We start from the raw sequence: 57044 nt of genomic DNA on the forward strand, positions 1-57044 counted from the left end.
GGTGGGCGGCGGGGTGATGACGGCGCCCTCGGCGGCGATGCGCTGGCGGTGGCTCACGCCCACCGTGGCGCCGAGCACCGCGGAGATGAGGCCCAGCAGCAGCGACGCGAAGATGCCCCAGAAGACGCGGCTGGTGGGCTCCGCCGCCTGCAGCGCGCCCTGCTGCACCTGCTCGCCCACCTGGCCGACCTGGCCCCGGAACGCGGTGAACTGGTCGCCCACCCGGCCCGCGATTTCCTGCGCGTCCTGGCGCGACAGGCGCGTGTTCTCCGCGATGGAGGTGACGAGCACCTCCTGGTCGAGGTTGCCCGTGCGCAGGGCGGTGCTCAGGACATCGGACGTAGCGGCCTGGAGCTGGTTGGCGGTGATGGCCGGCTTGCCCTCCGCCTGGAGGCGCCGGTTGATGGGCGCCAGCGCGTCATTGGCGTCCAGCCCGAAGGTCTGCGCCGCCTGTCCGCCTCCCGAGGCCGCGCCCGCCACCGCCGAGCCGGTGGCCCCCACCACCGCGCCACCCGCGCGCAGCGCGGTGCCGATGATGGACGACAGCAGCATGCCCAGCAAGGCGGTGCCCACCAGCGTCGTCAGGCCCCACATCACCGCGCCGTGCAGCGCGCCGCCGCCCTTGTCCAGCCGGCCCGCCGAGCGCGCGGCGACGAAGCCGCCGCAGAAGAGGGCGATGAGCGGCGCGATGGCGCTCCAGATGCCGGTGCCAATGCCCGCCGCCCGGGCGCTGCTCGGGTCATTGGGGTCCACCGACGACAGCCCGAGCGCCAGGCCGAGCGAGTTCAGCAGAAGCCACAGGGCCAGGGCGACGAAGGCGCCGCCGAAGATGGCGCCCCAGCTCAACTTGTAGGGGTTGCCCGCGACGGCGGAGATGTCGCCGGGCGCTTGGTTCTCGACGATGGCTGCCATGGTGCTGCCCCTCCTGATGCTTGAGAGCGCCCCGAGCAAAGAAGGCGCTCATGTCCGCGGCAAACATGGGCATGGGGCAGCGGACGCACGATTCCGCCATCTTCGGATGACACCTCGTGGAGGAGGGCGGGGCCCGGGCTCACCCCAGGCCGAGTGCTTCCCGGAGCGCGGCTTCGCCCGCGATGACGGGGGCGCGCGGCAGCCTGTCGGGACGGAAGCTGTGCACCAGCTCGGCGAGCGTCATGGGGCCACCCGCTCCCCATCCGCTCCAAGCGGCGAGCAGGCCCAGCACCCGCTCGGGCGCCACGCCACGCTCACGCAGCTCCGCGAGCGCGAAGGCCCCCTCGCGCTTGGCGAGCCGCTTGCCGTCTTCGCCCAGCACCAGCGGGACGTGGAGGAAGTCGGGCGCGCGCAGGCCCAGCGCCGCGTAGAGCTGGAGCTGACGAGGCGTGGAGGAGAGCAGGTCGTCCCCGCGCAGCACGTGGGTGATGTCCGTGGCCGCGTCGTCCACCACCACCGCGAGCTGGTAGCTGGCCACGCCGTCGTTGCGCCGCACGACGAAGTCGCCCACCACCGCGTCCACGTCTTGCGAGTACGGGCCCTGCAACCCGTCCACGAAGCGGACCTCGCCGGGGCTCGCGCGGAAGCGGTACGCGGGCGCGCGGGTGCGGGCGCGCGCGGAAAGCTGTTCGCGGGTGAGGTGCGCGCAGGTGCCCGGATAGCGGGGGCCTTCGTCGGAGAGCCCGTGAGGCGCGCTGGCGGCCCGCGCGATCTCCGCGCGGGTGCAGAAGCAGGGATACACGCGCCCTTCACGCTCCAGCCTGGCTTGCGCGTCGCGGTAGAGGCCGTCCCGCTGGCTCTGGAAGAGGGGTTGCTCGTCCCAGTCCAGCCCCAGCCATTCCATGTCTCGCAGCAAATCATCGACGTACCGCGGCTTGCAGCGCGCGCGGTCCAGGTCCTCGATGCGCAGCAGGAAGCGGCCGTGGGCCGCCCTTGCCTGGAGCCAGCCGAGCAGCGCGCTGCGGATGTTTCCCAGGTGCATGCGCCCGGTGGGGCTGGGCGCGAAGCGGCCTCGGACCTGGCTCATGGGCGCCCCCGAAGGCCATGGGAAAAGAGGGCGTGCGGGCACGCGGAGCGAATCATCGTCGCGGGGGACCATAACCGACGCGGGGGGCCGCCGCAGTGCCCGCGGCCTGCTTCGTCGACGCCTCCGGGGGCGGGTGCTACGTTCGTCGTGATTGGCGGAAAACCCCTCGATGCGCATCGCCCACTGCTCCGACGTCCACATCACCGAGGACTACTTCGCGCTGCCGCTGCACCGGCTGGGCTGGCGACGCTGGGTGGCCCTGGCGGAGCTCACCGTGGGAGGCCGCGCCCGGCGGTACGCGCGCGCGCCACAGGCGCTGGCCGCCATTGCCCGGGACGCGCAGACCTTCCAGGTGGACCACTTCATCCTCTCCGGCGACCTGACGGCGTATGCGCTGGAGGGTGAGTTCAGCGGCGCCCGCCAGTCCCTGGGCGCGCTGGCGGAGGACCCCCGCCGCTGCACCGTCATCCCCGGCAACCACGACGTCTTCACGCCCGGGAGCCACCGCACCGGGCGCTTCGCGAAGTACTTCGGCCACCTGCTGGAGAGCGACCTGCCGGAGTACCGCCGCGAGGGCGCCTTTCCCTTCGTCCGACTGCTGGGCGCCGAGGCCGCGGTGGTGGGCCTGCTGTCCGCCCGAGTGCCGCGCACGCCGGGCCTGTCCTACGGCGTCATCGGCAAGGCCCAGCTCGAAGGGCTGTCCGCGCTGCTGAAGGACGCCCGGCTGGAGGGCCGCGCCATCCTGGTGGTGGTGCACCACGCGCCGCTCAATCCCCATGGGCGACCAGACCGCTGGCACCATGGCCTCCGGGACGCGGACGCCTTGCTGAAGCTGCTGCCGGGCCCGCGCTACGCGGTGTTGCACGGCCACATCCACCGGCGCTACCACCATCCCGCCACCGCCGACCGGCCCCATGTCTTTGGCGCGGGCTCCTCCACCGAATCCGGTCACGAGGGGTACTGGCTCATCGACGTGGCGGACGGGAAGGTGGCCGGCGGCCAGCAACAAACCCCCGCCCTGTGACAGCACCGCCCGGGCGGCGATAGAAGGGCAGCCCATGACCGACATCACCCTGGGGGAGTACAAGGCGCTGCGCACCCTCCAGCGCGCGGTGGATGACGCCTTGGAGGAGAGCCTGCGCGAGCGCGAGACGCTGACGCAGACCTTCAAGCGCTGCTTTCCGTTGGTGCGCTCGCTCACCGGCGCCAAGGCCGTGGCCATCACCACGCGCGACGAAGAGCTGGTGGAGCAGACGTGGGAGGATGGGGACTGGAGTGCCCGTCACCCCGGCGCGCTGCTGGAAGGCGCCGTGGGCGTGCGCCGGTTGGGCGAGGACACCCTGGTCAGCCAGCCCCTGGACGTGGCGGGAACGCGCGTGGGCGTGTTCGGGCTGCTCTTCGCGAACGACGTCACCGCGCCGGAGGACTCCGCGCGACTGCAGCGCGCGCTGGACATCGTGGCGGAGCAGCTCGACACGGTGTTGTGCCTGGTGCACACCGCATCGGAGAAGCACCAGCTCATCCTCCAGTGCAACAGCCATCTGGCCAACCCCGTCTTCGAGGCGGGCATGGACCTGGCCGTGCTGACGCTGGCGCAGCGCGTGCGCCTGCCGGGCTTCCTGCTGCTGTTCCGAGACGCGGTGCAGCCGCACGTGCTGCACTACCGCACCTACCGCAACGGGCACCTGGAGTTCGAAAGCGGCGAGCAGCCCCACGCGGGGTTGGAGGCGGCCATCCGTCAACATGGCCCCCGGCTGCTCCTGAGCGAGGAGTCCACGCTGCGGCGGCTCTTCTCCGGCCGAACCACGGAGGCCGTGCTCATCTCCGGCGCCGCCACGTCTGGGCCGCTGGGGAAGATTGTCGTGTGGAACGACAACGGCTTCTCCTCCTACGCCATGGACCTCATCCGGGTGCTGGCGTCCACGCTGAGTCAGCGGCTCCAGGACTACAACCGCGAGCGCATCCACCTGTCGCAGTTCTTCCCCAACGCCATCATCGACGCGTTGTTGCAGGAGCCCGCCTATGCCCAGCACCTGCGGGCGCAGGACCAGGAGGTGGGCATCCTCTTCGCGGACATCAACGGCTTCACCCGCATCTGCGAGCGGGGCTTCGACAGCCCGCGCGACATCGGCCGCTTCGTGGACGAGTGGAGCGAGCGCGCCGTGGGCTGCATCTGGGAGCACGGCGGCGTGTTCGACAAGATGGTCGGTGACTGCGTCATCGGCCTCTTCGGGCCGCCCTTCTTCAAGGGGACGCCGCGCGAGCGCGCGCAGTCGGCGGTGCGGGCCGCGTGTGACATCCAGGCCTTCACCGCGTCACTGGGCGCGCGCGAGGAGGTCGCGGCGCTGTGTGAGCGCGTGAAGCTGCCCGGTCTGGGGGTGGCGGTGGGCGTCAACCTGGCGCACGCCAACTGCGGCCTCTTCGGGCCCAACCGCCAGTACACGGCGTTCTCCAGCGGCATGAACCAAGCGGCCCGCCTCCAGTCACTGGCGGGCTTCCGGGAGACGCTGGTGATGGACAGCGTGCATGCCGCGCTGGTGGGCTCCGAGGAGCCCTTCTTCCAGGGCCTGCGCTTCGGGCCCCTGACGGAGACGCCCGTGAAGAACGTGGCGCAGCCGCTGCGCCACTACCGGCTGGAGCCGCTCACGCCTTGAGGTGAGGGCCCGCGTAGCGCCGCGAGAAGTGAATCCACCGGCGCTCGTCCACCTCCACCTGCCATTCGGAGTTGGGCGTCAGTGGCAGCCGCTGCTTGAGGAAGTTTTCCAGGTAGTCCGCCGCCTTCACCGGCGTGAGGCCCGGTGCACGGAAGGCGATGTGCAGGAAAACGTCCAGCGTGGCCGCCACGTCCACGGACGCGCAGATACGCAGCGGCCCCACGCGGCGCTGATAGAGCGTGTTCTGCCCGGGCCATGCCGCCGGGTCCGTGCCTGTTCTTGGCAGTGACAGCCAGTTGTACGGCTTGAGAACGAAGTCGAGCAGCTCGCTGCTCGCCTCATCCACCGTTGCGTGCTCCTGGATGGAAAGCATCGCCCACCTCCCCGGGGAAGCCGATGGAAAGAATGTGCCCATGGCCGTGTCGCGTGCAAGGGGCACCGCCCGTAATCGACATGGGCGTCCGCCACCGACACGGCGAACCCCTCGGGGTGTAACTCAGGACCCTGACGAATGGGCCTTCGCGTCACCAGCGCGCTCGTACCCGGGGCCTGGGCGGACAGCAGGCTTGGGGCCTTCAGGAATGCGTCAGGCGCTGGTGGGAAGTGAACGGCGTGAGCGGCGCTCCACGGTGGCCTTGAGCTGGCCACAGCCCGCGTCGATGTCGATGCCCCGGCGCTGACGCACCGTGCTGGGCACGCCATGGGAGGCGAGCACGTCCTGGAAGGCGCGCACGGACTCAGGCCTGCTGGGGCCGCCGTCGTAACCCACCGTGGGGTTGAGGGGGATGACGTTGACGTGCGCGTCCATGCCGCGCAGCAGCTGGCCCAGCGTGTGCGCGTGCTCGGCGGTGTCGTTGCGGCCGGAGATGAGCGTCCACTCGAAGAAGATGCGGCGCTTGCGCTTCTCGCTGTAGTAGCGGCACGCGTCCATCAGCTCGTCCAGGGGCCAGCGGCGCCCCGCGGGGACCAGCGCCGCGCGTTCGGCGTCGGTGGCGCCATGGAGGCTGACGGCCAGGTGGATGGGGCGCGCTTCGTCCGCGAGCCGCCGGATGCCAGGCACCACGCCCACCGTGCTGAGCGTGATGAAGCGTGGGCCCATGGCGAGCCCCAGCGCATCCACCAGCACGTCCACCGCGGACATGGTGTGCTCGTAGTTGTGCAGCGGCTCGCCCATGCCCATGAGGACGACGTTGCGCAGCGTCTCGCCGGAGGCGCGCAGGATGCGGTTGACGTGGAGTATCTGCCCCACGATTTCGCCGGGCGTCAGGTGACGTGACAGCCCCATCTGCCCGGTGGCGCAGAAGACGCAGCCCATGGCGCAGCCGGCCTGCGTGCTGATGCACACCGTGGCGCGCCCCTTGAACCGCATCAGCACGGTTTCAATGGTCTGCCCGTCGTCCAGGCGCAGCAGCAGCTTGTGCGTGAAGCCGTCGCTGCTGAAGGACTCGTGGTGGGTGGCCAGCTGGCCCAGGCGCGTGTGCTCGCGCAGCGCGCGCAGCAGCTCCGGCTTGAGTCCGTCCAACTCGTCGAAGGTGGTCGCGTGCCGGCGGTACAGCGCGGTCCAGAGCTGGTCGCGGTGGTAGGGGCCGAAGCCCCAGCCGGAGAGCAGCGCTCCCAGCGCGGGCCGCGTCAAATCGTACAGGTTGGCGGACGTGTCGGACGGCATGGCCAGGCCCGGAGATAACACACCGGGCGCGGGCGTACCTACCCGTGCCCGGTGCCGTTCGTGGACATTGACCCTGCCCCGCGGGGCGGTCCGGCAGGTGCCTGGTGGCCGTGCAGGCGGGCTCCCGGGCGGGAGCAGGCGGCCGTGCCTACCTTGAGGCGTCATGGGGATGGCCATCCAGCAGGAGGAGTTCCGTCCGGAGGACCACGCGCGTTTCTCCCGGCGGCTGGTGGAGTGCCTGGAGGCGCTGCGGGCGCTCCTGGCGCGTCCGGGGTTCGGCGCGGGCGCGCCGACGGTGGGCGCGGAGCTGGAGCTGTACCTCGTGGACCGCCTGGGCTTCCCGCTGCCCGTGAACCGGGAGGTGCTGGCGCGCGCGGAGGACCCCCGCGTGACGCTGGAGCTGGATGCCTTCAACCTGGAGGTGAACCTGCGTCCGGGCCCGCTGGCCGGCAGGTCCTTCAGTGCGCTGCGCCAGGAGGTGGAGGGCGCGGTGGGCGCGGTGCGCCGGGCCGCGTCCACGCAGGGCGCGCGCGTGGCCGTCATCGGCATCCTCCCCACCTTGCGCGAGGCGGACCTGGGCAGTGGCGCGCTCACGAACGAGCCGCGCTATCGCGCCATGTCCACCGCCATCCGCCAGCGCCGGTCCGCGCCGTTCCAGGTGTCGATTCGGGGCGAGGAGGAGGCGCTGTCGCTCACCTGGAAGGACGTGACGCTGGAGGGCGCGAACACGTCGCTCCAGTACCACCTGCGCGTGGCGCCGGGTGACTTCGCGCGCATGTACAACGCGGCGCAGCTCGCCACCGCGCCGGTGCTGGCGGCGGCGGGCAACTCGCCGCTCTTCCTGGGACGGAAGCTGTGGGACGAGACGCGCGTGGCCCTGTTCCGGCAAGCGGTGGACGACCGGGGCGAGCCCGGAGAAGGCGGCTTCCAGCCCCACGCGCGCGTGTCGTTCGGCCATGGCTGGGTGCGTGAGGGCGCCCACGAGCTGTTCGCCGAAGCGGTGGCGCTGCATCCGCCGCTGTTGCCGGTGTCGGGCAGCGAGCCCCCGCGCGAGCGCGTGGCGGCGGGCGAGGTGCCAAGCCTGGAGGAGCTGCGCCTGCACCAGAGCACGGTGTGGAGCTGGAACCGCGCCATCTACGACCCGAAGGACGGAGGCCACCTGCGCATCGAGTTCCGCGCGCTGCCCGCCGGGCCCACGCCGGTGGACATGGTGGCCAACGGCGCCTTCCTGCTGGGCCTCACGTTGGCGCTGGCCGAGCGCGTGGACGCGCTGCTGCCCGCGCTGCCGTTCGTCCACGCGTACGGCAACTTCATCCGCGCCGCGCGGCAGGGCCTGGACGCGGAGCTGCTGTGGCCCTCGGCCACGGCGCCCAGCCCCCAGCCCGTGGCGGCGACGGAGTTGGTGAAGCGGCTGCTCCCCGAAGCCCGCGAGGGCCTGGTGCGCGCGGGCGTGGACGCGGCGGAGGCGGACAGCTTGCTGGGCATCATCGAACAGCGCGTCCTGCTGCGACGGACGGGCGCGACCTGGCAGCGGCAGGTGCTGGCGCGGCTGGAGTCACAGATGCCCCGGCAGGACGCCCTGGCGGCGATGCTGGAGCGCTACCTCCAGCACTCCGAATCCGGAGCGCCTGTCCATTCATGGCCGGTCGAGTAGCCTGTCTCCGGCGGCGTGCGGCGAAGGGTCGCGCCCCGTGAATATCCCGCCGCCACGTCCGTCACCGGACGCACTCGACCTGCTCTTTCGTGACCATGGCCCGGCTCCTCCTCGTCGTCTCCGTCCTGGCGCTGTGCGCCTGCACCACCTTGCGCGGCCGCGCGGACTCCCTGGCGCGCAAGGGCATGTTCGTGGAGGCCGCCGCCATCTACGACGACCTCATCCAGAAGCGCCCTTATGACCAGGAGCTCCTCCTGGCCCGCGAGCACCTGCGCGCGCGCGCGCTGGCACAGTTGCTGAGCAACGCGCGGGAGACGCGCCTGGAAGGGGATGACGAAGAAGCGGAGGCGTGGCTCCTGCGCTTCCTGGACCACCGGACGGCATGGAACTCGAAGCTGAATGGGGGCTTGGAGAGCTCCCTGCGCGAGGAGGTGGACGGCACCCGCCGTCATCTCCAGCGGCTCGTCGGAAATCCCGCGCGCCAGGGACACGCGCTCACGGCGGAGCAGGCATTGCAACGCAAGCAGCCGCTGCTGGCGCACCGCGAGCTGGCCCTCATCTCCCGCGACATGGAGTGGCTGGTGCTCCAGAGCGGCAAGACGTCGTGCCAGCGGCTGCGCGACCTCAGCACGGAGGACAGCCCGCACTGGCGCGAGCTGGTGTTCCGCTACTGCGGCCACTGGCGGGAGTACGCGCCGCGCCCCGCGACGGCGCCCGAGCTGTTCGGCTCGCCGTCGTGGGCGGGCATCGTGGAGGGCCTGAACGAGGCCCAGCAGGCGCAGTTGGAGGCCCGGCTCACCCAGGCCTTCGAGTCCTCGCCGTGGTTCGCGCCGGGAGGCTCGGCGCGGCCGGAGTTCAGCCTGGAGGGACGCTTCGTCACCGAGCGCGACAGCCAGCCGGTGTCGCTGAGCGCGTCATGGACGGACCGCGTGCCCTACACGGACCACGAGGACCGCACGGAGGTCATCGAGGAGCCCTACGAGGCGGAGGAGGAGTACACCGACGAGGACGGCAAGACGAAGACGCGCACGGTGACGAAGTACACCCAGCACACGCACACCTACTCCGTGCCCGTCACGCGCTACCGCGACGTCCCGAAGTCCTTTGAATACCACGCGCTGCGGCTGTCGCAGGCGCACCACGTCGCGGTGGCCTCCTCCGCGGTGCTGGACGCCCGGCGCGGCCCCCTCACCGTGATGTTGCAGGACCAGCTCTCCGAGTCCGGACACGAGCACGACGTCACCTTCACGGAAGGCAACGTGCGGCCCCAGAGCCCGAGCTTCACCCACGCGGAGGTCTGGTTGGAGGCGAAGGTGGAGGCCCTGCGCGTGACTTTCGCCCGGCAGCTCGCCGAGCACTGGCGGGAGTCCTACTGCTCCACGCCTGCGCTCACGTTGGACGAGGCCGCGCGGTGCGCGCGCGCTGGCATCGCCGTCCCCATCCAACCATCCCGGGTCCTCTCAGACTTCCTTGGCGCGGACGCGACCCAGGTTCACTCACTTTTCGCGTCACCCTGACGCGGTGTGTGGCGGTGTCGCGTCCAGTCGGCGGGTAGCATTTATGACGGTCCAGGTTGTTATGGTGTTCTGACCTGGAATACCGGTGAGCGCGGACTGTAAAACCTGTCAACCCCGCGCTGGTAGGTGGATTCCACCCAGAGGACCGTATGCATCCGACCGACGTCCGCTGCCGTAGTCCCCGTAGGAACCTTGCGATGTGGATGGCTTCTTCGCTGCTGCTCGCCGCGTGCGGTGGAGCGGAGGCGTACGCGGACGCTGAGTCCGCTGGCGTGGCGGCCCAGTCGTTGGTGGAGCCGTCGTCCGAGTCCGCCGACCGGCGCATCATCGTGTACCAGACGACCTCGCTTCAGCTCATGCGCATGGACAACCAGGGCACCTCGCACCTGGTGGCGCAGCGCACCGGCGCGCCCGAGGTGTCCCCGGATGGCGACCGCGTGGTGTACGCGAAGCTGCCGGATGGCTACCGCGAGGGTGACGTGGTGCAGCGCTCGGAGCTGTACGTGCTCAACGCGAACTCGGGCAAGTCGGACCGGGTGACGGAGGGCTTCGATGACAGCGCGCCGGTGTGGACACCGGATGGGCGCACCGTGCTGTTTCAGTCCACGCAGCGCTCGGGCGTGCCCTCGCTGTGGCGCGTGAAGGCGAACGGCAAGGACCTGAAGCAGGTGACGAACGTGGGCACCACGCAGTTCAGCTCGGCCTACATCCCCACCCCCGCGCTGGGTGGCACGCTGGAGTGGGACGCGGACCGGCGCATCATCGTCTACACCACGACGAGCCTGCGGCAGGGCGAGGACGGCGAGGTGCGCGTCATCAGCTTCGACAAGGACTATGACGTCGCTTCGGCCTACAGCCTGGGCACGGGCTTCGGGCCGGTGTGGACGGAGCGCGGCACCGTCGTCTATTCGCGCAACGAGGGTGGCCGGGTCGTCAGCGTCGAAGTGCGCGTGAAGTAGGTCGTCACTCGCAGCCGGGCCCGCGCGGATGCACCGGAGCGCGGGCCTTTGTCTTTGTTCAGCCCTCTTCCTCGACGCCGCGACGCAGGCCCAGCATGCGCCGCAGCTCGCGCGCGGACTGACGGCTCACCTCCACCGCGTGGCCTCGCAGCGTGCGCGCCAGGTAGCCGCCCGTGTCCAGCGGCTCCAGGCGCGCCACGTGCGTGAGGTTGAGCAGCGCGCGGCGGTGCACGCGGTGGAAGTGCTCGGACGGCAGCTTCTCCACCAGCTCGTTGAGGGTGAAGTCGGTGAGGAAGTCTCCCTGCGTGGTGAACACCGTCACCAGTTCGTCCTCCAGTGACGCGTGGGAGATGGCCTCGGTATCCACCAGGACGATGCCCTGCCGCGTGGGAATGGGCAGCCGCCCCAGGCCGCGGACGGGCGGGCCAGGTGGCTTCGGTGGGGGGCTGACCGCGGCAGGGCCGCGTGCGCGTGCCCGCTCCAGGGCCTTCTGCAGGCGCGCGGGCTCCACGGGCTTGAGCACGTAGTCCACCGCGCCATGTTCGAAGGCCTGCACGGCGTGCTCGGCGTGGGCGGTGCAGAGGATGACGCGCGGGCCGCCCTCCGGCAGCAGGGCCAGGGCATCCAGGCCGCTGAGGCCGGGCATGTGGATGTCCAGCAGCACCACGTCCACGCCGCCCGCGCGCACGGCGGACAGGACGCCCTCCGCGTCCGAGGCCTCGCCGCAGACCTCCGTGTCCGGGAGCGCCGCGAGCAGCCGCGTCAGGCGCTTTCGGGCGAGCAGTTCGTCATCGGCGATGAGGACGCGAAGCGGGGCGCTCAGGTGAGGACTCCAGGTTGGGGGCCCGCGCGGGGCAGGGTGACGGTGACACGGGTGCGCGCCTCGCCGCTGTCGAGCACGAGCCGGGCGGCGCCTCCGTAGGCCAGGGCGAGGCGGCGCTCCACGGTGGGCAGACCGGCGCTGCCCTCACGGGGGCCACGCGAAGGGCCCGGGTTCTCGATGGCGACCTCCACCTCGTGTCCCCGCGCGGTGACCTCCAGGGACAAGGGGCCGCGGTGGCCGGCGGCGGGGCCATGCTTCACCGCGTTCTCCGCCAGGGGCAGCAGCACGAGCGGCGGGACGGGCACTTCCTCCATGCCGGCGGGGACGTTCAGCGTGAGCTGGAAGAGGTGCGGGTCGCGGAGCAGGTGCAGGTCAAAGAGCGTGCGGATGAGCTCCAGCTCCCGGGCCAGGGGCCAGGTGGCGCTGCGCACGCCCGCGAGCACGGAGCGGAGCATGGTGGACAGCCGCAGCACGGCGGCCTCCGCGACGACGCCGTCCTCGCGGCACCACTCCGCGATGGCGTTGAGCGTGTTGAAGAGGAAGTGCGGGTCCAGGTGGCTGCGCAGCGCGAGGAGCTGGGCCTGCTCGGCCTCCAGCGCGAAGCGGGCGGCGCGGGCGCGCTCGCGGGTGAGGCTCTCCTCGAAGCCGATGTCGCGGCCCAGGCCCCAGCCCCCCACGAGGAAGAGCGCGCCGCACACCGCGAGGTTGGTGGGCTGCGTGAGGAAGGTGGGGCCCATGCCCAGGAGCTTCGGCAGCACGAAGCCGGAGGTGAGCACCACGCCGCTGCCCACGGTGCCGTAGAGCAGGAGCCGGATGCCGCCGTGGCTGAGGTCCAGGCCCTCCGGGAAGAGGACGCGATAGGAGACGGGCGCTACCGCGATGAAGAGCAGGCACATCAGGAGGCCCAGCCCGAACGCGGCCCAGAGGGGGGCGTGGCTGAAGCGCACCTGCGCCGTCACCAGCGCGCCGGAGACGACGAGGATGGGCAGCAGCCGTCGGGGCTCCACGAGGGCCCGCAGGGTGGCGCGGACGATGGAGCCTTCCGACGTTTCCGGCATGCGCCAGCGGGAGCCTACACCGCCGGCCGCGTCACCGCGCCGGGCGCTCCTCCAGCTCCGTCTCGAAGGCGTCCAGCAGCATGCTGCCGGCGAGCACGACGGGGAAGAACAGGATGGCGGCGACGACGAGGACGGGGGAGGGGAGGGCGAACATGGCGGGGGGCTCCTGACTCCGGGAAGCATGCACTGCCAGTCTGACGCGACTTCCTGGTCTACGCTGACGCCTCCGGCCCGAGCGGTCGCTCCCTGACAACGAGCGGTCGCAGTCCCTATTTCCGAACGGTGCCCTCGTCCGCCAGGGCATCCGCGAGCCGCGCCGCGTTGCGGATGCAGTCGTTGAGGCCAATGCCCTTGTAGGCGTTGCCCGCCAGGTGCAGCCCCGGCCAGCGCTGGAGCGCCGCGTCGATGCCCGCCATCCGCGCCAGGTGCCCCACGTTGTACTGGGGGATGCCCTGCCGCCAGCGGAAGACCTCCGTGAAGGTGGGCCGGGCCGTCACGCCCGTCAGGGCCCGCAGCTCCTCGAGCGCCAGCGCCGCGAGCGCCGCTTCATCCCGCTGCACCAGGTCCGGCTGCCGCGCGCCGCCCACCATGCAGGTGTAGAGCACGCGGCCGCCCTCGACGCGGAAGGGGAAGGTGGTGGACGCGTGGATGGCGCCCAGCAGCCGCCGCTGCTCCTCGAAGGGGACGAGGAAGCCGAAGCCATCCGGCGCGGGGAGCGCGCCCGCGTCGAAGCCCAGGTGCACCACCGCGATGGGCGCGTACTCGATTCGGGACACCTGCTCCGCCAGCGCGTCATCCAGGGGGCGCAGCAGCCGCGCGGCGACGAACGCGGGAACCGCCAGCACCACGTGGGACGCGGTCAGCTCCGCGCGGCGTCCGTGCTCCTCGACGGCGAGCTTCCATCCGCCGTCCACGCGCGTCAGGCCCTCCACCCGCGCGCCCACGTGCGCCGCGCCGCCCAGCGAGGCGGCCAGCGCGTCGATGAGCACCTGGAGGCCCCCGTCGAACGTGCTCAGCGCGCCCGTCAGCTTCGGCGCGTCACCCGTGGGCAGGGCCTTGCGCTGGGCCTTCTGTGCGCGGAGGGCGCCCAGGATGAGGCTGCGGTGCTCGCGCTCCAGCTTCACCAGCAGGGGAAACGTCGCCTCGACGCTGAGCTGCTCCACGTCACCGGCGTAGATGCCCGTCTGCACCGCGTCCAGCAGCACCCGCGTCGCCGCGCGTCCCAGGTGGCGGCGGCCGAACGCGGCCAGTGATTCGTCCGTGCCCTCTGGCGCGCGGCTGGAGAACAGCTCGCCGGCGACCCGCAGCCGCGCGCCCAGCGGAAGAATGTCCGAAGCCAGGAACGCCGGCGGCGAAGCCGGCACCGACCGGAGTCTGCCCCGCGTGTAGACATAGCGCCGCTTCGCCGAAGGGTCGGCGGCCCGGATTCGACCTTCCAGGTTCAGCGCCGCCGCGAGTGCTCGCGTCGCGGGCTCGCGGTCCAGGAAGCTGTTGGGGCCTTGCTCCACCAGGTAGCCAGCGCGCGCATGCGTGCCTACCGCGCCTCCAAGGCGTGCGGATGTCTCCAGGAGCACGGCAGCCGTACCGCGCGAACGCAAGCCGTGCGCGATGGCCAACCCGGAAATCCCACCTCCCACGACGGCGACATTCATCAAATGTGTTCTCTGCATGTGGTTCATGCGGTTACCAGCGTGCACTCCCCGATTGTCAGCGCGCGGGTTTTGCCAGCGGGAGGCATTCAGCGCGTTAATGCCATGCATGCGCTACGTCATCACCGGAGCGAGCAGGGGGATTGGTTTCGAATTCGTCCAGCAGCTCCTGCTGCGGGGCGACACCGTCGAAGCCGGGGTCCGGTCGCCAGAGGGAGCACGGCGGCTGGAGCCCTTGAAGCACAAGGCAGGCAACCGCCTGCGCATCCATGCGCTGGACGTGGGAGACGACGCCAGCGTGCGCGCGTTCGCCACGAACGTGTGCACCAGCCCCGTGGACGTGCTCATCAACAACGCTGGTGTCTCCGGCTTGTGGTGCGCGTTGGGTGACGTGGACTACGCGGACCTGGCGCGCACGTTCACCGTCAACGCCCTGGGCCCGCTGCGTGTCACCAACGCGATGCTGCCCGGCTTGCGGCAAGGCGCCTTGCGGCGGGTGGCGCACGTCACCTCGCGGATGGGCTCGCTGGCGGCGAACACCGACGGCGGCGCCTATGCGTACCGCATGTCGAAGGCCGCGCTGAACATGGCCGTGCGCTCCATGTCCACGGACCTGCGCCCGGAGGGCTTCGTCACCGTGCTGCTCCACCCCGGTTGGGTGCAGACGGACATGGGCGGCCCGGACGCCACGCTGCCGACGCCGGATTCGGTGCGCGGCATGCTGCGGGTCATCGACGGGCTGAGTCCGGAGCACAGCGGCCGGTTCTTCGACTACCAGGGGACCGAAGTGCCCTGGTAGCCGTGCCCTCAGGGGTAGAGCAGCTGCGTGCGCCAGCCGCCGTCCTCGCGCAGGTAGACGTGCCTGTCATGGAGGCGGCTCTCCTGGGCGTGCCAGAACTCGATGCGGTCCGGCACCACGCGGAAGCCGGACCAGTGCGACGGGCGCGGCACGGGCTGGCCGGCGTACTTCCGCTCCACCTCCGCCACGCGGGCCTCCAACTGCTCGCGCGTCGCCAGCGGCTGGCTCTGCAGGCTGGCCCAGGCGCCCACCTGACTGCCGCGGGCGCGGCTCTGGAAGTAGGCGTCCGCTTCCGCGTCCGTGACGCGCTCCACGCGGCCCTCCACGCGCACCTGTTCATTCAAGGGCTGCCAGTAGAAGCAGAGCGCGGCATGGGGATGCGCGCGGGCCTCGCGGCCCTTGCGGCTCTCGTGGTTCGTGTAGAACACGAAGCCGCGCGCATCGAAGTCCTTGAGCAGGACGACGCGCGCGCTGGGGCGCCCGTCAGCGCCCACGGTGGCGACCACCATGGCGTTGGGGTCCACCGCGATGGCCTGCTTCGCCCGCTCGAAGAGCTCCGCGAAGCGCTGGATGGGGTCTGGAGGAATCATCACGCGTCGCAACATATGGGGGGCGGGGCAGGTGTGCACCTTCGCGGTTGACTCATCCGGCACACACGTCAATGTGCGCACATGAATGTCCTCTTCATCTCCTCGGAGGTGGCCCCGTTCTCCAAGACGGGGGGCCTGGGGGACGTGGCCGGGGCCCTCCCCGCCGCGCTTGCCTCGCTGGGCCACGACGTCAAGGTCATCACCCCGCGCTACCGCGACCTGCGAGGCGCGGGGCGGCTGGAGCCCACGGGCCAGTCCCTGCTGCTGCGCTTCCCCTTCGGCGAGCTGTCGGGCCCCATCCTCTCCGCACGCGTGTCGGAGCGGCTGGAGGTGCTCTTCCTGGAGAACGAGTTCCTCTTCGGCAACCGCCACGGCCTCTACGGGGACGCGGGGGGCGCCTTCGCCGACAACCACCGGCGCTTCGCCTATCTCAGCGTGGGCGCGCTCCAGGCGGCGCAGCGGCTGCGCTTCATCCCGGACATCATCCACGCCAACGACTGGCAGACGGGGCTGGTGCCGGTGGCGCTGCGGCGCGGCTTCCAGACGGGGCCGCTGGCGCACGCGAAGAGCGTCTTCACCATCCACAACCTGGCCTACCAGGGGCAGTTCCCCAAGGACGTGATGGGGGAGCTGGCGCTGCCCTGGGACTTGTTCACCGCCCATGACGGGCTGGAGTTCCACGACGCGGTGAACTTCCTGAAGGCGGGGCTCGTCTTCTCCGACGCGCTCACCACCGTGTCCCCCACCTACGCGCGGGAAATCCAGACGCCGGAGCAGGGCTACGGGCTGGACGGCCTGCTGCGGCACCGCGCGCACCGGCTCCACGGCATCCTCAACGGCGTGGACACGCACGAGTGGAACCCGGAGGACGACGCCTTCATCCCGGCCCGCTACGGCCTGAAGGACCTGGCCGGCAAGGCCGTGTGCAAGCGCGAGCTGCTGGCCCGCTTCGGGCTGGAGGACAGCCCCGCGCCGGTGTTCGGCTTCGTCAGCCGGCTGGCGTGGCAGAAGGGCATGGACCTGCTGCTGGAGGCCCTTCCAGCCGCGCTCCACGCGGACCTTCGCGTCGTCGGCGTGGGCAGCGGCGAAGGCCCCCTGGAGGAGGGGCTGCTCGCGTTGCAGGCCCGTTACCCGAAGCAGGTGGGCGTGCACCTCGGCTTCGACCCGGCGCTCTCCCACCTGGTGGAGGCGGGGGCGGACTTCTTCCTCATGCCCAGCCGCTATGAGCCGTGCGGCCTGAACCAGATGTATTCGCTGCGCTACGGCACGGTGCCCATCGTCCGGGCCACCGGCGGGCTGGTGGACACGGTGGAGGGGGGCCTGGACGGAAATGGCATCCTCTTCGAGGCCTTCCACAAGTCCGCCCTGCTGGCGGCCATCCGCCGCGCCCTGGCCCTCTACGCGGACCCGTCGCGCCTGGGCGAGTTCCGGCGCCGGGGCATGGAGAAGGACTTCTCCTGGGGGGCGTCCGGCCGCCGCTATGAGGCGCTCTTCCACGACCTGGTGGCGGAATAGTGGGTGCGGACGGAAATTCGCAGTAGTGTTGTGCCGTGGCGGATGCTCCGGACCTGGGTGGTTACGAGGTAGTCGGCCGGTTGGCGGTGGGCGGCATGGCGGAGGTGTACCAGGCGCGAGCCCGGGTCACCACGCAGCGCTCACCGGGTGAACCGGACGAGATTGTCATCAAGCGGCTGCATCCGTCGTTTCGCAGCGACACCGCTTACGTCAAGGCCTTCGTCGACGAGGCGAAGCTGACGGTGCGCCTGCGCCATCCGAACATCGTCCGCACCTACCGCCTGTTCAAGGCGGGGCCGGACTACCTGATGGTGCAGGAGCTCGTGAGTGGCCGGACGCTGGGCTACATGCAGGAGCTGCTGGTGAAGGCCGGCGCGGCCATGCCGCCCGAGTCCGCCTGCTACATCGCCTGGTCCCTGCTCAAGGCGCTGGACTACATCCACCGGGCGAAGGTGGGGGAGAACGGCGCCACCATCGTCCACCGCGACGTGAATCCGGCCAACCTGCTGCTGGGCATCAACGGCGACGTGAAGCTCACCGACTTCGGCGTGGCGGAGGTGGAGGGGATGATGCGCGGCGACTCCGGCGCGCTGCGCGGCACGCTGCCTTATATGAGTCCGGAGCAGGTGCTGGGGCTGCCGGTGGACGCGCGCACGGACCTGTATGCGGTGGGCATCCTCCTCTGGGAGCTGTGGTCCGGCCGCCGCCTCTTCGCCGGGGAGCACGAGGCGGAGCTGATGCACAAGGTGCGCGACGCCCGCGTGCCGCTCTTGACGTCCTCCCCGGAGCTGCCGGACTACGCGGTGCAGGTGGCGCGCAAGGCGCTGTTCGCGGACCGGGCGCGGCGCTTCCAGACGGCGGCGGAGTTCATCAAGGCGCTGGAGTCCCTGTCCCGGCGCGCGGGCTGGCCGCTGACGGTGGAGGCGCTCCAGCCGCTGCTGGGTGGCTGAGATGCGCTCGCGCCGGGCCGTCATCCTGGGGCTGCTGGGAGGCGGGCTCGCCGTGTCCGGGTGCCTGGGCTCGGTGCCCTTCCGGCCGCGGGCCTATGAAGACGCGGTGCGCGTGGTGGGCTTCCAGGTGGACTTCCGGCAGGACGGCACTGGCGTTCTGGATTTGGACCTGGCGGTGACGAACCCCGCTTCGGACGCGGCCACGCTGGCCGCGGTGGACTTCACGTTGCGGGTGGACGGCCGCCGCGTGGCGGTGGGCACGCAGCAGGTGGCGGCCCCCCTGGCCGCGGACGGGAGCGCCCCCTTGCGCGTGCTCTTCCCGCTGGCCAGCGCGCGCCCCACGGGCGGGCCGGCGCCGGTGCCCCGGCGGGTGCGGGTGGAGGGCGGGGTGGTGCTGCGCTTCGGCGGCACCGAGCGGCGCGCGCCCTTCACGTCCGAGCGCGTGCTGCCGCTGGCCTGGGTGCCGCCGCTGGACGGGGGCTGAGGCCGCTGGCGCACATGTCCGTGGGGCAGGCTTTACCCATGCGGTGACATGGGACTTGTCCGTTGCTGACGGAGTGCAGGACATGGCACCGTGTGGTGCATGTCGCTTTTACGACGATACATGCTTCCGATTTCCCTGGGGCTGTTGAGCTCCGCCGGTGCCCTGGCCGCGGAGAAGGCACCTCCAGAGCCCCCGGCTCTCGCGCGCAAGGTGGACCCGACGAAGGCGCAGACGGAGGCGTGGCTGCGCGAGCACATCGAGGCGTGGAACGACACGGAGGTGCACGTCACGGTGAAGGACTGCCGCATCATGGTGCTGGACAAGCCCCGTGAGCGGACCGAAATCGTGGACCTGCGAGGGTTGTTGCTGCCCATTGAGGTCATCCGGCTCAATGGGGGGAACGATGCGACGCTCCGGCTTCGCGTGAAGGAGAAGCACACCGGGACGTACTCCATGTTCCGCAAGTGCAGCGCGGAGAACCGCTACTGCGCGGAGCCCACCGGCAAGTTCCAGAGCCTGCCCTATGTGGACCTCTCCGTGACGTCGGTGCGGGACTTCGTCCCCGGGCGGCAGACGGACGTCGACAAGAGCCTGCGGCTGGAGCGGGCGCTGGAACACTACTCGCGGCTTTGTGGGGCGATGGAAGATGCGCGCAACCGGCTCTTCTAGGTTCGGGGCAGCGGGGCTGGCGGCGTTGCTCTTCTCCCAGGCGGGCTGCGGCACGACGTCCGAGTACGTGCGTGGCGAGCGGCTGCGCGAGGCGTCCCTGGGGGAGACCCACCGCGACACGCTGGAGAGCGTCGTGGATGCGTCCTACGTGGGCCGCGTCGCGGTGAAGCGCAACACCTGCACCGAGATTTCCACCGAGTTCAGCAAGAAGCGCGTCGACACCACGACGAGTCCGCCCATGGGCTCGTTGCTCGGCGGGCTCGCGATGCTCGGGGGTGGCGGCGTCCTGATGTCGATGTCCGACGGCGAGTCCGAGGACGAGGACATCGACCTCCCGATGACGCTCGGCGTGGTGCTGGCGCTGGCCTCCATCTATCCGCTGGTGACGGCCCTCACCGACGAGGAGGTCACCCGCGAGGTGGTCAACACCGGCGAGGTGGAGGAGGAGCGCTCCCAGCGCTGTGACGAGCGGACCTTCGCGCTCAAGGGCCCGCTGCACTGGAGCGTCTCCCTGGGCGCCGCGCGGCGCACCGGGCGCACTGGCGAGGACGGCGCCGTGTCGCTGAGGCAGCCGCTCAACGAGCTGGTGGAGCAGGCCATCACCGACGAGGCCAGCATCCGCAGGCTCGTCGCCGGGCGGGGCATCGCCTTCCGGCTGGAGCTCGAGCGCGCCCCGGCGGCGGACTTCCGGCTCGACTCCCGGGCGCTTCCGGATGCCTATTTCCGGCGCTTCGCGGACCGCTACGGCCAGCAGCTCGGCGGCAGCGATCGCGCCCGCTTCGAGAACTGCGAGCTCATTGGCAAGTCCGCGCGAGAGACGCTGGAGTGCTACTGGTCCCAGTAGCGCGCGGACACCGGCCCCGGAGCGGGGCCGGTGTCGCTTGGGGTCTCAGCTCTTCGCGGAGGCCTGCTCCTCGCGGCCGGGCTCGCGCGGCAGGCCGTCGCGGGGCTCCGTGGCCTTGCCGTCCTTGGTGAGGCCGGACTTCCCGCGCGACATCCGCACGCGGTCGATGCGGGGGCCTTCCTTGGACGCCACGACGAACTGCCAGCCGCTGTAGGCGAAGCGCTCGCCCACGTCGGGCAGGTGGCCCGCCATGGAGGAGAGGAAGCCGCCCAGCGTGTCGAAGTCGCCCTCGGGCAGGGGGAAGCCGAACGTCTGCGTGAAGGCGTCCACCTCCAGCGCGGCGTCCACCAGGAAGCTGCCGTCGGCCAGCTTCTCCACGTGCTTCTCCTCCACCTCGAACTCGTCGCCGATGTCGCCGACGATTTCGCGGAGGATGTCCTCCAGCGTCACCACGCCCATGAAGCCGCCGTACTCGTCGACGACGATGGCCATGTGAATCTTCTGCTTCTGCATGTCCCGGAGCAGGTCGCCAATGGGCTTCATCCACGGCACGAAGTGCGCCGGGCGGATGATGTCCTGCAGGACGATGAGCTCGGGGTGCTGGAGCAGCGGGATGATGTCGCGCGCGTGCAGCACGCCGATGACGTGGTCCACGTCGTCCCGGTACACGGGGATGCGGGAGTGGTTCTCCTCCGCCAGCAGGCGCAGCAGCTCGTCCGGGGGGATGGTGATGTCCACCGTCACCACCTCCGTGCGCGGCACCATGACGTCGCGGCAGCGCTTGTCGGACAGCTCGAAGATGGAGCGGATGAGCTGCGGGGCGCTCTTGTCGACCTCGTTCTTCGCGGCCTGGGCGGCCAGCAGCTTCTCCAGCTCCTCCAGCGGCGGCGGCGGCGGCTCGAAGCGCAGCGTGCGGCCGAAGGTGCGCGCCATCAGGTTGAGCACCACCATGGCCACGCGCATGGGCGGGTAGAGCACCGTCACCAGCAGCGCGGTGAAGCCCGACAGCCGCAGGGCCCAGCGCTCCGGGCTGCCGTTGGCCAGCCCGCGCATGGTGACTTCCATGAGCGTGGCCAGCACGCCCACCAGCAGCGCGCCCGCGGCGACGGTGGCCACCGGCAGCCATTCGGCTTCGCCGTAGCGGCTGAAGTCCAGCATGCGCGGCGGGACGAAGGCCCCAATGGCCGCGGCCTGGAAGCCGCTGAGCACCATGCCCAGGCGCAGCGCCGTGGCCACGGGCTCGCGGTCCGTCTTGTGGCGGAGGACCCGGCGCGTCGCGCGGCCCGGCTGCGTGTCCACCAGCTCCTGTGCTCGCAGGTCGGACACGCCGTAGAGCGCGGACTCCGAAGCGGCGACAAGGGCCCTGATGAAGCTCAGCGCCAGGCAGGCGACCCAGAGGGTCCAGGTAGGCATAGAGCCCTGTTCTTATCCCGTGCTAAGGGTCCACACCACTGCGCTGGAGCCCTGATGTCCGCTCGCATGTACGTTGTTGGAGCACTCCTGGCCCTTCTCGTCCCGGCGCGCGCGCGCGCGTGGCCGGTGGACCTGGTCGTCCCCCTGGAGCCCGGGAAGGAGCGCTTCCACAAGCTCGACACCGTGGACTGGGTCCAGGTGGCGGACGCCTCCGTGGCGGACGCGGAGCTGCTGCCTGGGAGCAATGAGCTGTTGCTCACCGGCCAGAAGGCGGGGCGGACGCTGCTCCTGCTGTACTCGGGGGGCCGCTTCGCCGTGTGGCGCCTCACGGTGGGCTCGCCGCCGCCGGAGGACCCCGCGCCCCGGCTGGCCGCGGCCCGCGAGGCCTGTCCGGACCTGAACGCGACGACCGGCACGGAGCGCTCCTTGAGTGCTTCGGTGAAGGACTCCGCGTGCAGGTTGGCGCTGCTGGAGCTGTTGAAGACGGACGCCTTCGTGGCCCGGGAGCTGGAGCTGACGTTCGACTTGCCCATCCTCCAGGAGCAGCTCGCTTCACTGGGAGAGGGGCTCGAGCCGCTGGGGCTGGAGGCCCGCTACAGCGGCGCGGGCGTGGTGGTGTCGGGCGCGGGCTCGCCGGAGGTGCACCGCAAGGCGCTGTGGGAGTTGTTCCACCGCTCCGTGGGCCGGGTGCCGCTGGATGACCAGATTCAGGAGGTGAAGCCGCCCGAGCCCGCTGACGCCGGTGCGCCGGCCGTGGTGGAGGCGGAGCGGGAGATTCCGGTGGAGGTGCTGCCGCCGCCGAAGAAGAAGTCACGCAAGCGCTGAGGCCTTGGGCTTGGCGTGTCGCGGGCTTGCGGTATGACGGGAGGCTCCCTCTTTCGCCCGCGCGCCCCCACCGGCCGCGGACGCTTCTTCGTGGAGGAGCCCGATGCGTTTGGCAGTCCGGTTGACCGCGCAGGCGTGGGTGTCGAGCCTGGCGCTGCTGATGCCCCTGGTGGCGTCCGCGCAGTTCGATGACGTGGACACCTTTGCGGCCGCCGAGCCCGAGCGCGGCTGTCCGAAGCGCCCGGCCGTGGTGCCCTTCACGGCGCGCAACCTGGTGGGGCTCAAGGGCTCGGGCTGGCTGGCGCATCAGGCCATCATCCCGGAGTCGAAGGACCGCTTCTTCGCGGAGGGCGAGCGTGACCGCTCCGGCGTGAAGCTGGTGCCGGAGGATGTGGACGTCCGGAAGCTGGGCGCGCCCGACCCGTCCGTGCCCTTGTGGGTGTTCGGCAAGGCGGACTCGGCGGCCTGCCGCGCGGTGCCCGTGGTGTGGTGGGCGGTGCGGATGGGGACGGACGCGGACCGCAAGACGTACCTCATGTCCGAGCTGCAGGTGGACTGCGACGTGCTGCCCCCGGGCCGGCTGTCGGGCACGCCGGTGGCGCTGCGCCAGAAGGACGCGCCCACGGGCTGCAAGCTGCGCCGCGCCGATGACAACTCCACGAGCAAGGAGGGCCGGGGACTGCCCCTGGAGTTGTCGGACGTGATTCCCGAGCGCGCGTCGTGCGAGGCCCCGGAGTGCCAGCGCGAGTGGGAGATTTTCAGCAGCCGGTGGGATGACGGCAGCGCCGTGTTCGACATCCTGGTGTCGTGGATGAAGCGCGACGGGAAGAAGGACCCCTGCGAGTGGGCCACGGAGGACCACACCGCGCTGCTGCTCCGGCCGGCGGGTGCGCTGGCGCCGCTACCGCTGCGCGGCGGTGGTGCCTTCTTTGGCGCGCTCTATGACGGCACCGGGCTGCGCACCGTGCTCAGCCGCGACCTGGGCGTGCTCCACGTCCACGACGCTGGCAGGCCCAAGGCGGCGCCGAAGACGGTGCGCTACGGCAGCCCCACGGAGGAGGAGCTGGCGTTCGGGAAGCGCACACTGTCGTCGTGCAAGCAGTAGGGGCGTCGGGGGATTGAGTCCTTGGATTGGGCTGGGAGAGGGGGCCGCTGGGGCTCCAGCAGCGTGCCTGTTCCATGCGCACTTTCTCTCGCGGGGCTTGCATCTACGCGGTGGCGGAGCCCGCCGTCACTTATTGCGTCCCCTTGTATGTGTTAGCGAGTTCGAGGAAGTCGAGCATGTACGGGTCGCGGAACGGTCCAGCTACCACACGGGTGTCAGCAGCGCTCAAGGGGCTATGCGCAAGCTCCACCTCGTCCGGAGGGACTTTCATGGAGACTGGAACCACGTTCTGAATCCACGGTCGGATGAGTCCGTGCTGTTCGCGTCCTTGAGTTCCGCCGCAGGTCCTCGCCCGCGGCGGCCCTTGAGCGCCGCGGCTACAGCTCCAGTGACTGCTCCACTTTGCGCTGCTCCGCGCGGACCGCCAGCTCCTGGGACAGGTAGGGGGTGAGCCGCGCGCTCTGGTACTGGAGGGAGAGGCCGCGCGCTCCGGGCTGCTGCGTGCCGGTGAGCACCAGGTCCGTCTCGGCGTCCTTCCAGGTGGACTCGAGCGCGTAGTCGTAGTGGGCGGTCAGCGCATCATTCCGCGCATCAGCCTCCCGCTGGCGCTCGAAGGAGCCCACCGCTGGGGTGGGGGACCGGTAGCCCGAGCGCGCCGCGTGGTAGTTCGCCGAGGCCTCGGAGAGGTTGTTGCTCATCTCCACCAGCGCGAGGTGTTGGGCCGCGTCGAGGGCGGAGTCCTCCCTGGAGGCCGGCTTGCCGTACTTCATGCTCAGCAGCTCCTCCAGCGCCCGGAAGTCGCCTCGAACCGCGCCCGGTGTCCGGAACCGGAGCGAGACCTGGGCGAGCTGTCCGTCGGCGAAGACGTAGTCGATGACGGCGGGGCGGTCCGCGACGACGCCGAGGGCTCGCAGGTCTCCCCACGCGTTGGACGGGAGGGCGCCAGGCGCGACGGCCAGGACCTCCGCTCGCGTCATCCCCCAGCGCGTGTCCTGGAAGCCGTTGACGCTCCGGTACTGCTCCCGTTCACCCTGCTCGCGCTCGACGTCCGCCAGCCGGATGGCGTCGCGGCGTTCGAGCAGCGCCTGGTGCTTCGCGGAGGTGCCGCAGGCGGTGGTGACAAGGCACAGCGGCAGCAACAGAGCGGACTTCCAGCGCATGGGCGGCTCCTCTGGCGGCGGGGTGAGGACGTGACGGCCCGCCACCGCCGATATTCAAAGGGGCCCGCACATCTCTGAAAGCATCAGGTCGCCCCGGCCGCGTCTTGCGTCCACTTCCCGCGCCGGGTGGGCTCCTTCAGCGCCCGGGCGAGCGCCGCGAGGAAGCGCCTGCGGGGCCAGTTCTCCGCGCCGAAGCGGGCCAGGTGTTCGGTCTCCACCTGACAGTCGATGAGCTGGAAGCCCCAGCCCTGGAAGCGCTCCGCCGCGGTGACGAAGGCCACCTTGGAGGCGTCCGGGGCCAGCGCGAACATGCTCTCTCCAAAGAAGGCCGCGCCCAGGGACACGCCGTACAGGCCGCCCTTCAGCTCGCCCTGGGCCCACGCCTCCACCGAGTGCGCGAAGCCCGCCTCGTGGAGCGTGACGTAGGCCTCCATCATCTCCTCGGTAATCCAGGTGCCCGCCTGCCCGGGCCGCGGCACCCGGCTGCACTCGGTGATGACGCGCCGGAAGGCCGTGTCGTAGCGCACTTCATAGACGCCGCGCGCCATCGTCTTGCGCAGCGAGCGGCCCGCGTGGAGCGCGTCCGGCGTCAGCACGAAGCGCGGGTCCGGCGAGTGCCAGAGGATGGGGTCCCCCTCGCTGTACCAGGGGAAGATGCCGCGGGCATACGCGGCCAGCAGCCGCTCCGGACGCAGGTCACCGCCCACGGCCACGACGCCGCTCGTGTCGGCGCGCTCCGGGGGCGGGAAGAGCTCCGGGTGCTCGTCACTCAACAGGTAGATGGGCACGGCGCGCCACTCTACCGGGAGACGTTCAGCTTCACCTCGCCCGTGAGCGAATAGGGCACGCGCAGCAGCGGGCCCGTCACCTCACCCATCACCCCATAGGGCAAAAGCCCCTTGGAGATGAGCGCCTTCACCTCCGGGCCCCAGGTGTCCTTCGTCACCGCCAGCTCCACCGGGTACACGCCCGTGGCGGACGCGTCCACGGTGTCCGCCCGCGCCAGCGTGCCGCTGCCCAGCGTCTTGCCGGCCACCGACGCCGTCCACGTCAGGCCCTCCAGCCGCAGCGGGAAGGGGTTGGGGTTGCGCACGCCCAGGCGGAGGTTGAGCTGGACCTCCTCATCCGAGTAGCGCGCCCCGTCCAGCTCCTCCACCACCACCGTGGGCAGCCGGGGCATCCGCGCCGCGCGGCTGGCGGCGAAGGGAATCGTCTGCTCCTGGCCCCCCGAGCGCACGATGAGCGTGCCGCGCAGGGCGAGCAGCAGCGTGCCTCCCTGGGCGCTCAGCCGCGCCAGGTCGTCCGCGTTCTTCACGTAGGGCGCGCGCTCCTCGAAGGAGACGTCCGCGGGCGCGCCGGGCGTCAGCGCCACGTCCAGCTTCGCGGTGCCCGTCTTCACCACCTGGCCGTCGGCGACGAGCTCGTAGTCGGCCCGCTCCACCACCCCCTCCCCGGGGCTGGTCACCTGGGCCTCGTAGCGCAGGAGGGCGTCGGTGAGGCCCTGGGACGCGACGACTGTCCGCTGGGCGGTGAGGACGGCGGGACTGGAAGGCCGGGTGGGGGCGGAGGCACACCCCGCACAGAGGGACAGCACCACGGCCAGTCGGAACATGGGCGAGCGCAAGCGCATGACGCTAGACAATGTGGCCACCCCCAGGAGTCCTCTCAAGGGCTTTTCCGCTAGACTGTCCACCAGCCGTGGCCCGACGCCGCCCCAACTTCAACAAGACGCTCCGCTCCCTCATCCGGGACATCGCGGCGAAGATGCCGGAGTTCGGGCATGTGAAGGCGGGCCGCATCCTCGTGGTGGCCGGCGAGGCCCGCCGCGCCTCCCGGGGGACCGTGAAGCCCCTGTGCTTCCGGGGCGGGAAGAGCACGGACCGCACCGGACGCCGCAAGCCCATCATCCGCATCCAGGGCACGCGGATGCTGTACTGCGTCACCCTCCGGCCGCTCTTCTTCCGGGGCTCCACCGCGCAGGCCCGCGTGGAGACGGTGATTCACGAGCTCTTCCACCTGTCGCGCCGCTTCGACGGGACGCTGCACGCCGGCCGGCGCCATGCCGTGCTGGGGCGCAACTTCTCCCGCAAGCTCAAGCCGCTGGTGCGCCGCTACCTCAAGCTGTGCCCCCCGGAGCTGCTGGCCGCCATGGCCCACTCTGGCGAGGTGCGCATCCTCCAGTGGCTGGAGCGGCCCGGCCCCGCCTACCACCCCGGCGGCCCCCGCCGGGTGCGCAAGGTCTACACCGAGGAGCAGCTCTACTTTGGTGTCGCTCGCATGGTGACGCCCAAGGTGCGTCTGGCGCGCGACACCTCCGCGCGCTCCAAGGTTCACTGAGCGGCGCGCTCCCACACACCCTGATTCTCGCAGGGACGGTTTTTTACCAATCATTTGACTTTGAAAATCACTATCAATATCGTCGCCGCGTTTCGAGCCAGGAGCGGTGATGCGCGACGGTTGCCACGGTGAAGGCGGGGCGGAGGAGCTGCGCTGCATGTGCGGCAGCCTGCTGGCGCGGTTGGTGCCGGAGGGCGTGGAGCTCAAGTGCCGCCGCTGTCACCGGACGCGGGTGGTGCCCCTGGAGCGGACGCCGCCGGAAGGTGGTGGTGCGCGGGTGAGCGGCTCCGGCCGCTGACGTGTGCGTCGTTCCCGGGCCGCGCGGGCCCGGTGCAGTGAGGTTGTTTCCTGAGGCCCGAGGCCCTTGAGCCCAGCGCCCTGCAGGGCCTTCGCGTGAAAGGCCCCCGGCCTCGCGCCGGAGGACGCAGCATGGCGTGGCGTGGGTGTTTGCTCTTCTTGGCCTGTGCCATGCCGTGGACGGCGTGGGGCGGTGGCAGTGAAGCGCCAGCCGCCGAGGTGGCTTCCCGCGAGGATTCCACCGCGGAGGCTCCGTCCGACGCGCGGGTGGCCCAGGCCGATGCGGGGCCGCAGCCCGCGTCCGCCGAGGAGGCGCTGCCGGAGGCGCGCACGGTGGTGACGGCGTCGCGCTCACCGGAGCGGCTCGAGGATTCAGCGGTGGCCACGGAGGTCATCACCCGCTCGGACATCCTGGCCAGCGGGGCGCGGGACGCGTCGGAGTTGCTCGCCGCGCATCCAGGGCTCCAGGTGGTCCAGACGTTCGCGGGCGCCACGGTGCAGTTGCAGGGCTTGTCGCCCGAGTACGTCCTGGTGCTGGTGGATGGCGAGCGCGTGGCCGGCCGGGTCGCTGGAAGCGTGGACCTGTCCCGCCTGTCCACCGAGGACATCGAACAGGTGGAAGTCGTGAAGGGCCCCTCGTCGGTCCTCTACGGCAGCGACGCGGTGGCGGGCGTGGTGAACCTCATCACCCGCCGTGCTCGCCGGCCGCTGGGCGCCGAGCTGCGCGCCTCCTATGGCTCCCTGCAGCGACTGGAGCTGGACGCCACCGGCGAGGCGAAGGGTGAGGACTGGGGCCTGCGCCTGAGCGGCGGTCTGGCGCGGCGGGACGCGTACCTCCTGGACCCGACGAGCATCGGCACCACGGGCAGCAGCCTGGATGGCATTGACGCGTCCGCGGGCGGAGACTTGCGCGTCAGCGAGGGCACGGCGCTGCAGGCCAACGCCACCTATGCGCGGCGGGTGCAGCGCGGCGTGGACGTGGGCGTGACGGGCGCCACCTTCGACCGCGCCAGCCGGGATGACTCGCTCTCCGTGCGCCTGTCTCCCCGGTGGACGCTGTCCCACAACGCCTCGCTGCGCGTGGATGGCGCCTATGCGTGGTTCAACCGGCGCTACCTGAGAGACCAGCGCCGCTCCAACGCGTTGGACACCATCGAGGACACGCGCGAGCAGCAGGGCCGGCTGGGCGCGCAGCTGGACGCGAAGGTGGGAGACGCCCACGCCTTCGTGGCGGGCGCGGAGCTGCTCGGTGAATGGCTGCGGGCGAACCGGCTGGGCGAGGACGGCACCGGCCAGCGCGCCCGCGCGTCCCTCTACGTGCAGGACAACTGGACCCTGGCGCCGCGCTGGAAGCTGACGCTGGTGCCGGGCGCGCGCGTGGACACGGACACGCAGTTCGGCACGGCGGTGACGCCGCGGTTGGCGGCGCGCATGGACCCGGCGTCCTGGCTCACGCTGCGCGGCAGCTATGGCTGGGCGTTCCGGGCGCCGGGCTTCCAGGAGCTGCTGCTCGACTTCGAAAACCCCAGCGTGGGCTACCGGGTGCACGGCAATCCGGACCTGCGCCCAGAGCGCTCGCGCAGCTTCAACCTGTCGGTGGAGGTGAAGCCGGCGGCGTCCTCGCTCCTGTGGGTGAGCGCCTTCCAGCACAACCTGCGGGACATGATTGGTGTCTCCACGGAGCTGGTCGGTCCGCAGCAGCTCTTCACCTACGTGAACATCGCGCGTGCGCGCGTGCGCGGCGGTGAGCTGGGCGTGCGCCAGCAGCTGCCGGGCCGCGTCTCCGCGGAGCTGGGCTACACGCTCACCGACGGCCGTTCTGAGGAGACGGGGCTGGCGCTGGAGGGGCAGGCGCGTCATCGCCTCACCGCGCAGGCCACCTGGCGACACCGGACGTCGGGCCTGGAGGCATGGGTGCGCGGCGCGCTCGTGGGGCCGCGCCCCTTCTACCCGGACACGGACGGTGACGGCGTCGCCAACCCGTACGACGCGAAGACCTACGTCACCGTGGATGCCCGGCTGGGCTGGCGCCTGCGCGAGGAGCTCCAGTTCTTCGTGCTGGGCACCAACCTCGCGAACGCGGGCAACCCCACCGACCTCCCCATTCCTCCTCGCGCCGTCCAGGCCGGCCTCTCCGCCCGGCTCTGACGCTTCCTTCCACCTTTCACTCACTCAAGGAGTCCTCATGTCCCGCCTCTCTCCCCGTTCCTCCTTCCTGGGCCGCACCGCCGCCGCCCTGCTGCTGGCCGGCTCCCTGTCCGCGTGCGGCGATGACCTGGAGCTGCCGCCCGGCGACACGCAGAATCCCGACCCGCAGGAGCCGGGGAATCCGGATGAGAACGCGCCGACGGATGGCACTCACGTGAAGCACGTGGCCAACGATGACGGCTCGTACACCACCACCGTGAACGCGACGAGCAGCGCGGACTGGATTGGCCTGGACCTGGACCGGGGCGCGCAGGTGAGTTCCTCCGAGGACACTGTCTGGGACCTGGCCTTCAACCGCTTCAACGTCCGCACCCGGGGCGGCGTGAGTGGCACCGGCGACGTGGCGGTGGCGGTGCTCCCCGAGACGGACTTCGCGGCGGTGACGCAAGCGCCGGCGGAGGGCTACGTCGCGGATGCCGAGGACGGCCCGGACCGGGGCGAGGACCCGGACAGCGCCTTCCAGCAGGGCGACGGCTGGTATGCCTATGACATGACGACGCACGCCCTCACGGCGCGTCGCAATGTGTACGTCGTCCGCTCCGACGCGGGTGACTACTTCAAGGTCGCCATGCAGTCCTACTACGACGACGCGGGCACGCCGGGGATGCTGTCGTTCCGCTGGGCGAAGGTGCCTGGCCCCGCCTCCAGCGGCAGCGCCGTGACGCAGCCGTCTGTGTACTGAGCTTCCTCCCGCTTCCAGGTGTCCAACATGAATCAGACCGCGAACGCTGATGTCGTCTCCGAGCCCACCCGTCTGCGCCAGCGCTGGCAGACCCTCCGCGAGGAGCAGCCCCGCACCCGCATCCGTGACGCCGCCGAGCAGCTGGGGGTGAGTGAAGCGCAGTTGCTCGCCACGGGACTGGGCGAGAGCGTCGTCCGGCTGGACCTCCGGCTGGACGCGCTCCTGCCTCGTTTCGAGTCGCTGGGGCGGGTGATGTCGCTCACGCGCAACGCGCAGGCCGTGCACGAGAAGCGTGGCACCTGGCGCAACATCGAGCTGCACGGCAAGCAGGGGCTGGTGCTGGACGAGGAAATCGACCTGCGGCTGTTCTTCTCGCGCTGGAGCTTCGGCTTCGCCCTCCGCGAGCCGCACGGCGAGGGCCTCCGTCGCAGCCTCCAGTTCTTCGACGCGTCGGGGACGGCCGTCCACAAAATCTACGTGGAGGAGGCCGGGCGCGAGGAGACGTTCGACGCCCTGGTGAAGGAGTTCACCCACGCGGAGCAGTCGCCGGTGCTCAGCATCGTCCCGGCCACGCCCGCGGCGGCGCCCAGGCCCGACAGTGAGATTGACGCGGAGGGTCTGCGCTCCGGCTGGCGCGCGCTCCAGGACACGCATGAGTTCTTCATGCTGCTCAACCGCTTCAGCGTGGCGCGCACCCAGGCGCTCCGCCTGGCCGAGCCGGAGCTGACCACCCCGGTGGCGCCGTCGTCGCTGACGTGGGTGCTGGAGAAGGCGGCCGAAGCGAAGCTGCCCATCATGATTTTCGTGGGCAACCCGGGCTGCATCCAGATTCACACCGGCCCGGTGAAGAACGTGAAGCCGGTGGGCCCGTGGATGAACGTGCTGGACGCGGACTTCAACCTCCACGTCCGCGCGGACCACGTCCACTCGGCGTGGGTCGTGCGCAAGCCCACGCGGGACGGCGTCGTCACCTCGGTGGAGCTGTTCAACGAGGCGGGGGACAACATCGCGCTCATCTTCGGCAAGCGGAAGCCGGGGCAGCCCGAGTCGCCCGAGTGGCGGGCGCTCGCCGAGGCGCTGGCCCAGGCGCTGCCCGCGAGCGAGGTGGCGCGATGAGCCGCGCGTCCGGACTGTCCTGGCTCTTCATGGCGGTGGCCTCGCTCGCGCACGCGGCGGCGCCGGCGCCCGCGAAGCCCCAGGCGGCGGCCAAGGCCCCGGCCCACGCGGCGAAGCTGGTCACCATTGGCCCCGCAATCACTGAAACCGTCTTCGCGCTGGGCGCGGGCGGGCAGGTGGTGGGCGTGGACGACACCAGCCTGGCGTTGGAGGCCGCCCGGAAGTCGCCGAAGGTGGGCTACCAGCGGGCGCTGTCGTCCGAGGCCATCGTCGCGTTGGGGACGTCGCAGTTGCTGGCGTCCGAGGAGGCGGGCCCCCCGGGCGTGCTCGAGCAGCTCAAGGCCGTGGGCGTGGACGTGGTGGTGCTGCCGAACAAGCACACCGTCGACGCCACGCGTGAGCGCATCCGGACGCTCGCGCGGCGCCTGGGCAAGGTCGAGCAGGGGGAGGCCCTGGTCAAGCAGTTGGACGCGGACCTGCGCAAGGCGCGGGAGCGCACGGCGGCGCGCGAGGACGCGAAGCCGCCGAAGGTCCTCGCGCTGTACGCGCGCGGGGCCAACGTCCTCATGGTGGCGGGCACGGGGACGGCGGCGGGCGAGCTCGTCACGCTGTCGGGCGGCGTGAATGCCATCGCCGGCTATGCGGGCCACAAGCCGCTGACGCCGGAGGCGGTGGTCGAAGCGGCGCCGGACTTCATCCTCATGCCGGCCAGCTCCCTGGAGCCGGTGGGCGGTGAGGCAGGCCTGTCGCGCACGCCCGGCCTGTCACAGGTGCGCGGCTGGCGCCTCATCACCGTGGACGACGTCCACTTCATGGGGCTGGGGCCCCACCTGGGCAAGGCCGTGAGCCGCTTGCAGGATGGGTACGCGGCCCCGGCTGGGGGCCGCAAATGAGCGCGTCGGGGATTGCGCCCGTCTCCGCCACCTGCCACGCCCAGGAGCCCCTCCCGCCGGCAGCACCGCGTCCGTGGCTGCTGCTGACGGCGCTGCTGCTGGGCGTGGCGCTCTTGTCGCTCGCCGTGGGCGCGGTGACGGTGCCGCTGCTGGCGCTGGCGGGCAGCCTGCTGGAGCGGGTGGGCCTGGACATCGGCCACAGGCTGGAGTCCGTGCCGCAGGCGGTGCTGCTGACCATCCGCCTGCCGCGCGTGGCGCTCGGCATCATGGTGGGCGCGGTGCTGGCCACCAGTGGGGCCGCGCTGCAGGCGTTGTTCCGCAACCCGCTGGTGGAGCCCGGCCTGCTGGGCACCTCCAGCGGCGCGGCGCTGGGGGCGGTGGCGGCCATCGTCATGGACGTGGCCCTCAGCGCCCACCTGGGCTCGCTGCGGATGCTCGCGGTGCCGGGCGCGGCCTTCATGGGCGCGCTGGGCGCAACGCTGCTCGCGCATCGGCTGGGTGGGGGGGGCGGTCGCACGGAGACGGCGCGCATCCTCCTGGCGGGCGTGGCCGTCAGCGCGGGGGCGGGCGCGGGCATCGGTCTGCTCACGCAGATGGCCACCGACGCGCAACTGCGCTCCATCACCTTCTGGACCTGGGGCAGCCTGGCCGGCGCCTCCTGGGACGTGGTGGGGGCCGCCACGCCCCCGCTGCTCATCGCCCTGGGCCTGCTGCTGCGTGAGGCGCGCACCCTCAACCTCCTGCTGCTGGGGGAGCGCGAGGCGTGGCACCTGGGCGTGGACGTCGAGCGCCTCAAGCGCCGGCTCATCCTCGCCGCGGCCCTGGGCGTGGGGGCCGCGGTGTCCGTCACCGGGGTCATCGCCTTCGTGGGCTTGCTGGTGCCCGCGCTGTTGCGGCTGGCGCTGGGGCCGGACCACCGGCGGCTGCTCACCGCGTCCGCCTTGCTGGGGGCCTCGCTGCTGGTGGGCGCGGACCTGCTGGCTCGCACGGCGGACATCCCCTCTGAGTTGCCCGTGGGCGCGCTCACGTCCGTGTTGGGCGTCCCCGTCTTCGTCGCGCTGCTGTCGCGCAAGGGGGCCATATGAGCCTGGAGGTGCGTGGCATCGAGGTGTGGCGGGGCCGTGGGCGGACGCTGGGGCCCATGGACCTGGCCCTGCGGCCCGGCGAGGTGCTCGCCGTCGTGGGGCCCAACGGCGCGGGCAAGTCCACGCTGCTGTCCGCCATGTCGGGCGAGCTGCCGTGCTCGACGGGCGAGGTGCTCCTGGACGGCCTCCCGTTGTCGCGTTGGAAGCCGCGGGAGCGGGCCGTGCGTCTGGGCGTGCTTCCCCAGGAGTCGTCGCTGAGCTTCGGCTTCACGGCGCTGGAGGTGGCGCTGCTGGGGCGGAGTCCGCACGCGAGCCGCGCTGAAGGCAGCGCGGACCTGGCTGCGGCGGTGGCGGCGCTCGATGCCACCGACGCGCGGCACCTGGCTTCGCGTTCGTACCTCACGCTGTCGGGGGGCGAGCGGCAGCGGGTGCAGCTATCGCGGGTGTTGGCTCAGCTCTCCGAACCGTTGGCCTCCGGACACCGCTACCTGCTGCTGGACGAGCCGACGGCGAGCCTGGACCTGGCCCACCAGCACCTCGTGCTGGAGGCGGCGGCACGCTTCGCTCAGGAGGGCGGCGCGGTGCTGGCGGTGCTGCATGACCTCAACCTGGCCGCGCGTTACGCGCACCGGATGGCCGTGCTCGCCGAGGGCCGGGTGGTGGAGCTGGGCGCCCCGGCGAAGGTGCTCTCCCAGGCGTTGGTGGCCCGCGTCTTCGGCCTGCGCGTGCAGGTCGTCGAGTGGCCGGGCTTGCCCGGTCCCCTGGTCATCCCGGAGGGTCGCACGCCGCTGCCTCCCTGAGCACGGACGGAGCCGTGCCCGCTGGCTTCAGCTCCCCGCGGGACAGGTCCTGGGCGTCGGTGCCCCTCCACACCGCGCGTGATGACCCAGGGCCTCTCCCGTGGGGGGCGCCGTTGCGTCACCCTGGCGGCAGACGGGCAGGGGAGCCTTGGCCTGCCCGGTGCTCCCAAGTCGCACACCGGGCGTGCTGTCGTGCCTCCCCGCCCCGTCTCCCTTCGGCGGGCGCGGAGGTGCCACGGCATTGCGTTTCGAAACGGCGGTGTGGTGCCTGGGCATCCTCGTGCTGGCGTGCGGGCCGGAGCAGGACGGGCCGCCATGTGATGCCGCCTGTGTGCCGGAGGACACGGTGTGCCGCGCCCGCGCGTGTGCCTCCGCTCTTCCCGGCGAGGCCCTGCGCACCGCGGCGGATTGTGTCTCCATGCCGGTGGGGGGGCGGTGTCTGGGGACTCGCATCGTGGAGCGGTGCGTGGAGGGCGTGCATCTCCAGGAGGATTGCGGTGCCAACGAGGCCTGCGTGCTGGAGGGCGGAGCCCACTGCGCCGCGGGCGCGGCGTGCCTGGACGGCGGCTCGCGGTGCTCGGCGGACGGTGTGTGGCAGGCCTGTGTCCAGGGGCAGTGGCGTGCGCGCGCGTGCGCGGCGGGCTGCGTGGAGACGGAGGGGCGCGGCTGGTGTGGCGCGCCCGGGCCCACGCTGAGCGGCACCGTGCGCTACGCGCGCCGGTTCCCGGATGCCGACTTCACCGGATGGTCGGCCGAGGCGGAGTGGGTCCCGGCTGGAGGCTTCCTCGTGGCCTCGTATCAGGGGGCCACGCTCATGGACTTCCAGGTGTCGGGCCTGGATGGACGGTTCTCGGTGCGGGTCGCGGCGCAGCCTCGGGAAGAGGACCGCATCGTCGTGTACGCGGCAGGGCTGGGCTCGGCCGCGCGCGTGGCCTGCGCGGTGGCGGACCCGGGACAGCGAGGGGCTCGGGAGGTGACGGAGGTGCCGGGCAGCGCGGCGCGCATCTGGAGTTGGTCTCAGTCCACGCGCGCGGTTGCCGGACAGGGCGTCTTCTCCATCGCGGAGGCGGACGGCTCCGGAGCCGCCTCCGTGTTCAGCGCGCTGCGCGCCGCGTGGCACGAGTCGCGGGGACGGTATGGCCGCGCGGGACTGCCTGTCGTGGTGTGGCTCGGCTTTGGGACGACGTGGTCCTGCGGCGCCTGCTTCGCGCCGTGGCCGGTGACGGCGGCGGGGCGGACGTGGGGCGCGCAGGTGTGGCTGCCGGGGGATGGCGACGCGGCCTGGTGGTCGGAGGCGATGGTGCTGCACGAGCTCGGGCACTGGGTGATGGCCAGCCATGGCACCAGTCCGAACGAGGGCGGCCCGCACTACCTCGGCGTGCCCACCTTCCCGGGACAGGCGTGGAGTGAGGGGTGGGCCACCTGGTTCAGCGCGGACGTGCGAGGCAGTCCCCGCTACTTCGACAGGCAGGGTGGGACGATGTTCTGGATGGACCTGGAGGCGCGCCGGCCCGCGACGGGTGCGTGGACGCGGCCCCGTCCGGAGGCGGGATTGCTGCAGAAGCTGGAGGTGAGCGAGGTGGCCGCCATCCTCTACCGACTCGGCAAGGGCACGTCCTCGCGGCAGCCGATGTATGAGGCGCTCGCAGCCCCCGGTATGAACGCGGCGCCGTGGCGACGGGGCTACCAGCGGCACCAGTGGCGTGTGGAGGCGGGCCAGTTGGTGGACGTGGCGCGGACGGACATCCCCGCTCCCTGCCTGGCGGACTTCCTGGACACGATGATGTGCCAGGGCTTCCCGCGCTGGGTGATGGACGCGGCCACCGAGCCGGAGTCCGCCTACCCGTATCTCAGTCACTCACCGCTGTGCCAGTGACGCCGCGGAGCATGTCGATGACGACGCCATGTCACGGAGAGGCCGCATGTTGCTGACGCGCAAGCGAGTGGCGGGCGTCGTCCTGGCGCTCGCGCTGGCGGGAGCCCTGTCCACGGGCGTGGCTTCAGGGGTGGAGCGCCTCCGCGGCAAGACTCGCAAGCGCCTCGCGCCGTTCGCTCATCAGGAAGCCGTGGTACGCACACGCGTCACCGGGGACGCGGCTGTGGTGCGGGCGCCGGTTCTCGCGGACCTTGCCCTGTCTCCGATGCAGGGAGGTGTCTCCGCGCGCAGTGCGCTCTCGGCGCCTCCCGCGTCGGGGCACCGCGCTGCCCGGACGGAGGAGGCACGAGGCCATGGTCATGCGCCTTGGACAAGCCGTGGTGCTTCTTCATCTGCGGAGGATGCACGGCCAGCGGACGACGCGCCGACGCTGGGCGCTGCTGGGCATGCGCACGCCACCGGTCCGGGAGCTGGGCTCACGGCGAGGCTTCCTTCGCCCCTGCGCGTGAGCTGGACGGTGGTGGCGTCCTCGCCTGGGCAGGTGTGGCTTGTGGCTGAAGTGGAGCGGCGCGCGGGCTTCGAGGCACCCGTTGAAGTGCGGCTCTCGCTTCCTGCCGGCGCCACGCTGACGGAGGGCGCGGCCGCCTTCACCGTTCCCCCTGGAGTGGGGGAGGGCGTGCGCTCCGTGCCATACGGCGTGGCCTTCGAGGCTGGCACGCCGCCCTCGGAAGACCTCGTGCTGGTGGCGCATGCGGAGGGCGCGTCCTTTGGCGTGCACGCGGAGGCGCGCCATCGATTCGGCCGGACGCTTGCGCTGGAGCCCCAGCCAGTGCCCACGGGGCCTGAGTTGCCCGCCGTGCTCATGACAGCGGACGGCACGCCTTCTGGCTCAACGGATGAGGAGCCCTGACAGAGAGGGGCCGGGCCGAGGTTGGCAGGTCGCTGTTCGGAAATGTCGGGGGTTTTGGCGGCGGTAAAAGTCCCGACATTTCCGAACAGTTATCCACCGGGCTGGCGCCCGACCCACGAGGAATGAAACGCGTTAGCCTGCTCGTGGCGTAGGCACAGAGGTCGGCGCGTCATGGGTGCAGGTGAGCCCGTCGAACAGTTGGCCCCGGAGCCAGGTGCGCACCCCGAATCGTCGCCATCGCGCACCCAGCGGTGCGCCAAGAGTCAGGGGCACGAGCCTTCGTCGAGGAGCCGCATTGGAGACTGCTGCGCTGGTGCTGGTGTTGTCGTCCGCGCTCCTGCACGCGGCTTGGAGCGCGCTGCTCAAGCGTCATCCCAATCCGGAAGCGGGCGTGGTGAGCGTCATCTCCGTGGTCATCCTGGCCAGTGGTATCTGGGCGCTGGGGATGCGGGGCCCCGCGTTCTCCAGCACGGAGGGGTTCGCCTGGGCGCTATGGGCGGGCGTGTGTGAGAGCGTGTACCTCGCGGGGCTCGCGCGGTCGCTGCGTCAGGCGCCACTCGGACTCGCGTACACGGTGTCGCGTGGCGGTGCGATGCTGCTCGTCTGGCCCGTGTCCGTGGTGTGGCTGGGGGAGGCGGTGTCCCCGTGGACGGTGTCGGGCGTGGTGATGCTCTGCGTCGGGCTGGCGGTGATGAACCTGTCCCGCCCCTCGGGGCCCACGGGGATGGGAGTGGCGTGGGCGGCCCTGTCGGCGGTGGGAATCGCGGGCTACCACTTGAGCTACAAGATGGCGTTGGGGGCGGGCGCGCAGCCTCCTGCGTTGTTCGCCACCGGCCTGCTCGTCGCGCTGCCCGTGCTCCTCCTGGAGCGAGGCCGTCAGCAGGGGTGGGCTGCCTTCCGCCGGGAGGCATTGCTCGCACCGGGGCTCGTCCTGACGGCGGGGCTCATCTCCGCGCTGTCGTTCGGGCTGTTGCTGACGGCGCTGGCGGGGGGCGGGGCGGGAGCGGTGCTGACGCTTCGAAACACCTCCATCGCCTTCGCGCTGGTGCTCGCGGCGCTCCAGGGTGAGCGCCTGGGCCGACGACAGCTGTCGGGCGCCGCGCTCGTCGCGGTGGGCGCGGTGTTGCTGGGCGTGCCGACGTAGCTGGGCTCACCCGCGGGACTGCGCGGGCGCGATGCCCGCACACGCTGCCGTGGGCCCGCGCGCGGCCTACGGCGTGGGCGCGGACGCCGTCAGCCGCTTCAGCGCGTCCTTCGCATCCGGGTGGTCCGGCTGCAACTGCACGGCCCTCTTGTAGGCGTCCTTCGCCTCGTCGAGGCGCTTCGTCGCCTCCAGCAACTGTCCGAGCGCGTTGTGCGGCTCGGCGAAGTTCGGGTCCGACTGCGCGGCGCTGCGGAAGGACTTCTCCGCGCCCTTCGTGTTGCCCTGCTGGTACAGCGTGTGGCCCATGTACAGCAGGCCCAGCGAGTGGCGTGGGTCCACCGACAGCACGGATGTCAGCGCCTTCTTCGCCTTCGCGCCGTCGCCGCCACGCAGGTAGATGAAGCCCAGCTCCGCGCGAGCCTCCAACTGCGCCGGGTCCTTCGCCACCACCGCCTCGAGCTCCGACACGGCCAGGTCCGGCCGCCCACGCCGCGAGTGGACGATGCCCAGCCGCGCCAGCGCCGCGGTGTCGGCCTCTTCGCCGTCCTGCGGTTTGAGCAGCCCCTCCGCCGCCACATAGTCGCCCATGGCCAGCAGCAGGTCCGCGAGCGCCAGCTTCGCGGCGCGATTGGCGGGGTCCTCCTCCAAGAGGGCCTTGTAGAGCGGCTGCGCCTTCGCGCCCACCCGCTTCTGCGCGTACACATCCGCGAGCGCCAGCCGGTTCTCCGGCGTGGGGGAGAGCTTCACGCCCACTTCGTACTCGGCGATGGCGCCATCCAAATCACCCTTGGCGCGCAGGGCCTCGCCATAGGCGGCGCGGGCGCTCGCGTCCTTCGGGAAGGCGTCCACGGCCGTCTTCAGGGTGGCCACCGCCTCATCCGCCTTGCCCAGGCTGAGCCACGCGCGAGCGAGTCCCTGGTACGCCTCGGTCGTCTTCTTCCCGTCCTCGGCGCTCTTCTCGATGGCCTTCTTGAAGGCCGCCACGGCCTGCTTCTTCTTGCCCTGCGTCAGGTACAGGTGGCCCAGTTGGATGTACGGCCCGCTGGACCGCTGGGGCTCCAGCACCACGGCCTTCTCAAAGGCCTTCATGGCCCGGACGTTGTCACCGAGCTGGTAGTACGCCAGTCCCAGGTTGAAGTGCGCCTCGGCGAACTTCGGGTCCGCGGCGATGGCCTTGAGGAAGGCGTCGGTGGCCTTGCGCGGGTCGTCCTTCCCGTTGAGCGCCACGCCCAGGTTGTTGTGCGCGCTGGCGTGCTTGGGGTCCGCGGCGAGCGTGCGCTGGTACTCGGCGATGGCGCCGTCCAGGTCGTTCTCCCGCATGAGGAGCACGCCGAGGTTGTAGTGCGCCTCGGTGTCACCCAGCTTCTGCCGGGTGGCCTCGCGCAGCGTCTCCTTGGCCTCGCCGTTGAGGCCCTTCTCCGCCAGGGCCTTGCCCAGATTCACACGGGCCACGTTGAGCTTCGCGTCCAGCTTCAGCGCCTCGCGGTAGGCCTCGATGGCGTCGTCCGTGCGGCTGGCGCGCTGCAGGGCCTCGCCCAGGTTGAAGCGCAGCTCCGCGTCCTGGGGCGCCAGCTCCACCGCCACCGCGTACTGGCTGATGGCCACGTCGCGCTCATCCAGCACGCGCGCCAGCAGGCCGCGCTCCGCCCGGAGGGTGGACTCCTCGGGGAAGGCGGCGATGGCCGTGTCCAGCACCGCGCGCGCCTGTCCCGGCTCCCCGGACAGCCGCAGCGCGCGGGCCAGGGCCAGCTTCGGCGGGATGAGGTCCGGCTCCTGGTCCACCAGCTTCTTCAGGGGCGCCACGGCCTTCTTCGGCGTGTTGAGCGCGAGGAAGGCGGTGCCCAGGCGATACAGGGCGTCCGCGTCATCGGGGGCCTCGGCCAACCGCGCGCTCTCCACGGCGGCGGTGCGCTCGAGCGTGGCCGTGTCGGGCTCGGCGGCCTGCGCGGTGAGGAGCTGGAGCACCAGGAAGCTGGCAGTCTTCATTATAGGTTCTCCACGTAGGGACTCGCGCGCGCGTCGAAGGTCTTCTTCGCGAGCGCCGCCTTCTTCGCCTCCCACGCCTCCCGCGCCGTCTTCTCTTCCTTCTCGTCTCCCGTGAGCTCGGCGCGCTCTTCCTTCACCTCCGCCTTGCACTCGGAGACCTGCTCCTCGAAGTCCTTCGGGTCCAGCCGCTCGCTGCCCTCGACCTTCGCCTTCCGGGCGACCTGCAGGCGGGCCAGCTCGAACTCCGCGAAGGCGCAGCGCAGCGCCAGCCGCTCCACGTCCCGCAGGCCCACGGTGAGCCGCTGCCGGGCGCGCAGATACTCCACGCGGGCCTCGGCCTCGGCGATGGCCAGCTTCGCCACCTCGCGGGACACCTCGTCCGACGCGCGGTCCACTTCATCCTCCGCGGCTTCCTGGCGTGAGCGGGCGCGGCGGATGTGGTCGCGGGCGCGGCCAATCTCATTGTCGGCCTCGTCCACCTTGTCGATGGCGAGCGCGAGGTTGTTCTCCGCCTCCAGCAGCTCGATGCGCGCCTCGTACGGGAGCTTCTTCTCCAGCGAGTCGGGCACGCGCATGTTGTAGCTGGCGCCGCACGCGGAGAGCAGGGGGAGGGTGAGCAGGACAAAGCGCTTCATGGAACCGTCGCCTCGAAGCTTCCGAAGATGGTGCGCCCGGAATAGGTGTGGGTGCCGTTGACGAACGTGACGTGGAACTCGCCGGAGATGCGCTGCCCCTGCTGACTGGGAAGGGCCTTCACCTTCAGCCCACCCACCCGCAGCTCCGGGAAGGTCCGCGCCGGCTCATCCAGCACGTTGCGGCCAATGGCGCCGCGCTGGGCGCCGTTGGCCAGGACTTCCGCCAGGTTGACGTCCAGCGAGCCGGTGTAGCCCTCCGGGAGCATGTCCTGCACCCGGGCGCTGACCTTCAGCACCGTGTTGGTGCCCGTGCCCTGCTGGGTGACGAAGTTCACCGCCAGCTCGCCTTCGGCCAGCTGCGCCTCCGCGCGGTCGTAGCGCAGGTCGAGCAGCGACGTCACGCTGCCCTCCAACTGCCCGCCCTCGTCGCCACAGGCGCAGAGGGCGGCGGTGAGCAGGACGCCGAGCCACGATGCACGCGCGGGCCTCACTTGCATGCCTTCCACCCGCCATCCACGTCGTTGCCGCCCAGCGAGGCCACGTCCTTGAGCACGGCCAGCTCGCGGCGGGCGCCGTCCACGTCGCCGAAGCGGCAGCGCAGCGCGGCCAGGTTGAGGCGCGCCTTGCCGAAGGTGGGGTCGGAGTCCATGGCGCGGCCGTAGGCCTCGCGCGCGCCCATGGCGTCACCCATGTGGAGCAGCGCCAGGCCCAGCGCGGAGTGCGCCGAGGCCCGCGTGTCCTGCAGCTCCGTGACGCGGCCCAGGGTGAGCTGCGCCATGCCGTACTGGCGCGCGTCCAGGTAGGCCAGCCCCAGCGCCTCCAGCGCCTCCGCGTTGAGCGTGCGCTCGGCCTTCTTGCGCAGCTCCTCCAGGGACGCCGGCTGCGTGGGCGTTCCCGGCTGCGGCACTGGCAGCGCCGCCGTCTCCGCGCGGGCGCGGCAGCCCACCACCGCGGCGCTGAAGACCTCCAGGGACTCGGCGCGGGACAAGCAGGCCTTGAACGCCTCGTCGGAGCGCGCCTTCAGCGGCGTCACCTGCTCCTTCACCGCGGCCCGGAACTGCTGCGCCTCCGCGGCGGAGAGGCCGGCGGGAAGGGCCGTGCTCTCCACCACGTCCGCGATGTGGCCGTACGCGAGCGCCAGCCGCCACAGCGAGGCCACCGCCCACTCGGCGTAGCCCAGCGACGCGGCCTGCGTGTAGATGCCCTCCATGCTCTGGAGCGCGGCGACCTTCTCCTCCACCTGGTCCGCGGGCAAGTCCCTGTAGCCGCGGTAGAGGATTTCGCCCAGGTACCACAGGCCCTTCGCCGCCTCCTCGGTGCCGCCGTTGGGGCCCTGCACCGCGGTGGTGAGGGTGGCGATGAGCGCGTCGGCGGGGGCGGTGGGCGCGGTGGTGGCCTGCACCTCGGCCAGCACCGCCGCGGCGGCGGCGCTGTGGCGGTCCAGCTTCAGCGCGGCCTCGGCCGCCGTCTTCGCGCGAGCGAAGTCCTTCTGCTTCAGCCGCGTCTGCGCCAGCAGCACCAGGACGTCCGCCTTGCGCGCGCCAGCGATGTCTGCGGCGGCCTCCAAGTCACGCGCCGCCTCCTTGTGCTCGCCCAGCGCCATGCGCAGCCGCGCGCCGGCCAGCCAGCCGTCCACGGCGGCGAAGTCGCCACCCAGCTTCTGGCCCACCTGTTCGAACCAGCCGGCCGCCTCTCCGAACGCCGCGGCCTCCGCCGCGTGCCGGCCCAGCGTCAGCAGCACGTCCGACAGGTACTGGCTCTTCGGGTAGTCCTGCACCAGCTTCGCGCCCAGCTCGCGCTCGGCCTGCATGTCGCGCTTCTCGCGCGCCGCGGTGAACGCGCCGTAGAGCGCCTTCTCGCCGATGTCGGTGTTCTTGTTCTCGTCGGCGACCTTCACCAGGCCCTGGATGACGTCGCCCGTCTCCTGGGCGCTCTGCAGGGCCAGCTCGTCCAGCGCCTCGGCGCGGCTCTGGGTGAGGATCTTCTGCACGTCCGCGCGGAAGCTGGCCGGCAGCGGCGCGCCCAGCAGCTTCTTGCCCGTCTCGTCCAGGCCCTTGAAGTCGTTGAGCTGCCGCAGGCTGTCCAGCGCCAGGTTGCCCGCGACGGGGGCTTCCTTGTGCTGCGGGTGGCTCAGCGCGAAGGCGGTGAAGAGCTCCGCGGCCTTCGGGTACTCGCCGTCCTCGTAGTAGGCGCGGGCGATGTTGAACTTCACCACCAGGGCATTCTCGCTGCGGGGGAAGCGCGACACGAAGTCGGCGCCCAAGAGCTTCATGGCCTGACGCGCGTCCGCCACCTCGAAGGCGTTGCGCTTCTGCGCCTCCTCCGGCTTGAGCGTGGAGAAGTGCGCCAGCAGCGCGGCGTTGAGGGCCTCCTCCTCACCCTTCGCGTCCTTGGCCTTCACGTGGTAGCGGGCCAGCTCCTCGAACTGGCGCGCGGCCTCGGGGTACGCGTTGGCGGAGAACAGCGCGTCCGCGCGGTTCTTCATCATCGTGCGCACGTGCTGCTGGGGCCGGAAGAGGCCCAGGTACGCCTGATAGGCCTCCGCCGCGCTCACGTAGAGCGCCTTGTCGTTCTTCTTCTGCGCCTCCACGTGGAGCAGGGTGGAGAGGTCGCGCGCCATCTCCTCCAGCTCCACCAGGTGCTTCTTGCGCTCGGCCTCCAGCAGCTCCGGGTCCGTCTTGCTCTGCACCGCGGCGCGCACGAGGATGCGCAGGTCCTCGGCGTCCGGCAGCACCTTGCCCTTGGAGGCCTTGATGGCGTCGTAGAGCTTCTGGCCGCGCTCCAGGTCCAGCTCCGGGTCGTGCTGGATTTCCATCAGCTTGCGCAGCGCGGGGATGGCCCACTCGTACTGCTGCTTGATGAAGTAGCGGTTGCCCAGCTTGTCCAGCGCGAGCGCGTAGGTGGCGCGGCTGTCGCTGAGCTTCTCGAAGTAGTTGAGCGCGCCCTTGGCCGGCTTGGCCTCGGTGTAGCTGTAGACGAGGTCCAGCAGGGCCTCGCGCTTGACGTTGAGCGCCTTCTTCACGTCCACGCCGGGCAGCGGCGCGCTGGCGGCGGCGGCCTCGAAGAAGGTGACGGCCTCCGCGTGCTTGGCCTGATTCACCCGAATCCAGCCCATCTTGTAGCGGGCCAGGTCGTGCACCGGCGAGGGCGGGGCCTCCAGAATCGCCTGGTAGTGCTTCTCCGCCTGGCCCAGGTCGGCCTTGTCGAAGAAGTGGTCGCCCAGAATCTGCTCGGCCTCCAGGCGCAGCGGGCTGCCAGGGAACTTGCGCGTCAGGTCGCCGAGCGTCTTGAGCATCTCGTCGAACTGGCCCAGCTCGCGCTGCTCGTGCGCCAGGTAGAACGTCACCTGGTCGCCGTCCTTGAAGTCCGGGTACTCGCGCAGCAGCCGGTAGTACAGCTGCACGGCCTTCTGCTTCATCAGCCGCGTCTCGGGGGAGACGATGGCGCCGCTGGCCCCCTCCGGCCGCGTCTCTGCCTGGAGGTAGTACACGTAGCGGCTCTTCTCCACGTAGAGCTCGGCCAGCCGGAACTGGAGGTCCGGCAGGTAGGGCGCGTTGCGGCTCTTGGAGATGAGGCGCTCCGTCTCGCCGAGGGCGCGGTCCACCTTGAAGATGTCGCGCTTGAGCTTGGCGATGAGCTCGTCGCGCTCCTTGGCCTTGGAGACAATCGGGTTGATGCCCGGGCCGGGACGTCCGGCCCCGCCCGGGGCGGCCGCGAGCATCGCGGCGGCAATCAGGCCCGTCAGGTGGCCGGTCATGGCGTCTCCTCGATGCAGCGGCTGTCGATGCGGACCCGGTAGGAGCGCAGCTCGTCGTTCCAGTACTCGCCGTCGAAACGGTAGGCCGTCTGCGTGGGCGACAGAATCTGCTCGTCCTCCGGCGCGACAATCCGCGCGCCCTTCTTCACGCGCTCGTACAGCTTCAAGCCCACTTCGTACTCCATCAGGCGCACCTGCTCGGCGGCGCGCAGCAGCGTGTCCGCTTCCTGGCGGACGGCCTCGGCCAGCCGCGCGTCATGGACGCGGACCGCCTCGGCGCGGGACAAGTCATAGAGCTTCGTCAGGTGCGAGAAGAGCCGGTCGCCGAAGCTGCCGGCGTAGCGGCCCAGCCGCTCGCCCTCCAGCTCCAGCGTCTCCAGGAAGCGCGCGGCGCGCTGGGTGCTGCCGTGGGCGTTGGCGGCGCGGCGCAGGCGCACGTCCTGGGTGAGGTCCTCGCGGTTGCGCACCGCCTCCAGCGAGTCCGCGAAGCGCCGCGTCAGCTCCTTGGCGGCGCGCTTGGCCGGCAGGTAGTGGCACAAGTCCCGGTAGATGAGCGCGCGCAGCAGGTACTTGTCCGGCATGAACTCGTCGCGGAAGGACGGCGCGTCCAGCGTGGTGAGGATGCCCAGCGACGCGCGCAGCTCCCCCAGCTTGTAGCGGGTCCACGCCTCCTCCAGGTAGAGGCTGGCGCGGCCCGGGTCCAGCTCGGGCAGCTTCACGCGGTCATACGCCTCCAGCGCGCCCTGGAAGTCCTTGCGCTCGTAGCGCAGGCGCGCCACCGCCAGCGCCGCCTCGTTGCGCGCCTCGCGGGTGAGCTTCTCGTCCTCGGACAGCGCCAGGAAGTCGGCGATGATTTCGTCCGACGGCTCCTTCACCTGCTTCAGGCGGGTGACGAGCAGCGCGAACTTCGCGTGGCTGGCCTCGGCGGTCGTCTCCGACAGCTTGGCGAAGTGGGTGTTGGCCCAGCGCTCGTTGCCCACGCGCAGGTCCACCAGGCCCTGCTGGTAGTGCGCATACGCGCCCGTGTCTTCCGGGAGGAAGCCCAGGTCCAGCGCGCCGAACACCTGCTGCTCGATCATCACCTCGTCGTGCGGCCGGTCCGTCAGCGCCTTGAGCGTGTCCAGGGCGCGGGGCAGCGCGTTGGGGTTGGAGCGCTCGCGGGCGATGCGGGCCAGGTATGAGGCCCCCGCGTGCGTCAGCCCCAGGTCGATGAGGCTGCGCGCGAGGAAGTACTGGCCCCAGGCGTAGTTCTCATCCGTCTTGGGGGCGGCTTGCAGCCAGGCGTGGAGGGGCCCCGCGGCGTCGCGCGGCTTGCCGTCGAAGTAATCCTTGAGCGCCTTGTCGAAGACGCCCGGGTCCACCTTCTGCGGCGCGGGAGGCGGCGCTTCCTCGGCCGCGGCGTTCGCGGCGGGCTTGCCGGCGTCAGCGGCCTCGGCCTTGGCGTCTGAGGGGGCCGCGGCCGCTCCTCCCGCTGGAGGCGAGCCCTGCGCGGGAGCGGGGGACGTGGGCTGCGCGGCGGCCGGAGACTGCGCGGCGGCGGGCGCTGGAGACACGAGGAGCGCGGCGCTGGTGAGCGCGGCGATGAGCGAGCGGGAGGTCATTCCGTGGCGCCAAAGTTGAACGCGGTTCCGAACTGGATGAGCGGCACCTGGATGACGCGCGTGGGGCCGGTGAACACGGTGTTGTTCGTCACGTCCAGGCGCAGCGACAGCGTCTTGCCGGTGAAGAGGCGCAGGCCGAGCCCGACGTTGACGGCGGGCTTGAAGCCGCCGTCCCGGTCGAGCTTCACCACCGTGCCGCCGCCCAGCAGGAAGGCTTCGATGTGCAGCACGGACTCATTGAGGAAGGCCATCTTCCCGTAGAGCGGGCTCCAGATGAGGTCCGAGCCCACCATCCACTGCACCTGGTCCTGGAATGCCGCGGCGTTGGGGGACGTGTTGAAGTCGCGCTCGAGCTGACGGCGCAGGCTGGTCTGCAGGTTGTAGCTGTACGTGCCGCGCCCGACCTGCCACCCGAAGGTGTCACTGAAGTGGTACGTGTACCCGACGGTGCCCACCAGGCCCTTGTAGTAGGCGTTGGCCGGCAGCACGCCCACGCCGAGCAGCAGCTCGTGGTGCATCCGGAATCGCCGCTCCTGGATGGCGGACACGGCGCCGGGATTCTCCAGCGCCTCGGCCTGCGCGCGGACGAGTCCGGGCGTCAGCAGCAAGAGGATGAGCAGGGCGTATCGCACGGTGGGGGCTTCCTGGGGGAGGACGGGAACGGACGCGCGGACTGAGGCCACGTCAGTAGCCGACCGAGTTGAAGAGGAACGGGTAGGTGATGATGACGACGCCACCCTTGGGGGAAGGGAACGTCCACGACTTCAGCTTGGAGAGGATGCAGGACTCGACGGAGGCATTGCGCAGCGTGGAGGACTTCGTCTTGGCGGCCACCACGCGGCCGCTCGCGCCGATGGTCCACTGCAGCACCACCTTGCCCGCGAGCCCCGGGTCCTTGAGCAGCGCGCGCTCGTAGCAGCCGTGGACCTCGTTGAGGTGGCTGTTGATGACGCGCGCCACCGCCTCACGGTCCACCGTGCCCTGCGTGGAGGCGATGCTGCGGGCCGTGGCGCGGGTGACGGTGCCGCCCACCTTGCCCTTGCCCACGCGGCCCGCGCCCAGCGCGCCGATGCCACCGCCGCCCTTGCCGCGCAGCAGCTCCGCGCCCAGCGTGGCGCCGCCGCCCTTGCCGCCGCCGCCCAACCCGAAGGTGCCCACGCCCGCGTTGGCGATGGGCGCCTTCCCGATGAGGCCGGACAGCTTGTAGTTGGAGTTCTTCACGTTCTTGCTGCCGGGGCCACTGCCGAGCTTGTCCACGGCGGCGAGCAGGTCCTTGGTGGCGGGTCCCGCGGCGGACAGCTTGGCCAGCGCCTTGAGCGCCTTGTTCTGCGGCGGGGCGGCGGCCACCGCCTGCTCGGGCTGCTTCGGCGGCGGCGTCTTCTCCGCCGGCTTGGGCGGGGCCTTCTGCGCCACCTTCTCCTTGGTGGGCTTCTTCGCCTGCTGCTTGATGGCCTCCAGCTTCTTCTTGGCCTCTTCCTTCTTCTTCGGTTCGGGCGCGATGAGGCGCAGCGCCACGGGGGGCAGGCTCTTCTGCTGGAAGTCCGCCACCTCCGGCTGGTGTGGCTTCAAGACGAGGAACGCGGCCATCGCGGAGGCGAAGAGGCCCAGGCACGTCAGCGTCAGCCAGGGCAGGCCCTTGAGCGGGTTGACGAAGACGCGCGCGGGCTTGGGCGCGGCGTAGGCCACCAGGGACATCTGCCCCTGCGTCAGGCGCGCGGCGGTGCCCTCGCGCAGCGTGAGGAAGCGGCGGCTGCCGTCGGACTCCAGGGCCGCGCCGGTGACGGGGGTGAAGCGGCCGTCACCCGCGCTCTTCTCCACGTCGGTGCCCGGCGGCACGAAGAGGCGGAAGGCGTTGTTGAGCGGCTCGGCCAGCGTGAAGGGCGCGCCCTCCGGCAGCGTGAAGCCCCACAGGGGCATGGCCCCCTCGAGGTCCAGCGAGGCCTGCACCGGCTTCTTCTTGTCCGGCGCGAAGCGGCGCGCGTCGCGGCGGACGGCGCCCCAGTACAGCTCCAGATAGAGCTGCGCGGTGCCCTTGCCGGACGCGATGCGCGGCGCATGTGTGGGCCGCGTCAGCGTGCGCTGCTCCTCCAGCAGCGGCCCGGTGGGCGAGGGGAGCGGATCAAGGGCGAGATCCGCCATCAGCTCGTCCGCGAACTGCATGCCCGGGTTGGCCACGGGGGCCGGCTCGGGCGCGGCCCTGCGGCGGACCGAGGGCACCGTGCTCGCCGGCACGCCCGCGGGGGCCTGCTGCGCGCCAGACACGGGGATGACGGCGGGCTGCGCCTGCGGGACGCCATGCGCGTGGGCCCCAGCGGCGTGGACGGCGGCCTGCTGAGTCACGGGCGGAACCACGGCCACCGCGGGTATGGGCTGCGCGGGCGTGGGGTAGGCCACCTGCGTCGCCACGTGGACGGGAGGAACCGCGGCGACCTGCTGTGGGGCGCGCGCGGCGGGCATGGTGGCGGACAGCGGAGGGACGCCCGTGGCGGGACGGAGCTGCCGCGCGGGGGCCGCGGCGTGCTGCTGCGGCGGCGCGTGCTGCGAGGCCGCGGCGTGCTGCGGCGGCGGGGCGAGTGGCGTGGGCGCCTGGGCCGCGCCAAGCAGCGCGGCGACCTCGGGAGGCGGCTGCGGCTTGGCCTCCTGCGGCTTCTGCGACAGCACGCGCGTCTTCAGGATGAACGGCCCGCAGAGGACCTCATCCACCGGCCGGATTTCACATGCGGAGACGCGGTGGCCATTGACGAAGAGCCCCGTGCTGGAGCCCGCGTCCTGCACCGCCGCGCGGCCGTTCTGGAAGTAGAGCAGGGCGTGCCGCGGCTCCACGGACGGGTCATCCAGGCGCAGGTCGGACGACAAATCCGAGCCGAGCGCATAGGTGCCCGGGACGAACACCTCGGTACCCACGAGGAGACCGTCGCGGAGGATGACGACTTGCAGGACGCTGGGCTGACCGCTCAACAGTGACGCTCCATTCAAGGGCTGGGGGGCGGTGCTGCCCTAGGGGTCGTACACCGTGGAGAGCGTTTCGGAGCGGAAGCTCTCGCGCTCGCGGATCATCGACCGCGTCTTCAGTTCCTTGCGGTCGTAGAGGTACACGGCTCCGGACTTGTTCGTCTGTCCCTGGATGAGCCGGTCATCGAAGTCGATGCGCGCCGGGCCCCGCTGCGGCAGCGGGTTGGAGGAGGCCGTGGCCGCGTCGCCCGTCACGGGGTCCACCACGGACGCGCCCTTGGTTTCGATTTTCGGCGGCGCCTTGGCGGCCGCCTTCTTGGCGGCCCTGGACTTCGCCTGGCGCGAGGTACGGCCACGTTTCTGGGCCCAGGCTTCGGTCGGAGCCACCAGCGTACCGACGCCGATGAGCTGGGCGACAGCCATGCAGAGGAGGAAGCGTCGCATCATCAACAGGTTAAGCGATGCGTGTACCGACCTGTCAACGCACACTCCGGCGCGCACATGTGACGCTGTGCGCGCCCAGGTGTAGAGGGCACTCCACCCCATGTGGGGCGCGTCCACCACGGTAGGGCGGGATGTTTCCGGGACGCTGGAAAGATGGCGTGCGGTGCTGCGTTTCGAGCTCGCCGGGCTGATGGGTATGCTCGCGCGCGGAGGTTACTGGCGCGGATGAGCAGGAGTCGCAGGCGTGCGGTGCTGGCGGTGCTGAGCGTGTCGATGGTCGCCGCGGGAGTGGTGGTGCATCGGCTCCGTCAAGCAGCCGCGCCCGCTTCGGTCACCAAGGCCGAACGCCCTGTCTTGTCGTCGGTGGGGCCTCGGCTCACGAGCAATGAGACCTCCCAGCCGCTCTCCATCCAGGGCGAGCGGCTGGTGTCGGGCCTGTCGCTGTCGCTGGGGCCTCCGTTGTCGCTGCGCCTGCCGTTGACGGTGGTGGATGCCACGCACGCCTATGCGCGGCTGCCCGCGAGGCTCAGCCTGCCAGCGGAGGCGCCGCAGGCGGTGGTGGAGGCGCGGCTCGTCGGGCCGGACGGCACCGAGTCGGAGGGTTCGGCGCGGCTCACGGTGGTGAATGACGCGGCCTTCACTGACTTGACGGCGATGGTGTCCGCGCCGGATGGACGCACGCTCTTCATCGCTTCGTCGCCCACCGACACGGTGTTCGCGCTGGAGGTCGACAGCGGGCGCGTGTCGCGGCTGGCCACGGGAGACGGTCCCTCCGCGCTGGCGGCCTGGACGGATGCGGACGGCCGGCCCTGGCTGGGCGTGGCGCACCGGTATCAGCCGGAGCTGTGGCTGTACGCGCTGGACGCGCCGGAGGCCGCGCCTCGGGTGCTGCCCGCGCCGCTGGGGGCGGAGGGGCTGGCCGTGGATGGCCGTGCCGGCGTGGCCTTCGTGGCCGAGCGCGTGCGGGACCAGGTGCGGGCGCTGTCGCTGGCGGATGGGCGCGTGCGGTGGTCGGCGCCGGTGGACCCCAACCCGCGGGCCCTGGCGCGGTGGAAGGACCTGCTGGCGGTGGGCAGCCTCCAGACGGGGCAACTGGAGTTGCTGCGGCAGGAGGATGGGGCGCTCGTCTCCACGGTGGCGCCGGGCCCGGGCGTGTCCATTGTCGGGGGCAACACCGAGCGCTTCCGCGAGCAGGTGATGGGCGGCAAGGCGCCGCGCTTCCTGGTGGCGAGCGAGCGGCTGGGGCACGTCTTCATGTCGAGCCTGGGGCCGAACGTGGGGCCCAATCCCCAGCGCATGGAGGTGAGCGCGAACAGCGGCGTGTCGGTGGTGGAGCCCTCGCGGGGCAGCTACGTGCGGCACCGGGGCTTCGGCGCGGGAGGCACGGAGGGGCTGGCGCTGGATGACGGCGCGGGCCTGCTCTACGCGGCGGACGTGGGGCTGGGGCTCGTGCGGGTGCTGGATGCGCGAGCGCTGGTGTCGGGAGACGCGCCCGCTCGGCGCGCTGTGCTCCAGGAGGTGGCGGTGGCGCCGCCCGAAGGCACGCCGCGCATCCGGCCGCCCGAGGACTTCGGGGTCCGGGGCAGGGCGGGCGAGGCGCTCCATTCAGGCCCCAGCGCGCTGGCGCTGTCACCCGACGCGCGCACGCTGTATGTGCTCAACCGCTTCACCCGGACGGTGGCGGTGGTGGACGTGCGCGAGGCGAAGGCGGGCAAGGCGCGGGTGGTGCGTCAGCTTCCGGTGGAGACGTCCCGCGCGCAGGCCAAGCGCCGGCTGGGGCAGGTCCTCTACTACGCGGACCTGGGACGCACGGGCATCACCTGTGACGGCTGCCACATCGAGGGCCACACGGGAGGCATCTTCTACGAGAAGACGCAGCCCAACCGCATCTACCGCTCCACGACGCTGCGAGGCAGCCGCGACACGCCGCCGTACTTCACGCCCGCCAGTCACATCAGCCTCGTCGACACGGTGCGCTTCGTGGGCGCGCGCAACCGCTTCCACAACCCGGCCCCGTCGCCGTCGGAGGTGGAGGCGCTGGCCCTCTTCAATGCGCTCATCGTCACCCCGCCCAACCCCCATCGCGGCGAGGACGGTGCCCCGCTGGAGGCGGTGGAGTTGCCGGACGGCAGGGTGGGGCGGCCGGCGCGAGGACGCGCGCTGTTCGAGGGCAAGGGCGCCTGTACGACGTGTCACCCGGCGCCGCTCTACACCTTGGACCAGGACCTGGCCACGCGGGGCCGGTATCTGGAGGTGGGCACGCCCGTGGCGCTGCCGCTGCGGCTGGAGCAGCAGGACCTGGCGCCCGGCGCGGCGACGCCCTCCCTGGTGGGGACGTGGGACGTGTGGCCCCTGCTGACGAGCGCCACCGCCGGCTACGGGGTGAAGGACCACCGGCTCGTGGTGGAGACGCGCTTCGCGCTGCGCGCGCTGCTGGAGACGTCCGGGCCCCAGCATGGCGACGCCAGGGCGCTCTCGCCTGAAGAGCGCGACGACCTGCTGGCGTTCCTGCTCACCCTGTAGGATGTCACCTGGCTGCCCATACCCGGAGGACACCGGGCTTCACGGCGCCTCCGGGTGGCTCGACGCCCGTTCCACGGGGGGGCGAATTGTCGGCCCGGGCTGTGCCACTTGAGCGGTGCCTGCGGGCTTCGTGTCACGAGCACTTGCGTTGTCACCGGGGCCTAAGGTGTACAATCGGACTGATGCGCGCCCTCTCGCGGTCCGTCTGGCTCATTCCCGTGCTGTTGCTGTCGTGTTCCGACGCGGGCCTCTACGCGCTCAATGGCCGGGGACCCGGCGGAAAGGACCGCGCCAGCTTCTCTGGGACGGTCTGCGTGCCGCTCGCGGGCGGCGAGGCCTTTCCCACGAAGGTGATTTTCGCGCTCCAGGGCGGCGAAGGCGTCGAGCGCGAGGTGGTGGGTTACGCCACCGATGCGCTGTCCACGCTCTCCAGCCGCTTCTCCGGTCCCTTCGTCCACTTCAGCCTGGTGGCGTACCACACGGTGGCCACCGGCCTGCTGGGCAGCTTCTCGGATGCGTCCGACTTCCAGGCCGCGCTGCCGCGCTACGCCACCTACCAGGAGTCCGGCCCCGTGAGCGTCCGCGCCGCCCTGCGGCTGGCCAAGACGCTGCTGTCGGGCGACATGCAGACGTCCTGCCGCGGCGAGGTCGCTCGCACGCGCTACGTCATCGTCGTCGTGGTCCGCAGCCAGGACACCAGCTGCGCCAACCCGGCCTTCAACGTGGGGCTCGACTCGCGCTGCAGCGCGCTGGGCAACACGTCGGCGTGCAGCCAGTGTGAGCTCACCGCCGTCACCGGCGAAATCAAGGCGCTGGCCTCGCAGTTCAGCGCGGGCGAGGTGGTGGTGCAGCCCATCTACGTGCGCGGCGAGACGCCAGACCCCATCACCCGCCAGCACGTGGCCGCCATCGCCGCCGCCGGCGGCACCGAGCCGCTGGAGACGGACGCGGCGGGCCTGTCGGGCACCCTCACCAACATCCAGTACGCCGCGCGGACCAACACCCTCAAGCTCAAGCGCTTCTTCGCCTACAACCGCAACGTGGTGGTGCGCGCTGGACAGGTGCTCGTCGACAGCGACGGAGACGGCCTGCCCGACGAGGATGAGGAGCTGATGGGCACCGACCCCCTGCGCCAGGACACGGACCAGGACGGGTTGATGGACGGCGTCGAGGTCCGCATGGGACTGGACCCGCTCCAGCCGGACATCATCAACGGCTGCAACGTGTCCCTGGACGAGGACGGCGACCGGCTCAACACCTGCGAGGAGCGCGTGCTGGGCACCAACGCCTGCATCGGTGACACGGATGGGGACGCGCTCCCGGACCTGGTGGAGGCGCTGGCGATGACGAACCCGCTCATCCCCGAGGACCTGCTCGACACGGACCGCGACGGCGTCACCAACGTGGCGGAGGTGGAGGCGCACGCGGACCCGCTCAGCGCCGACCTCGACTTCCACCGCGAGCGTGGCTACGGCTACGAGCTGGTGGAGACCACGCCCACCGCGGATGGCCGCAGCTGCTACCAGGTGCGCGTGGAGAACGTCACCGTCGTCCCCACCCGCGAGCGGGCACACCCCTTCATCCCGGGTGAAGTCATCAAGGCGGGCACCAACGAGGTGTACCTGTACCTCCAGGCCGGCCGGGACAATGATCCACGAGGCGCGGGCATCGGCTCGCTGCTCATCCAGGAAATCCAATACAGCGAAGAGGGGGGCCGCCTGCCGGCCGGCATCATTCCCCTGGAGCCCGACACCTTCATCCCGGGGACCTGACGCCCTGCGAGGGTGTGGGGTGTACCCCTCGCCTTCACTGGGGAGTCCCCCCCACATCCTCAGCTTGACGTGCTCCTCCTCGTGTCCAACCCGCTGACATTCCAGGGCTTCTCCCAAGTGTCTGGTACGGATCGTTCCTTGCTAGGCGTCCGGTGTTGAAAGGAGTCACCATGACACGCGCTCGTTTCGCTTCAGCCCTCACGCTGGGGGCTTTCCTCGTCCTCGGCCCCACGGGGGCGCTGGCACAGAACAACAACAATCCCGACAACCCGGAGTGCCTGGGGGACCGGTGCGGCATGCCGCTGGAGGTCGGCGGTGGCTGTGGCTGCGGCGCGGGCGGCAGCGTGTGGGTGAACTACACGGACGACGGCGACACGCTGTCGTACACGGACGACGCGGACGGCGACGGCCGCGCGGATGACCGCGACAACTGTCCCTTCGTCTCCAACCGCGACCAGGCGGACGACGACGGCGACGACGTGGGCAACTCCTGCGACAACTGCTCCACGCTCTCCAACTTCCAGCAGCGCGACGCGGACGGCGACGGCATCGGCGACGACTGCGACCCGGACCAGGACAACGACGGCAAGGTCAACGCGGAGGACAACTGCCCGCTGGTTCCCAACCCGGGCCAGGAGGACCTGGACCGTGACGGCCTGGGCGACGTCTGCGACCTGGACGACGACGGCGACGGCGTGCCGGACGGCGAGGACAACTGCCCCCGCGGCTACAACCCGGACCAGGCGATGCCGGAGGACGTCACCGAGTGCCGCGTGGACGCGGACGGCGACAACATCTCCGACAGCAGCGACAACTGCCCCGGCGTGCCCAACCCCGACCAGCGCGACACGGACGGTGACGGCGTGGGCGACGCGTGCGACCCCGACATCGACGGCGACAGCGTGCTCAACACGCAGGACAACTGCCCCGCCGTCGACAACCGCGACCAGCGCGACGATGACCGGGACGGCATGGGCGACGCGTGCGACACGCGCTACTGCCTGGTGACGAACCCCGAGCGCCCCGACGACTGCCTGGACCCGAAGTCGCCGTTCACCGTCAGCGCCGGTGGCCTGTTCCGCACGGACGAGGCCGGCATCACCATCCGTCCGCCGCTGTTCGCCAACCGCAACGGCGCGGCCATGGAGTACGAGTGGGCGGTGGTGAAGCGTCCCTCGGGCTCCACCGCGGTGGTGGAGCGTCCGCAGGGCGCGGTGACGCTCAGCCGTGACTGGCAGTACATGTACGTCGACGGCAGCGTGCCCACCTTCGTCCCGGACAAGAAGGGCGAGTACCAGCTCCAGCTGACCGCGCGCCTGGCCTTTTCCGACCGCGTGTTCCCCGACCAGCGCGTGTCCACCTCCACCCTCACGGTGCTCGTGGGGGATGACTCGGAGGAGGGCAACAGCTGCAGCTCGGTGCCTGTGGGCTTCAGCGCCACCGCCCTGGGCGCCGCGCTGCTCAGCGTGCTGATGCGCCGCCGCCGTCCCCAGCAGTAACCTCGCCGTTCCCCCACCAGGAGGTCCCTTCCGCATGCGCCGCTTCGTTCGTACCTCGCTGCTCGCGGCGGGCCTCCTGGCTTCGGGCCTGTGGTCCTGTTCGGACGCCATGCTCGAATCGAGGGTGGATGCGCTCTCCAACCTCGATGACCGGCTGACGCTCCAGGGGCGGGTGTGCACGCGCCCGCCCAGCCCCTCCGGCTTCCCGGTGAAGGTGGTGGTGGTCATCGACGAGTCGGGCAGCATGTGCGTCTCCGACCCGCCGGGCGCGCAGCTCGACAGCGGCTTCTGCCAGCGCCGGGAGATTCTGGACATCATCCCGGAGGGCGTCACCGAGCCCGCGCGCGTGCGCGCCCTCAAGCGGCTGGTGCAGCAGTTCCGGGAAGTGAATGCGCAGGGTGGCAACGTGCAGGTGTCCGTGGCCCCCTTCGAAACCAACGTGCGCAACGTCTGGCCGCCCGCCACGACGGGGGACCGCTTCGCCCGGCCGGACAACAACATCGACAGCTACATCGAGGGCCTGCAGAGCCAGCTGGGCAAGGGCACCGACTACCAGGGCGCCCTGTCCTACGCCTACAGCCTCATCTCCAGCGACATCAACGCGGTGGCGCGGTCCAACCCGGAGCTGCTGCCGCGCACGCGCTACGTCGTCGTCTTCCTCACCGACGGCACGCCGTATCCGCGCTGCTCGGCCACCGACAACCTCAGCGTCTACGCCGACCCGGACAACCCGGACCTGACGTGGGCGGACTCGCTGGTCGACTTCTGCAACCTCACCAACACGACGGACCAGATTGACGGGTTCGAGGTGGGGACGGACCGCAACCAGAACTACCAGCTGTTCAGCTACGTGCGGCGGCTGATGGAGTTGAAGGACCAGCACAACGTGGGCGACTTGCGCATGCACACGGTGCTGCTCTTCAACCAGGAGGCGGTGCGGGCGTGTGGCCCCATCTGCCAGGACATCTACGGCGTCTACCCGGGCGTGGCGCCGGCGCAATATCCGGAGGCCGCGAAGAAGATCGCCGCGTGGCTGCTGCGGCGCTTCGCGGACATCGGCAACGGCGTGTACCAGGAGTTCAACGACACCGGCGAAATCTCCAACCTGGGGCTGGGCGCGCTGGACTACTCGTCGTTCGCCTCGCGCAACGTGATGAAGACGTTGATGGTGGAGTCGCTCAGCTCCGCGCCGGGTGACACCAGCCGCGTGCTGGACAGCGACGGAGACGGCGTGCCGGACGCCATCGACAACAGCTTCACGCTGAAGACCAACACCTTCGTGGCGGACAGCGACGGCGACTGTCTGGATGACGGCTTCGAGTCCCGCCGCGAGGACCAGGGCTTCCGCGCCGCCAATCACCTGGACGCGCGCGGGTGCAACCCGGCCTCGCCGCTGACGCCCAACTGCGTCTGCCGCGACACGGACGGTGACGGCCTGTCCCAGTTCGCCGAGGACTACCTGCGCACTCGCGCCGGCATCGTGGACAGTGACGGTGACGGCGTGCCGGATGGCCTGGAGGCGCGCTGGGGGCTCGACCCGCTGGAGAACAGCGTGTCGGGCCTGGACACGGACGGGGACGGCATCCCGGACGCACAGGAGCTGCGCGCGGGCAGTGACCCCACGCGCCGCGACAAGGCCTTCCACGAGCGCTTCGGCTACCAGTACGAGACGCGCATCGCGGAGGTCCGCCCCGACGGCAGCCTCTGCTACGACTTCACCGTGTCCAACCTGCAGCTCGTCACGCCGCCGGACCGCGCGGGCGTGAAGCAGGGCTACAACCTCTTCAAGGTGTGGTTCGCCGAGGCGCCGGAGAGTGGCGTGAGCACGGACTACGGCGTGTGGCGCACCGCCTGCGCCTGGGCGCAGTACGCGCCGCCCAGCGTGCGCGTCCCGCTGGGGCCCGAGCTGACCTTCGATGATGCTGACTTCCGCCGGCCCGACACCTTGAGCAACCCGTGGAACAACCAGAACGACTGCGTCGGAATCCCGCCCTCGGGGAGCGTCAACCCGTGAGCCGCGCCGCACGAGTCCTGGCGGGCGTCCTGGTGTCCGTGGCGCTGGTGATGGCGTGTACGGATTCCTATCTGTACGACCCGCGCCGTGACACGGAAGTGCCGGAGGACCGGGCGGTGACGTTGGAGGGGCGCTTCTGCACCGTGGGCAGCAACGAGGTGGTGCGGCCCATCAAGCTGG

Annotated in this window: 50 protein-coding genes (1 of these 50 running past the window's edge); 29 read left to right on the forward strand and 21 right to left on the reverse strand. The window is 71.2% G+C overall.

What is annotated here, in order from left to right; all coding sequences use genetic code 11:
- A partial coding sequence (locus tag HV824_RS08570; protein ID WP_176421292.1) for a hypothetical protein occupies window positions 1-912 on the reverse strand: 912 nt, incomplete at its 3' end.
- Between the two features lie 139 nt (window positions 913-1051).
- Window positions 1052-1999: a tRNA glutamyl-Q(34) synthetase GluQRS gene (gene gluQRS / locus HV824_RS08575; protein ID WP_176423042.1), complete on the reverse strand. Its 948-nt coding sequence runs from the start codon at window positions 1997-1999 to the stop codon at window positions 1052-1054.
- A 169-nt stretch (window positions 2000-2168) separates the two neighbouring features.
- On the opposite strand from gluQRS, the gene HV824_RS08580 reads away from it, so the two are divergent.
- Complete coding sequence (locus tag HV824_RS08580; protein WP_176423043.1) at window positions 2169-3023, forward strand: metallophosphoesterase; 855 nt, start codon at window positions 2169-2171, stop codon at window positions 3021-3023.
- Window positions 3024-3057: 34 nt separating this feature from the next.
- Window positions 3058-4653 (forward strand): adenylate/guanylate cyclase domain-containing protein, encoded by a 1596-nt coding sequence (locus HV824_RS08585; RefSeq protein ID WP_176423044.1) that lies wholly within the window; start codon window positions 3058-3060, stop codon window positions 4651-4653.
- Here the strand turns inward: HV824_RS08585 and HV824_RS08590 are convergent.
- Together HV824_RS08590 and rlmN are read right to left on the reverse strand one after the other, a co-directional pair.
- Window positions 4643-5026, reverse strand: a complete 384-nt coding sequence (locus HV824_RS08590) for a hypothetical protein (protein ID WP_163785205.1) — start codon at window positions 5024-5026, stop codon at window positions 4643-4645. The two genes, HV824_RS08585 and HV824_RS08590, sit on opposite strands and share 11 nt — an antisense overlap.
- A 213-nt stretch (window positions 5027-5239) precedes the next feature.
- On the reverse strand, window positions 5240-6319 hold the full coding sequence (gene rlmN, locus HV824_RS08595) for a 23S rRNA (adenine(2503)-C(2))-methyltransferase RlmN (RefSeq protein WP_176421296.1): 1080 nt from the start codon (window positions 6317-6319) through the stop codon (window positions 5240-5242).
- Between the two features lie 163 nt (window positions 6320-6482).
- On the opposite strand from rlmN, the gene HV824_RS08600 reads away from it, so the two are divergent.
- The 3 genes from HV824_RS08600 to HV824_RS08610 all read left to right on the forward strand — a co-directional run bounded on the left by HV824_RS08600 (window position 6483) and on the right by HV824_RS08610 (window position 10449).
- Window positions 6483-7973: a glutamate--cysteine ligase gene (locus HV824_RS08600; protein ID WP_176421297.1), complete on the forward strand. Its 1491-nt coding sequence runs from the start codon at window positions 6483-6485 to the stop codon at window positions 7971-7973.
- A gap of 95 nt (window positions 7974-8068) precedes the next feature.
- Window positions 8069-9490, forward strand: coding sequence for a hypothetical protein (locus HV824_RS08605; RefSeq protein WP_217917227.1), 1422 nt, complete (start codon window positions 8069-8071; stop codon window positions 9488-9490).
- Between the two features lie 203 nt (window positions 9491-9693).
- Window positions 9694-10449, forward strand: a complete 756-nt coding sequence (locus tag HV824_RS08610) for a hypothetical protein (RefSeq protein WP_255207870.1) — start codon at window positions 9694-9696, stop codon at window positions 10447-10449.
- 58 nt (window positions 10450-10507) lie between these two features.
- On the opposite strand, the gene HV824_RS08615 is transcribed toward HV824_RS08610, so the two are convergent.
- The 4 genes from HV824_RS08615 to hemG form a co-directional block, all read right to left on the reverse strand.
- Window positions 10508-11272 carry a LytTR family DNA-binding domain-containing protein gene (locus tag HV824_RS08615; protein WP_176423066.1) on the reverse strand — a complete coding sequence of 255 codons (765 nt, stop codon included), beginning with the start codon at window positions 11270-11272 and terminating at the stop codon, window positions 10508-10510.
- The gene (locus tag HV824_RS08620) at window positions 11269-12330 is read right to left on the reverse strand and encodes a sensor histidine kinase (protein ID WP_176421300.1); all 1062 of its coding nucleotides are present in this window, start codon (window positions 12328-12330) and stop codon (window positions 11269-11271) included. Before HV824_RS08620 ends, HV824_RS08615 begins: the two co-directional genes overlap by 4 nt.
- A gap of 31 nt (window positions 12331-12361) precedes the next feature.
- Window positions 12362-12484 carry a hypothetical protein gene (locus tag HV824_RS37275; RefSeq protein WP_255207871.1) on the reverse strand — a complete coding sequence of 41 codons (123 nt, stop codon included), beginning with the start codon at window positions 12482-12484 and terminating at the stop codon, window positions 12362-12364.
- 115 nt (window positions 12485-12599) lie between these two features.
- The gene (gene hemG / locus HV824_RS08625; protein ID WP_176419123.1) at window positions 12600-14009 is read right to left on the reverse strand and encodes a protoporphyrinogen oxidase; all 1410 of its coding nucleotides are present in this window, start codon (window positions 14007-14009) and stop codon (window positions 12600-12602) included.
- A 79-nt stretch (window positions 14010-14088) separates the two neighbouring features.
- Here hemG and HV824_RS08630 point away from each other — a divergent pair, with 79 nt between their 5' ends.
- Window positions 14089-14778 carry an SDR family oxidoreductase gene (locus HV824_RS08630; RefSeq protein WP_176419124.1) on the forward strand — a complete coding sequence of 230 codons (690 nt, stop codon included), beginning with the start codon at window positions 14089-14091 and terminating at the stop codon, window positions 14776-14778.
- A gap of 8 nt (window positions 14779-14786) precedes the next feature.
- Here the strand turns inward: HV824_RS08630 and pdxH are convergent, their stop codons facing one another.
- A complete protein-coding gene (gene pdxH / locus HV824_RS08635; RefSeq protein ID WP_176419125.1) occupies window positions 14787-15449 on the reverse strand; it encodes a pyridoxamine 5'-phosphate oxidase in 663 nt (220 codons plus the stop codon).
- Between pdxH and glgA the strand changes: the two genes are divergently transcribed.
- From glgA to HV824_RS08660, 5 genes are all read left to right on the forward strand, one after another.
- Entirely contained in the window at window positions 15450-16883 is a 1434-nt protein-coding gene (glgA, locus tag HV824_RS08640) for a glycogen synthase GlgA (protein ID WP_176419126.1), read from the forward strand.
- 35 nt (window positions 16884-16918) lie between these two features.
- Complete coding sequence (locus HV824_RS08645; protein WP_163782549.1) at window positions 16919-17833, forward strand: serine/threonine-protein kinase; 915 nt, start codon at window positions 16919-16921, stop codon at window positions 17831-17833.
- A gap of 1 nt (window position 17834) precedes the next feature.
- On the forward strand, window positions 17835-18317 hold the full coding sequence (locus HV824_RS08650; RefSeq protein ID WP_176423046.1) for a hypothetical protein: 483 nt from the start codon (window positions 17835-17837) through the stop codon (window positions 18315-18317).
- Window positions 18318-18437: 120 nt separating this feature from the next.
- Complete coding sequence (locus HV824_RS08655; protein WP_217917228.1) at window positions 18438-18986, forward strand: hypothetical protein; 549 nt, start codon at window positions 18438-18440, stop codon at window positions 18984-18986.
- Window positions 18964-19830, forward strand: a complete 867-nt coding sequence (locus HV824_RS08660) for a hypothetical protein (RefSeq protein ID WP_217917229.1) — start codon at window positions 18964-18966, stop codon at window positions 19828-19830. The genes HV824_RS08655 and HV824_RS08660 overlap by 23 nt, the downstream gene beginning before the upstream one ends.
- Before the next feature lie 45 nt (window positions 19831-19875).
- On the opposite strand, the gene HV824_RS08665 is transcribed toward HV824_RS08660, so the two are convergent.
- Window positions 19876-21243: a hemolysin family protein gene (locus HV824_RS08665; protein WP_176419130.1), complete on the reverse strand. Its 1368-nt coding sequence runs from the start codon at window positions 21241-21243 to the stop codon at window positions 19876-19878.
- Between the two features lie 54 nt (window positions 21244-21297).
- Between HV824_RS08665 and HV824_RS08670 the strand changes: the two genes are divergently transcribed.
- Window positions 21298-22068: a pilus assembly protein N-terminal domain-containing protein gene (locus HV824_RS08670; protein ID WP_176423048.1), complete on the forward strand. Its 771-nt coding sequence runs from the start codon at window positions 21298-21300 to the stop codon at window positions 22066-22068.
- A 103-nt stretch (window positions 22069-22171) separates the two neighbouring features.
- On the forward strand, window positions 22172-23173 hold the full coding sequence (locus HV824_RS08675) for a hypothetical protein (RefSeq protein WP_176419132.1): 1002 nt from the start codon (window positions 22172-22174) through the stop codon (window positions 23171-23173).
- Between the two features lie 377 nt (window positions 23174-23550).
- On the opposite strand, the gene HV824_RS08680 is transcribed toward HV824_RS08675, so the two are convergent.
- From HV824_RS08680 to HV824_RS08690, 3 genes are all read right to left on the reverse strand, one after another.
- Window positions 23551-24333: a hypothetical protein gene (locus HV824_RS08680; protein WP_176419133.1), complete on the reverse strand. Its 783-nt coding sequence runs from the start codon at window positions 24331-24333 to the stop codon at window positions 23551-23553.
- Between the two features lie 83 nt (window positions 24334-24416).
- Window positions 24417-25121: a leucyl/phenylalanyl-tRNA--protein transferase gene (gene aat, locus HV824_RS08685; protein ID WP_176419134.1), complete on the reverse strand. Its 705-nt coding sequence runs from the start codon at window positions 25119-25121 to the stop codon at window positions 24417-24419.
- A gap of 11 nt (window positions 25122-25132) precedes the next feature.
- Complete coding sequence (locus tag HV824_RS08690) at window positions 25133-26029, reverse strand: LEA type 2 family protein (protein ID WP_176423067.1); 897 nt, start codon at window positions 26027-26029, stop codon at window positions 25133-25135.
- A 2-nt stretch (window positions 26030-26031) separates the two neighbouring features.
- Here HV824_RS08690 and HV824_RS08695 point away from each other — a divergent pair, with 2 nt between their 5' ends.
- The 11 genes from HV824_RS08695 (at window position 26032) to HV824_RS08745 (ending at window position 37681) form a co-directional block, all read left to right on the forward strand.
- Window positions 26032-26670, forward strand: coding sequence for a hypothetical protein (locus HV824_RS08695; protein WP_176419135.1), 639 nt, complete (start codon window positions 26032-26034; stop codon window positions 26668-26670).
- Between the two features lie 109 nt (window positions 26671-26779).
- The gene (locus HV824_RS08700) at window positions 26780-26968 is read left to right on the forward strand and encodes a hypothetical protein (protein ID WP_176419136.1); all 189 of its coding nucleotides are present in this window, start codon (window positions 26780-26782) and stop codon (window positions 26966-26968) included.
- Between the two features lie 131 nt (window positions 26969-27099).
- Window positions 27100-29115 (forward strand): TonB-dependent siderophore receptor, encoded by a 2016-nt coding sequence (locus HV824_RS08705; protein WP_176423049.1) that lies wholly within the window; start codon window positions 27100-27102, stop codon window positions 29113-29115.
- A 37-nt stretch (window positions 29116-29152) separates the two neighbouring features.
- Complete coding sequence (locus HV824_RS08710; RefSeq protein ID WP_176423050.1) at window positions 29153-29857, forward strand: HmuY family protein; 705 nt, start codon at window positions 29153-29155, stop codon at window positions 29855-29857.
- A gap of 27 nt (window positions 29858-29884) precedes the next feature.
- Complete coding sequence (locus tag HV824_RS08715; protein WP_176423051.1) at window positions 29885-30973, forward strand: hemin-degrading factor; 1089 nt, start codon at window positions 29885-29887, stop codon at window positions 30971-30973.
- Complete coding sequence (locus tag HV824_RS08720) at window positions 30970-31866, forward strand: hemin ABC transporter substrate-binding protein (protein WP_176423052.1); 897 nt, start codon at window positions 30970-30972, stop codon at window positions 31864-31866. Before HV824_RS08715 ends, HV824_RS08720 begins: the two co-directional genes overlap by 4 nt.
- Window positions 31863-32951 (forward strand): iron ABC transporter permease, encoded by a 1089-nt coding sequence (locus tag HV824_RS08725; RefSeq protein ID WP_176423053.1) that lies wholly within the window; start codon window positions 31863-31865, stop codon window positions 32949-32951. The genes HV824_RS08720 and HV824_RS08725 overlap by 4 nt, the downstream gene beginning before the upstream one ends.
- Window positions 32948-33751, forward strand: coding sequence for a heme ABC transporter ATP-binding protein (locus HV824_RS08730; protein WP_176423054.1), 804 nt, complete (start codon window positions 32948-32950; stop codon window positions 33749-33751). The genes HV824_RS08725 and HV824_RS08730 overlap by 4 nt, the downstream gene beginning before the upstream one ends.
- Before the next feature lie 241 nt (window positions 33752-33992).
- Window positions 33993-35627: a hypothetical protein gene (locus HV824_RS08735; RefSeq protein ID WP_176423055.1), complete on the forward strand. Its 1635-nt coding sequence runs from the start codon at window positions 33993-33995 to the stop codon at window positions 35625-35627.
- Window positions 35628-36177: 550 nt separating this feature from the next.
- Complete coding sequence (locus HV824_RS08740) at window positions 36178-36537, forward strand: hypothetical protein (RefSeq protein ID WP_176423056.1); 360 nt, start codon at window positions 36178-36180, stop codon at window positions 36535-36537.
- A gap of 295 nt (window positions 36538-36832) precedes the next feature.
- Window positions 36833-37681 carry an EamA family transporter gene (locus HV824_RS08745; protein WP_255207873.1) on the forward strand — a complete coding sequence of 283 codons (849 nt, stop codon included), beginning with the start codon at window positions 36833-36835 and terminating at the stop codon, window positions 37679-37681.
- Window positions 37682-37747: 66 nt separating this feature from the next.
- Here the strand turns inward: HV824_RS08745 and HV824_RS08750 are convergent, their stop codons facing one another.
- From HV824_RS08750 to HV824_RS08785, 8 genes are read right to left on the reverse strand one after another with little or no spacing between them, the layout of a single operon-like run.
- Entirely contained in the window at window positions 37748-39667 is a 1920-nt protein-coding gene (locus HV824_RS08750) for a tetratricopeptide repeat protein (RefSeq protein WP_176419145.1), read from the reverse strand.
- A complete protein-coding gene (locus tag HV824_RS08755) occupies window positions 39667-40302 on the reverse strand; it encodes a hypothetical protein (protein WP_176419146.1) in 636 nt (211 codons plus the stop codon). Before HV824_RS08755 ends, HV824_RS08750 begins: the two co-directional genes overlap by 1 nt.
- Window positions 40299-40808, reverse strand: a complete 510-nt coding sequence (locus tag HV824_RS08760) for a hypothetical protein (RefSeq protein WP_176419147.1) — start codon at window positions 40806-40808, stop codon at window positions 40299-40301. Before HV824_RS08760 ends, HV824_RS08755 begins: the two co-directional genes overlap by 4 nt.
- On the reverse strand, window positions 40790-44059 hold the full coding sequence (locus HV824_RS08765; protein WP_176423057.1) for a tetratricopeptide repeat protein: 3270 nt from the start codon (window positions 44057-44059) through the stop codon (window positions 40790-40792). The genes HV824_RS08760 and HV824_RS08765 overlap by 19 nt, the downstream gene beginning before the upstream one ends.
- Entirely contained in the window at window positions 44056-45660 is a 1605-nt protein-coding gene (locus HV824_RS08770) for a hypothetical protein (protein ID WP_176419149.1), read from the reverse strand. The genes HV824_RS08765 and HV824_RS08770 overlap by 4 nt, the downstream gene beginning before the upstream one ends.
- Window positions 45657-46292: an outer membrane beta-barrel domain-containing protein gene (locus HV824_RS08775; RefSeq protein WP_163780492.1), complete on the reverse strand. Its 636-nt coding sequence runs from the start codon at window positions 46290-46292 to the stop codon at window positions 45657-45659. Before HV824_RS08775 ends, HV824_RS08770 begins: the two co-directional genes overlap by 4 nt.
- A 52-nt stretch (window positions 46293-46344) precedes the next feature.
- Window positions 46345-48618 (reverse strand): AgmX/PglI C-terminal domain-containing protein, encoded by a 2274-nt coding sequence (locus tag HV824_RS08780; protein WP_176423058.1) that lies wholly within the window; start codon window positions 48616-48618, stop codon window positions 46345-46347.
- A 39-nt stretch (window positions 48619-48657) separates the two neighbouring features.
- Complete coding sequence (locus tag HV824_RS08785) at window positions 48658-49059, reverse strand: hypothetical protein (protein ID WP_255207874.1); 402 nt, start codon at window positions 49057-49059, stop codon at window positions 48658-48660.
- A gap of 99 nt (window positions 49060-49158) precedes the next feature.
- Here HV824_RS08785 and HV824_RS08790 point away from each other — a divergent pair, with 99 nt between their 5' ends.
- From HV824_RS08790 to HV824_RS08810, 5 genes are all read left to right on the forward strand, one after another.
- The gene (locus tag HV824_RS08790; RefSeq protein WP_176423059.1) at window positions 49159-51579 is read left to right on the forward strand and encodes an MtsA protein; all 2421 of its coding nucleotides are present in this window, start codon (window positions 49159-49161) and stop codon (window positions 51577-51579) included.
- A gap of 182 nt (window positions 51580-51761) precedes the next feature.
- Window positions 51762-53351, forward strand: coding sequence for a thrombospondin type 3 repeat-containing protein (locus tag HV824_RS08795; RefSeq protein ID WP_176419152.1), 1590 nt, complete (start codon window positions 51762-51764; stop codon window positions 53349-53351).
- A 170-nt stretch (window positions 53352-53521) separates the two neighbouring features.
- Complete coding sequence (locus HV824_RS08800; protein ID WP_176419153.1) at window positions 53522-54850, forward strand: thrombospondin type 3 repeat-containing protein; 1329 nt, start codon at window positions 53522-53524, stop codon at window positions 54848-54850.
- Between the two features lie 34 nt (window positions 54851-54884).
- Window positions 54885-56864 carry a vWA domain-containing protein gene (locus HV824_RS08805; protein ID WP_176423060.1) on the forward strand — a complete coding sequence of 660 codons (1980 nt, stop codon included), beginning with the start codon at window positions 54885-54887 and terminating at the stop codon, window positions 56862-56864.
- Window positions 56861-57044 carry the 5' end (the start) of a VWA domain-containing protein gene (locus HV824_RS08810; RefSeq protein ID WP_176419155.1) on the forward strand. 1565 nt of this gene lie beyond the right edge of the window, so only the first 184 of its 1749 coding nucleotides appear in the window; the start codon lies at window positions 56861-56863; its stop codon lies beyond the right edge, outside the window. Before HV824_RS08805 ends, HV824_RS08810 begins: the two co-directional genes overlap by 4 nt.

Source organism: Myxococcus sp. AM009 (genome assembly GCF_013372605.1).
GTDB lineage: Bacteria > Myxococcota > Myxococcia > Myxococcales > Myxococcaceae > Myxococcus > Myxococcus vastator.

What these genes read in the sequence shown, in the direction of transcription:
- hemG (WP_176419123.1), bottom strand. Translation starts at nt 14,009, where the DNA reads ATGAACCACATGCAGAGAACACATTTGATGAATGTCGCCGTCGTGGGA.
- HV824_RS08750 (WP_176419145.1), bottom strand. Translation starts at nt 39,667, where the DNA reads ATGAAGACTGCCAGCTTCCTGGTGCTCCAGCTCCTCACCGCGCAGGCC.
- HV824_RS08755 (WP_176419146.1), bottom strand. Translation starts at nt 40,302, where the DNA reads ATGAAGCGCTTTGTCCTGCTCACCCTCCCCCTGCTCTCCGCGTGCGGC.
- rlmN (WP_176421296.1), bottom strand. Translation starts at nt 6,319, where the DNA reads ATGCCGTCCGACACGTCCGCCAACCTGTACGATTTGACGCGGCCCGCG.
- glgA (WP_176419126.1), top strand. Translation starts at nt 15,450, where the DNA reads ATGAATGTCCTCTTCATCTCCTCGGAGGTGGCCCCGTTCTCCAAGACG.
- HV824_RS08610 (WP_255207870.1), top strand. Translation starts at nt 9,694, where the DNA reads ATGGCTTCTTCGCTGCTGCTCGCCGCGTGCGGTGGAGCGGAGGCGTAC.
- HV824_RS08620 (WP_176421300.1), bottom strand. Translation starts at nt 12,330, where the DNA reads ATGCCGGAAACGTCGGAAGGCTCCATCGTCCGCGCCACCCTGCGGGCC.
- HV824_RS08600 (WP_176421297.1), top strand. Translation starts at nt 6,483, where the DNA reads ATGGGGATGGCCATCCAGCAGGAGGAGTTCCGTCCGGAGGACCACGCG.
- HV824_RS08675 (WP_176419132.1), top strand. Translation starts at nt 22,172, where the DNA reads ATGCGTTTGGCAGTCCGGTTGACCGCGCAGGCGTGGGTGTCGAGCCTG.
- HV824_RS08795 (WP_176419152.1), top strand. Translation starts at nt 51,762, where the DNA reads ATGCGCGCCCTCTCGCGGTCCGTCTGGCTCATTCCCGTGCTGTTGCTG.
- gluQRS (WP_176423042.1), bottom strand. Translation starts at nt 1,999, where the DNA reads ATGAGCCAGGTCCGAGGCCGCTTCGCGCCCAGCCCCACCGGGCGCATG.
- HV824_RS08785 (WP_255207874.1), bottom strand. Translation starts at nt 49,059, where the DNA reads ATGATGCGACGCTTCCTCCTCTGCATGGCTGTCGCCCAGCTCATCGGC.
- HV824_RS37275 (WP_255207871.1), bottom strand. Translation starts at nt 12,484, where the DNA reads ATGTTCGCCCTCCCCTCCCCCGTCCTCGTCGTCGCCGCCATCCTGTTC.
- HV824_RS08580 (WP_176423043.1), top strand. Translation starts at nt 2,169, where the DNA reads ATGCGCATCGCCCACTGCTCCGACGTCCACATCACCGAGGACTACTTC.
- HV824_RS08680 (WP_176419133.1), bottom strand. Translation starts at nt 24,333, where the DNA reads ATGCGCTGGAAGTCCGCTCTGTTGCTGCCGCTGTGCCTTGTCACCACC.
- HV824_RS08665 (WP_176419130.1), bottom strand. Translation starts at nt 21,243, where the DNA reads ATGCCTACCTGGACCCTCTGGGTCGCCTGCCTGGCGCTGAGCTTCATC.
- HV824_RS08800 (WP_176419153.1), top strand. Translation starts at nt 53,522, where the DNA reads ATGACACGCGCTCGTTTCGCTTCAGCCCTCACGCTGGGGGCTTTCCTC.
- HV824_RS08660 (WP_217917229.1), top strand. Translation starts at nt 18,964, where the DNA reads ATGCGCGCAACCGGCTCTTCTAGGTTCGGGGCAGCGGGGCTGGCGGCG.
- HV824_RS08710 (WP_176423050.1), top strand. Translation starts at nt 29,153, where the DNA reads ATGTCCCGCCTCTCTCCCCGTTCCTCCTTCCTGGGCCGCACCGCCGCC.
- HV824_RS08630 (WP_176419124.1), top strand. Translation starts at nt 14,089, where the DNA reads ATGCGCTACGTCATCACCGGAGCGAGCAGGGGGATTGGTTTCGAATTC.
- HV824_RS08705 (WP_176423049.1), top strand. Translation starts at nt 27,100, where the DNA reads ATGGCGTGGCGTGGGTGTTTGCTCTTCTTGGCCTGTGCCATGCCGTGG.
- HV824_RS08670 (WP_176423048.1), top strand. Translation starts at nt 21,298, where the DNA reads ATGTCCGCTCGCATGTACGTTGTTGGAGCACTCCTGGCCCTTCTCGTC.
- HV824_RS08770 (WP_176419149.1), bottom strand. Translation starts at nt 45,660, where the DNA reads ATGACCTCCCGCTCGCTCATCGCCGCGCTCACCAGCGCCGCGCTCCTC.
- HV824_RS08605 (WP_217917227.1), top strand. Translation starts at nt 8,069, where the DNA reads ATGGCCCGGCTCCTCCTCGTCGTCTCCGTCCTGGCGCTGTGCGCCTGC.
- HV824_RS08720 (WP_176423052.1), top strand. Translation starts at nt 30,970, where the DNA reads ATGAGCCGCGCGTCCGGACTGTCCTGGCTCTTCATGGCGGTGGCCTCG.
- HV824_RS08655 (WP_217917228.1), top strand. Translation starts at nt 18,438, where the DNA reads ATGCTTCCGATTTCCCTGGGGCTGTTGAGCTCCGCCGGTGCCCTGGCC.
- HV824_RS08585 (WP_176423044.1), top strand. Translation starts at nt 3,058, where the DNA reads ATGACCGACATCACCCTGGGGGAGTACAAGGCGCTGCGCACCCTCCAG.
- HV824_RS08805 (WP_176423060.1), top strand. Translation starts at nt 54,885, where the DNA reads ATGCGCCGCTTCGTTCGTACCTCGCTGCTCGCGGCGGGCCTCCTGGCT.
- HV824_RS08765 (WP_176423057.1), bottom strand. Translation starts at nt 44,059, where the DNA reads ATGACCGGCCACCTGACGGGCCTGATTGCCGCCGCGATGCTCGCGGCC.
- HV824_RS08650 (WP_176423046.1), top strand. Translation starts at nt 17,835, where the DNA reads ATGCGCTCGCGCCGGGCCGTCATCCTGGGGCTGCTGGGAGGCGGGCTC.
- HV824_RS08590 (WP_163785205.1), bottom strand. Translation starts at nt 5,026, where the DNA reads ATGCTTTCCATCCAGGAGCACGCAACGGTGGATGAGGCGAGCAGCGAG.
- HV824_RS08715 (WP_176423051.1), top strand. Translation starts at nt 29,885, where the DNA reads ATGAATCAGACCGCGAACGCTGATGTCGTCTCCGAGCCCACCCGTCTG.
- HV824_RS08700 (WP_176419136.1), top strand. Translation starts at nt 26,780, where the DNA reads ATGCGCGACGGTTGCCACGGTGAAGGCGGGGCGGAGGAGCTGCGCTGC.
- HV824_RS08730 (WP_176423054.1), top strand. Translation starts at nt 32,948, where the DNA reads ATGAGCCTGGAGGTGCGTGGCATCGAGGTGTGGCGGGGCCGTGGGCGG.
- HV824_RS08725 (WP_176423053.1), top strand. Translation starts at nt 31,863, where the DNA reads ATGAGCGCGTCGGGGATTGCGCCCGTCTCCGCCACCTGCCACGCCCAG.